Genomic DNA, 54914 nt, shown 5'->3' on the forward strand with positions numbered 1-54914 from the left:
TCCTTGCCGGCGTCGACGATCAACCCGCCGCTCGCGAAGCTGGCGATGCCGATGCCGGAGCGCTCGCCCCGGCCGAGCAATATGGCGTCGGCGGCGGTGTCCAGCGGCAGTTTGTGCAAGGTGCGCAGCGCCGCGGCCACCGCGATGGCGATCTGCGTGCCGGAGCCGAGCCCGGCATGGGGCGGAATAGCCTGCTCGACCACCAGCCGGTGCGGCGTGCCGATGCCGAGATGCTGCGAAAGCCGGTTCAGATGTTCAGCCGCGCGCGCGGCATCGGGGCCGTGGGCGCTGGCCTCGTGGGCGCGCGACAGCGTCACCACCGTTTCCGGTTCGCTCAGCGGCAGGCCGAGGCTGCCGAAACGGCGTCCAGCATCGCCGCTCAGGTCGAGGAACCCGAGATGCAGCCTTGCCGGCACTTTTATGGTTACGGAGTTAGACATCTGCCCCCATGTGGGTGCATCATACATGCATCACAGTAGTTTAGGTGCCCGGCTCCATGATAACTGCTTTCGTCATTGGAGCAAGCGGGAGGAAAGGAATCACATGCGCGCCTGCAAAACTCTGTGGGATAGGTGGAGGCGACCATGAGTGACCAAAAGCAAGCTGCCAAGGAACATGTCTATTCCGAGGCCGAAATTGTCGAGAGGCTCCAGAAGGAGCTGCCGAAGTGGTACTACGAGAATGGCTGGATCAGGCGCAAATACAAGACCCATAGCTGGAAATCCACGCTGATGGTGATCAATACTGTCGGCCACCTGGCCGAAGCCGCCTGGCACCATCCCGATCTCGCGGCTTCCTATGCCTGGGTCGAGGTCAAGCTGATGAATCACGCGGCCAAGGGCGTCACCGACAAGGATTTCGAACTCGCCAAGAAGATCGAGTCGGTCGTGCAGTGGCAACCGGCACAGGAAGGCGGTGCATTGGAAGGCACCCCGCCGACGGACCAGCGCTTTGCCTACATCAAATACGATTGACGCAATGCGCATTGTCCGCCTTAATCGGTTCCAGGCGAATATTTCGCCGGAAAATTTTTGTTTAAAGTCAGATCGGCACCAGAAAGTTGCATAGCATGACGGTTGCATGGATCGGCGACCGGGGCGTGCCTGTAGCTGAGGCGGCAAAGCATGCCGCCGGGCTTCTGGTAACCAGTCTCTGTCCCGTTTTCAGCCTCGATACGGATGTCCACGGCACGCGCGCGGCGATTGCGTTGGCCCAGCGCACGGGCGCGGCCTACGACCAGCTCGAGGGCGAGGCGGTGGCGCGGGAAACCGCGCAGTACACCGATAAGGGCGGCATGTTCATCGCGCCGGGCGAGGCGCGGCGGCGCGCCGATGTCGTCGTGATCGCAGGCGAATTGCCGGCAGCCCACTACGATCTGATCGCCGAGCTTGCGAACGCTGCGCCCGATCTCGACGGCGGGGCCGGGAAGCGGCAGTTCTTCCTGATCGGGGCGGACACGCCCGCGCCCGGCAACATCAAGGCCACGCGGCTTTCCTGCGACGGCGGGCTGGACGCCACGCTGGCGGCGCTACGCGCGCAATGCGCAGGACGCAAGACCGCGCGGGAAGTGGCCCACTTCGACAGCTTCGCCAAGGCGCTGGCGGAAGCAAAATTTCCGGTCTTCACCTTCTGCGGCCAGTCCCTCGGGGCGCTCGGGCTCGAGATGGTGCAGGGGCTGATCGCCGACATCAACCGCAAGCAGCGCGCCTCCGCGCTGCATCTGCCTGCGAGCGAGAACGGCTGGGGCAGCACGCAGGCCTCGACCTGGACGACCGGCTTTGCGCTGCGCACCGGGCTTGCGCGCGGCCCTGCCGAGTTCGATCCATGGCGCTTCGACGTGGCGCGAATGATCGCCGACGGTGAAGCCGATTTGCATCTGGTCGTCTCGGCCGATGCCGGGCAGGTGCCCACCCATAAGGGGCTCGCCCTGATCGCGATCGCCAGGACCGACAAGCCGGTCGCGGGAGCCGCTGTCACCATTGCCATCGGCGAACCGGGCATCGACCACGACGCGGTCGTCTATTCGAGCCGCGTCGGCACGCTGGCGGCCGTGGAAGCGAAAGCGCCAAGCGAACTGCCTTCCGCCGCGACCGTGCTGCGCCAGATCGCCGAACACCTGCCGCATGAAGAGGCGCTGCCATGCTGACCAGGATCACCGGCGGCGAAATCGTCGATCCCGTCAACGGCCGCATCGGCAGGGGCGACCTCTGGATCGAGGACGAGACCATCGTTGCGGAGCCTTCCGGCAGGCAGCCCGATGTGACGCTCGACGCCACTGGCTGCGTGGTGATGGCGGGCGCCATCGACATCCACTCGCATATCGGCGGCGGCAACGTGAATACGGCCCGGCTGCTCTTGCCCGAGCAGCACAAGGCGCATGCGCTGCGCCCGGCCGCGACCCCGCTCTCCAAGGTCGGCTGGACGACGTTCGAGACCGGCCGCCTCTACGCGCAAATGGGTTTTACCACGGTGGTCGAGCCGGCCATGTCGCCGGATGCCGCGCTGCACACCCATCTCGAACTCGCCGACATTCCGATCATCGACAAGGCGACGCTGGCGATCCTCGGCAACGACGACTTTTTGCTCTCGATGATCCGCGACAGGGCCTCGCCCCGGATGATCGAGGACTATGTCGCCTGGACGGTGGCTTCGAGCCGCGCGCTCGGGGTCAAGGTCATCAATGCTGGCGCGGCAGCGGCCTTCAAGGAGAATGTGCGCACCTTCTCCTTCGACGACGTCGTGCCTTTCTACGGCACCAGCTCGCGCAGCATCGTCAAGACGCTGCAGGCGGCGGTGACCTCGCTCGGCATTCCGCATCCGCTGCATGTCCACTGCAACAATCTCGGCGTGCCCGGCGCGCCAGAGACAGCCGCGGAGACCATGGCGGCAGCGGAAGGGCTGCCGCTGCATCTGGCGCATCTGCAGTTCTATGGCTACGGCACCGAGGGCAAGCGCGGGTTCTCCTCCGGGGCCGCGCGGCTCGCCGAGCTGGTCAATTCGACGCCCGAGATCACCATCGACGTCGGGCAGGTGATGTTCGGCCAGACGGTAACCATCTCCTCCGACGTGCTGCGCCAGTTTTCCGCGCGTGGCACCGCCAATCCGAGGAAGTCGGTTATCATCGACGGCGACGCCAATGGCGGCGGCATCGTGCCCCACCGCTATCGCGACGATTTCTACGGCTCGCTGCAATGGGCGATCGGGCTGGAACTGTTCCTGCTGATCCAGGACCCGTGGCGCGTGTTCTTCACAACCGACCATCCCAATGGCGCGCCCTTTACCGCCTATCCGGAGATTTTCGAGCTGCTGATGAGCCGCGAGGTGCGCGCGAAGGCGATGGAGGGGCTTTCGCAGAGGGCGTTGAATTTCTCGACGCTGCCCTCGCTGACGCGCGAATACACGTTTGAGGAAATTGCGATCATGACGCGGGCCGCCCCCGCCAAGCTGCTGGGCCTGAAGGATCGTGGCCATCTGGGGGCCGGGGCGCTGGCCGATGTGGCGGTCTATCGCAAGGGTAACGACATTGCGCGGATGTTCCGCTCGGCGGCCTTCGTGCTGAAGAACGGCGAGCTGGTGGTGGAGGACGGCATCGTCAAAAACTATCGCTGGGGCAAGACGCTGCGGCTGAAGCCGGAGCCGGACAAGGCCATGGTGAAGCGGCTGGAGGCCTACCACCAGGAACGCTGCGGCCTGTCGCTGAACTGGTTCGACTTCCCCGATTCCGCCATACAGCGCGAGCAGCCCTTCAGCGAGGTGTCATGCAACGCTTGACGGTCAACGGCGTCGCCATCGACGACACTTTTGCCGAAGCCTTCGGCATGCGCGCCACGGCCATCATCATCACCGGGCCCAACCGCAAATGGGCGCGGCAGGCGGCAATCACCATGACCGGCTTTGCCACCTCGGTGATCGGCTGCGGCTGCGAGGCGGCGATCGACGTGGAATTGCCTGCTTCGGAGACGCCGGATGGTCGGCCCGGCTGCCGGGTGATGATCTTTGCCGTCAGCACCGACGAATTGCAGAAGCAGCTGCAGAACCGGCTCGGCCAATGCGTGCTGACCTCGCCAGGCAGCGCCTGCTTTGCCGGGCTGAACGGCACGGCCGATCTCAAGCTCGGCGCGGCGCTGCGTTATTTCGGCGACGGCTGGCAGGTGTCCAAAAAATTCGGCGGCAAGCATTTCTGGCGGGTGCCGGTGATGGACGGCGAGTTCCTGTGCGAGGCCACCACGGGGCTGACCAAGGAAGCCGTCGGCGGCGGTAATCTGCTGCTGGTAGCCTCATCCAATGCCAAGGCGCTGGTCGCGGCGGAAGCGGCGGTTGAGGCGATCGAGAAGGTGCCGGGAGCGATCATGCCGTTTCCGGGCGGCATCGTTCGTTCGGGTTCCAAGGTCGGCGGCAAATACAAGGGCATGATGGCCTCGACCAACGATGCCTTCGCGCCCACGCTGCGCGGTGTGGTGAAGAGCGAACTCGGCCCGGAGGACAACGCCGTGCTGGAAATCGTCATCGACGGCGAGACCAGCGATGCGGTGGCGGCTGCCATGAAGGCCGGCATCGCGGGGGTCACGGCGCTAGGACCCGAGAAGGGCGCCTCGCGCATCAGTGCCGGCAACTATGGCGGCAAGCTCGGCAAGTTCCACTATCATCTGAAGGATTTGCTGCCGTGAAGCTGCTCACCTTCACCTTGCGAGAGACCCCGCCGGAACGGCTCGACCTTTCGCAACTCACACCCGAGGGGCTGGCGGGCTTGTCAGCGAAGGAAATCAGCGAGATCCGGCTTGGCATGTCGAAGCGCGGGCTGAAAGTGGGCGACATCTTCCGTGTGTCCGGCAGCGACGTGAAGAACATCGTATTCGAAGGCGGGAGTTCCCGTTTCGACGGCGTCGGCACCGAAATGGGCGAAGGCAGCATCCGCGTTGCCGGCGATGTGGGCGCGCAGGCGGGCCGAAAGATGCGCGGCGGCCAGCTTCTGGTCGAGGGAAGCGCCGGACCCCATGCCGGCTCCTGCATGCGCAAGGGCCGGCTGGAAGTTCTTGGCGATGCTGGCGACCACCTTGGCGGGCCGCTGGCGGGCGAGCTTGCAGGCATGAATGGCGGCGTGCTGATCGTGCGCGGCCGCGCCGGCGACTATGCGGGCGACCGCATGCGGCGCGGCGTGGCAGCCGTGCTGAAGGGCTGCGGCGATTATGCCGGCGCGCGCATGATTGCCGGCACGCTGGCCGTCACCGGCGGGGTAGGGCGCGTGCCGGGCTATCTGATGCGGCGCGGCTCGATCCTGCTCGATCGCATGCCGGAAAAACTGTCGCCCAGCTTCGTCGAATGCGGCGCCCCCGACAGTGTCTTTGCCGCCGTGTTCGATCGCTATCTGGTGGCTGAGGGCATTTTGAAACGCCCGCTGCTGGGTTCCGCGCCGGGCAAGTTCGGCGGCGACAATGCCGTGGCGGGGACCGGGGAGATCTTGTTTAGGCGGTGATTAGCGGCGTTCTGGCGCCGCTGTGGCCGTTGGACCGCCGAGGCATGGGTCCCCGGAACCTCCGCATTTCGCTCCGCTCATGCTCCGGCCCGAGGACGACGGATTGAGAGGTTCGCGTCCCACAGATCGATGCAAACCTCAGCCGTCATCCCCGACATCGTGAGCGAGTGAACGAGCCGAGCCCCTCAATCCGTCGTCCTCGGGCCCGAAGCCCCGCAGGGGCGTAGGGTTCCGGGGACCCATGCCTCGACCGATCTGAAGTCCAAGCAGTTGCAGAACTTCGCAACAGCGACGTCTCAATGCTCGCCGTCGCAAAGCTCGTGATGGGCGAGCGCGCGGATGACGTAGCAGTCCTTCACCTGGTCGCCGTGGCAATGGGTAGTGATGCGCTCGAGTTCGGATTCGAGACGCTTCAGCTTTTCGATTTTCTTGCGGACGGCCCGCAACTGCTCGGCCGCGATGCGGTCGGCGTCGGCGCAGGGGCGATCGGGATGGGCGCTGAGGTCGATCAGCTTGCGGATGGCTTCGAGCGTCAGGCCAAGGTCGCGGGCGTGGCGGATGAAGGACAGCCGGTCCTTCTCTTCGGTCGTATAGCGGCGCTGGTTGCCTTCCGACCGCTCGGCGGCCTCGATGAGCCCCATCTGCTCGTAATAGCGGATGGTGGGTACCTTGACGCCAGTCTGGCGCGACAGGTCGCCGATGGTCAGCATGGTCTTCTCCATAAAGCTCTAGTCGCTAGAGATGTGGGGCGAGGCGGCGCGCAGATCAAGCCGGAGGACGGCGGGACGCGACAATTGGACCCGGCAGAGCCAATTTCGGCCTAAAAGCCGCAAAAGACCCCTTGTAGCTCTAGTTGCTAGAGGTGTTACGCGGGTTCCATACCATCAGGAGCAAGCCATGTCCGCCCGGAGCCACGCGCATTCCAACATCGTCAAGCTTGATGCCGCATGCTGCGGCCATGACCATGCTGGAACGACGGCGGCGCGACATGAGCACCCTCACGACCATGCGCATGGCCATTGTCATTCTCATGGCCACGATCACGGGCATGACCATGCCCACGGTCATGCGCATGGCCACGGGCATGACCATTCGCACAAGCACGATCATGGCCACGCTTGCTGCCAACATGACCATGATCACGGTGCGCCTGCGGCTGACATCACCGCGGCGCCGGTGGTTTCTGGCCGCAGTTTTCGCGTGTTCGGCCTGGACTGCGCCGAGGAAGTGGCAACGCTGAAGTCCGCCATTGGCCCGGTGGTGGGCGGCGACAGCCATCTCGCCTTCGACGTGCTCAACGGCCGCATGACCGTCCTTCCCAGCGCGGGATCGATTCAGAGCGATACGGTCATGTCGGCAATCGCGGCCACCGGCATGCGGGCCGAGCCATGGCAGGAGGGCGCGCCGCCGGCCAAGGATTCGCGGTTGGCGGAGCAGAAGCTCTACGCCACACTCAGCGGCCTGTTCCTGCTCGCCGGCTTCGTCATCCATGTCATGACCTCGCCGGGGCAATCCTGGCTCGAGATCTTCGGCTTCCATCATCCGGCCGGAACGCCCCTGGCCGAGCAGGCGGCATTGCTGTTGTCCGTCATCACCGGCGCCCGCTTCGTTGTGATCAAGGCCTGGTATGCGCTGAAGCGCCTGTCTCCGGACATGAACCTTTTAATGATGGTCGCCGTCGTTGGCGCCTTGACCATAGGCGAGTGGTTCGAGGCGGCTACCGTCGCCTTCCTGTTTGCCCTTTCGCTCATGCTCGAAAGCTGGAGTGTCGGGCGCGCGCGCAATGCGGTTTCGGCTCTGCTGGATCTGGCGCCGCCGCTGGTGCGGGTGAAGGACGCAAACGGCGAGCGTGAGGTGAAGGCGGCGGACGTGCCCGTCGGCAGCCGCTTCATCGTGCGCGGCGGCGACCGCATCGCGCTCGACGGCCGCATCGTCTCGGGCGCCAGCGCCGTCAACCAGGCGCCGATCACCGGCGAGAGCCTTCCGGTCGCCAAGGAAGTGGGCGACGAGGTCTTTGCTGGCACGATCAACGGCGAAGGGCTGCTGGAGGTGGAATCGACCCGGGCCGCGACAGATACGACGTTGGCGCGCATCATCCGCATGGTTTCCGACGCACACAGCCGCCGGGCTGCAGTTGAGCAGTGGGTCGAGCGTTTTGCGCGCGTCTATACGCCTGCGGTGATGGTCCTGGCGCTGCTTGTCTTCACCTTGCCGCCACTGCTGTTCGGCGGGGCTTGGCATGCCTGGTTCTACAATGCGCTGGTGCTGCTGGTCATTGCTTGCCCCTGCGCACTGGTCATTTCCACGCCGGTTTCCATCGTCGCAGCGCTTGCCTCGGCCGCGCGCAACGGTGTGCTCATCAAGGGGGGCACCTTCATCGAACTGCCGTCCAAGCTGACTGCACTTGCCTTGGACAAGACCGGCACGCTGACCAAGGGCGAGCCGCAGGTGACGCATGTCATCCCGCTTTCCGGCCATGACGAGCGGGAACTGCTGGAGAGGGCCGGGGCGCTGGAGGCGAGAAGCTCGCATCCGCTGGCGGACGCCGTCATGCGCTATCTCGGCGATGGCGGTGTCGAGGCAGTGGCCGCCGAAGACGTCAAGCTTCTGCCGGGCAAGGGCGTGCAGGGCGTCTTCAACGGCAAGACCTACTGGCTGGGCTCCTGGCGCTACGCCGTGGAGCGGGGCCAGGCCGACGATGCGGTCGCGGCACAGGTTGCCGAACTGGAAAAGAACGGCGCCACCACCGTCGTCGTCGGCTCGGATGGGCATCTGTGCGGGGTCATAGCGTTCGCCGATACCGTCCGTCCCGAGGCGCAGGCCATACTCTCGGCGATGCGGGCGCAGGGCGTGAAGGAGGTCGTCATGCTGACCGGCGACAACCGCGCGGCGGCGACAAGCGTTGCGCGGCAGGTCGGCATCGACACGGTGAAGGCCGAGCTGCTGCCTGACCAGAAGGTCGAGGCCATCGACGAGCTGGCGAAGCGCCATTCGATGGTTGCGATGATCGGCGACGGCGTCAACGACGCCCCGGCCATGGCGCGCGCGCATTTCGGCATTGCCATGGGGGCGATCGGCTCCGACGCGGCGATCGAGACTGCCGACATCGCGCTGATGACCGACGACCTGTCCAAGGTGCCGTGGCTGATCCGCCATTCCAGGCGCGCCATGGGCGTCATCCGGCAGAACATCGTCTTCGCGCTGGGCGTCAAGGCGCTGTTCGTGGCGCTGACGGCGATCGGCATCGCCACCATGTGGGGCGCGATTGCTGCGGATGTCGGAGCTTCGCTGCTGGTCGTGGGCAATGCGCTGCGCCTGCTCGATGGCAAGACCGATGGCGCCTGACTGGCAAGGTTTCGTTAATCATGATTGCGAACAATAGGCGTCAAACATGATTTGACGCCCGCAGTTCCGCCACAGATCGTTGGCAAGCAGGAATCGGGTGACGGGCTTTCGGGGACGAACCGGATTTGAAACTGCTGCGCAGACTTGCTGTTCCTTTGACGGTGCTGGCGTTTTCGGCCGCACTTGCCGGTTGCGTGTCGAGCGTGCTCGACGCTGACCGGGGAATCAAGCCCATCCCGGCAAAGCTCGTCAGCCAGATGACCGCCAGGCAGATGAAGCCGTCAGACCCGATCGTGGTTCGCGTCTTCAAGGAAGAAAGCGAGCTGGAAATCTGGAAGCGCGACCGCAGTGGACGCTACGCGCTCCTGAAAACCTATCCGATGTGCCGCTGGTCGGGGCAGCTCGGCCCCAAGAAACGCAGCGGCGACCGCCAGGCGCCCGAGGGCTTTTACCAGGTTTCGGCGAATATGCTGAATCCGCTTTCGCAATACTACCTGTCGTTCAATCTGGGCTTCCCCAACCGGCTCGAGAGCGCGCTGGGCTACACTGGCGAGGCGCTGATGGTGCATGGCGCCTGCTCGTCGTCGGGGTGCTATGCGATGACCGACGACGGAGTGGCCGAGATCTATGCGATCGCGCGCGAAGCTCTGCGCGGCGGCCAGACTTCGTTCCAGGTGCAGGCGTTCCCGTTCAGGATGACGGCGCAGAACATGGTCCGGCATCGCAACGATCCGAACATGGCGTTCTGGAAGAACCTCAAGGAAGGCTACGACATCTTCGACGTCGCCCGCCGGCAGCCCAAGGTTTCGGCTTGCGCGCGGCGTTATGTGTTCGACGCCCAGTTCGAGGGTGGGGAGCCGAGCGACCCGCTCGCGGCCTGCCCGCCGATGACGATTGCCTCCGATCCGGCACTGATCGCCAAGCGCGAGGCCGATGAGCGTGCCATCGAAGCGGCCTCGACCGGCGGAACCGCCATGTCCATGCACGCCTATGCCGATGGCGGCATGCATCCGAGCTTCCGCGCTATGCTGCAACAGAGCGGCGCGAAGGAACTGGCGAAGAAGACTTCGCGCACGCGGGTGCCCGTCAGCCGTCCGGACGCGGTGTTGCCGGCCGATCAGGGCGCTCCCGGCAACTGAGGGCAGGCGCAAAGGTGTGCGGGTCGGCTTTCGGCCTCTGGACACACCGGCCAAGCCGCCTATCTTCGAAACAAATAGCTGTCGATTTTCAAGCATGTTCCATGTTCGAAGAGGCAGTTCATGTTCAGTCGCCGTTCGTTCATGCTCGGGCTGGCCTTTGCAGCGCTGGCGCCCCAGGCTGCTTTTGCCAGGTATAAGAAGCACTTCGCCCCCAATCCCAAATATGCGCCGCATCTGGTCGGGTATTCCCGACGTTACGCACCGGGAACCGTCGTGGTCGATCCGCATGAGAGGTTTCTCTATCTTGTAGAGCAACCGGGGATCGCCCGCCGTTACGGGGTGGGCGTGGGCAAGGCCGGGCTCGAATGGTCCGGCTATGCCGTGATCGGGCGCAAGGAGGAGTGGCCGCATTGGCGGCCGACCGACGATATGATCCGCCGCAATCCGCGCAAATACGCCAAATATTCAGAAGGCGTCGAGGGTGGGCCGCACAACCCGCTCGGTGCACGGGCGCTGTATCTCTACAGCGGCGGGCACGACACCTACTATCGCATCCATGGCACCAACGAGCCCTGGACGATTGGCCACGCCGTCTCGAACGGCTGCATCCGCATGGTCAACGAGCATGTCGAGGATTTCTACGACCGCGTGCGGATCGGCACTCCGGTGATCGTGCTCTGATGGGCCCGGCTTCTTAAAGCGAAGCCAAGCCCATCTATCACAGCAGATTTTGGAGAGACTGAGCGAAAATTGTGCCCCCGGCTGGTCCCTCGATAGCCCGAGGGACCTTTGCACCTGCCGGATTAACGGACGCAGAGGTGCGGCTGGCCATCAAAACCGATGAAAGTGCCGGTGCTGGGATTAAACGTACGGTAGCGGGTCGCGCAATATTCGAGCCAACCGGCCGACCGGACTACCGGAACCGCGGCTGCAACTGCAGGCGCGTAAAGCGGAGCCGTTCCGACGTAGTTGGGGTTGGGGCCGTACACGTTGGTAGTAGCGTACATCGGCGCTGCCGCCGCGTAGCCGGGACCATAGAGCGGGGCCGCACCTGAATAGACCGGCGATATCCCGTAGCTGCGCCCCCATCCCCAGTTGGGATAGGTGGCCGCACCCAACAGCAATGCGCCCGCAGCGACACCTCCAACAATCCACCACGCTGCTGCCGGGTTTGCATCGGCTGCCGGCATAGCGGCCAACGTGGTTGCGGCCACGGCCGTTGCGAGAACAGTAGTCCTGAGAAGCTGTTTCATAACTGTCTCCTTCTTCCTTCTTCTCGCGAGTCCGCCTGGGGAGACGGACAAAGCTTTACAAGAACATAGGGCGCAGAACTGGCCGAGGAGACACTCGCTCGAAATTGTGAACTGCCTGCGATGTCGGTTCTGACAGCCCGGGACACCGAATGGTATGGGGGATGCGGTGCAGTGCGCTCTGCGCTTCAGGGGCACGGTTCTGTCTGCCGTTGGAGCGGGTGCCTATCGCGGCGCTGTTCAGCCGGCGCACAAATGCTTGCGGCCGTCATAGCCGGTGAAGGTCCCGGAACCCGGATCGAAACTGCGATAGCGGTTCTGGCAATAGGTGTACCATTGTGGCGACCACGGCTGCAGCCCCACCGCCGCCGCGTTGGTATGGACGGGCACGGGGCTGATGAAGCTAACGGAAGAGTAGGTGGTCGCGAATGCAAGTGGCGGCACATAGGTGAAGCCAGGCTCTTCGACGTCGGGCCCGATATAGGAGTAATCGGGGGAGACCACGGGGGTTTGATAGTAGCGGGAGCCTCCCGATAGATCGAACGCCACCCCACCGGTCTGGATGCCAACGACGCCCGCAAAGGGGGGGCCGCCGTCGCTGGTGACGGGTTCCTGGGCATACGCCGCCGGCAAGCAGCCCAGCGAGGTTGCGGTCACGGCGGCGAGAACGGCGGCGGTCCTGAAAAAACAGTTCATGACAAACTCCTTCTCGCTACCCCGCTTCCAGGAGGCGCGGGGTCATCATCAAGAGGGCAGATATGGGCTAAAACGGGCCGAGCATTTCGGGCTCGATTTTTCGCCCTCAGTCGAATTCTGAAATTGCTCCGGGATATCGGATCCCGGTCGTTGCCGCTTCACGGCTGCAAGCAGGCGGCTTATTGTCCGCCTGCTGCAAACAGAACGGGCTTCAGCCGGCCACTGGACCGGCTGCCCCGACATCGCGGCTCAACCGCCGCAGAAATGCGCCACTCCATCATAGCCGATGAAGGTGCCGGTCGATGCATTGAAAGTGCGATAGCGGGTCTGGCAGTAGGCCAGCCACTGCGCCGACCACGGCTGCGGTGCCACCAACGCTACCCCAACGCGGCCGGCATAGAGCGGGCTGATGAAGCTCTGGGAGGAGTAGTTAGTCACTCCAAAGGTCCCGCTGGCATAGTCGGGTGCCGTGATCCCATAGGTGCCTGCAGCAGCAGCTGGTGCGGTGATCCCGTAGGTCGTGGTGCCGACAACAGCGGCCGGTGCCGTGATCCCATAGGCGGCGGGGGGAGCCGCAGGAGCCAGTGCCGCCAAGGCGGCCGGACTGACCGCCAGAGAGCCGTTGGGGAGCGGATAGAGACTGTAGTTTGGGTAGATAGTGAAGTCCTGGGCATTTGCGGCCGGCAGGCAAGCCAGCGAGGTTGCGGTCATGGCTGCGGCGAGAACAGTAGTTTTGAGAAAATAATTCATGACAAACTCCATCTCGCAAGCCCGGTTCCAGGGGAATGGGCCAAGCGTCGAGAGGAGAGATAGGGCGGCGGACCCGAAGGCAAGCCTCGGGAACGCCGAGGTGATTTGATTTGATTTTGATTGAGGCGGAGCGCCGGTGGGCTTCTGCCGCACCTTCATGCCGCGCGACCCTCGCGAGTGGGCGAGAAGCGGTCCAAGTGATTGGATTTACAGCTGATATCTTCCGAAAATCGACGCCGATTTTCGGGCAGGCGCCGCTCTTGCGCCACGGCGAAACGAAAAGGCACTACGACGGGCAGCTCTGTTGTCCGCCCGCCGTAAATATCCGGTGACGGTGGCTCAGCCTACCGTCAGATTGACTGCCTTGGGGCCCTTGCCGCGCTTGTCCGGCTCGGTCTCGAACGTGACTTTCTGTCCGTCCTCGAGGCCCGGAAGGCCGGAGGCCTGAACCGCCGAGATGTGGACGAAGACGTCCTTTGCACCATCGTCCGGCGTAATAAAACCGAAGCCTTTAGCATGGTTGAAGAATTTGACAGTGCCGGTCTGCGGCATGGGAAACTCCTTGTAATCCCCTCATAGTCCATATTTGGCGGGAACATCCGCGCCATTTCGGTCGCTTCTGGGGGAGAAGAAATAGTCATCGTGCCGGGACTTTGTGCGTCCTCTTTTTTCACGATTCCAGCCGGGAAAACCCAATAGCGCCTCCCGGGTCAGGCCATTCCAGTCTCCGGGCCCATAATGCCCGAAGAGCAAGTTTCTCCATATTTTAACGAGAGGGGCAAGTAAAAGTTTTCTGTGGTGCTTTGGTCTTATGAAGAAGTTACCCGGCAAAGACCCTGTAACCACAAAACACGGCCCTTCCGGACGGTCTGTGCGCCGGAAGAAAGCAAAGAGGCGCAACCGTTACAGTTGCGCCATCTTCAGGTTTTCCAAACTGCCCTACCGGGAAGCCGCGTGGATGCGGTCTCGGCTCAGGCGGCGCTGAGGTTGACCGCCTTGGGGCCCTTGCCCATCCGGTCGGGCTCGACGTCGAAGGTGACCTTCTGGCCATCGACGAGCGTGCGCATGCCCGAGGCCTCTACGGCCGAGATGTGCACGAACACGTCCTTGGCACCGCCGTCGGGCGTGATGAAGCCGAAGCCTTTGGTTGCATTGAAAAACTTTACGGTACCGCTCTGGGACACTGGGAGAACTCCTTCACCCGTTTCGTTGGTTGTCCTTGTCGTCCGTCTGGCGCCGGAGACAAGGTTCGGTAGCTGCTTGGCGCTCATGCATTGGCGCATGGTGAAACCCCCCACCATATGGCGGGGCTGTCAGAGATTCACGGTGTCGGGGAAAGGGCTCGTACAAAAACGTTCCAATCTCCGGGCCAGCAAATGCCCGAACGCTTATTCTATCGCATGAAAATGTGATAATTGCAAGATGATGACATCCATCGCGCAGAAGTTTACTTCCAAAGGATAATTGAATCACTCTTTTGCGAAGCAATTCGCACAATCTTCTCCAGAAGGCGGCTGGCCACTGCCGGTATAGCCTGAGACCACCTGCAGGAAGAGGGGCTCGTGGGCGGCCAGCGGGCGGCGGCAAGGGCTGCCCGCTGAGCACACCAATCAGTAGGAAAGAGAAGGCTCAGACCGGCGCGTTCATGGCCCAGTTGACGCCGAAAGGGTCGCGGAGAGAGCCCCAACGATCGCCCCAGAACATCACGTCGAGCGGCACGATCACCTCGCAGCCGGCATCTACCGCTCGCTTCCACCAGGCATCGATGTCGTCGCCCAGTATGAGCTGCATCGTGTAGCCCTGAGGGGGGATGCTCGGGTGACCATGTTCCGGAAACGGGTCGCCCAGCATCAAGGAGGTTCCGTTGATGTGGAGGTGGACATGCATGGTCCGGCCCTTGTCATCCGGCGGATAGGCGAACGCGGTCTCGGCGCCGAAGGCGCGTCCGTAGAATTCGGCCGCCTTGTGAGCGCCATCGACCTGCAGGTAAGCCACGAGGCCACTCAGAGCCTTCGGAGCCGGGTGGGGCTGGGCACTCGCGTCGGTCATGTTGAACTCTCCTGTTTTCGAGTGGATCGCTGCCGGTATGACGAATGGGAATGCTTCGGTCCGACAATGAGCTCAAATTTTTTGGCGTAAGCCGTGAGAGGGAGTCGCAAGCTTGCGTCTGGGGGCAGAAAGCTTGGTCAGCGCGAGAGAGACCAGGGCTTTGGCCGCTTGGCTTGTCGACTTGATAATCCCGCTTTTTTTTCAAAGGGCGCGCTTTTCCCGATGTCCTTATTGTGACAGTTTTGTGAACGGTTTATGTCAGGCCGGAGGCCCGGAGTAGTCTGGAAGCATGGTTCCCGGCCCGATTCACTTGGGGGACGCTGTGATCAGAAGCAAGCGTATTGTTCTATTTCTCTTCCTGATGTCGTTTTTCTATCCGTTAAGGATGATTTTCGATTTTCACGGGCGGCAGAGAATTATCTATATTATTTCTGCGCTGTTCGCCGCTTTTGTTTTCAAATTTTATGACAAGAACGATGGGCGGAAGAAATCATTGTTCCTCTGGAGTTTAATTCCGGTCATATTCATCTCTGTTTATGTTTTCGTCTACGCTATTTTTGGCGCTTTCGACTTCGGTGCGGTCGTCTACCATCTGCAGTCCGGCATGCACGGCGGGCACCCCGAAGTTCGCGGCGCCAAGATATTTTATGTCGCTCTCTCTCTCGTCGGATTCCTGCTGTCGCTGCTCTATCTCAAGCGTCAAGATCGACGCTTCCACTATGTGGATATCAGCCTTGCCTTGGCCCTCATTGCCGCAAATCCCATATTCTGGACCGCAGCCGATTTTTATCTGAGCCCGCCTGACCCGACACTGACCAATTTCTATGCCGCTCCTCCGAAGCATTTGCCGGAAGGTGTGAAAAAGAAAAACATCATCATCATCTATGCGGAGAGCGAGGAGCGGACGTTTGCAGAGATCAGTCACGGCTCCGAGACATTTGCAGAAATGTTGGAAGTCGCGGCAACCGGCATCGATGTTCAGGGGATACGCCAGGTTACGAATACCGGCTGGACCATGGCCGGTTTCATATCCTCGCAATGTGGTGTGCCGCTTCAGCCGCGCGGCTTGTTCAGCGAGAACAACTTCTCTCACCAGGTCAACTTCTTCGGCGGCATTGAATGCTTGAGTGATATTCTGGGTGCGAATGGGTATCACACCGAGTACATGAATGGCGGTGACGCCGCATTCGCTGGAATTGGGTCGTTCCTCGACGAGCATAAATACAGCTTCCGAAGCGGGCTTGCCGACTACCGTGAAATTGCGGGCGACTACCTCAACACATGGGGGCTTTACGACGACACATTGTTCGAGCTGGCGGAGAAGCGCATAGACGTCCTGCAAAAGCAGGACAAACCTTTCGCCTTTTCCATGGCCACCATTGGAGGGCATGCAGCCACGGGCCATGCAACGCGGACTTGCCGCGAAAACCTCTTGCAAGGCGAGTTGAGCGAGATGCAATTCGCCATCAAATGCACCGGTTATCATATCAAGGCCTTCCTGGCCCATCTGAAGCAGAGGGGGCTGCTGGAAAACACCTTGGTCGCCATACAAAGCGATCATCTCATCATGGAAAACGAACACTCTCGCGAGCTGAACAGCAAGCGGCGCATGAACTATTTCAGCATTTCCGGCGATGGTATCGCACCTGCCGTCCTCAAGCGCGAGGCGGCCATGTTCGACGTATTCCCGACACTGCTGCAGGAACTGGGAATGGAACTGCCTGGTGGGCGCGCCGGGCTTGGCGTTTCCTTGTTCGCCAAGGAGCCAAATCTCGTGGAGACCTATGGAGTGGACAAGCTGGACGGAATGCTCCGGCGCGACTGGATGCTGAGCCGCAAATTGTGGGGCGACCCGGAAACATAGGGCAAGCTCGCGCATCGGAGCCGGGATACAATCGCTCGGGGTATTTTTCCGGAGCTTTGCAGTCCGGGCTGAACGAGGGAGAAAATCCGGCCGGCTGTCGGATAGGCCCCGGCCGGCACGTCCTTGTCGGGTAATCGATGAGAGGAGAACCGGAATGAGCTATGTCGACGGCTTTGTAGTTGCGGTCCCCGGGAAGAATATCGAAGCCTACAAATCCCTGGCGCGGATGGCCGGCGAGATCTGGAAGGAATACGGCGCGCTCGCCTATGTGGAGTGCATAGGCGATGACGTGCCTTATGGGGAACTGACGTCGTTCCCGCGTGCTGTCCAAGCCAAGGAGGACGAGGTCGTCGTTTTCTCCTGGATCGTCTACGCCTCGCGGGCGGAGCGCGACGCTATCAACGCAAAGGTCATGGCCGACCCTCGGCTGAAGCATCAGATGAGCGACATGCCCTTCGACGGCAAGCGCATGATCTATGGCGGGTTCGAGAGCTTTTTGGAACTCTGATCCGGCGCCACACCTTCGCTCCGCCATCAGCTTCTAGGTGGAGCTGGTGCGGTTGCGGTCATTGGCCGGCACTGCGTCAATCTTCGAGGACGAAGGTGATCTTCAGGTTGACCCTGTATTGGGTGATCTTGCCGCCGCTGACCGACACCTGCTGCTCCTTCACCCAGGCACCGGCTATGTTCTTCAGCGTCTTGCTGGCGCGCTCAATTCCTACCTGGACGGCATGTTCGAAACTCTTGTCGGACGAGGCGCTGATTTCCGTGATCTTGGCGACAGACATGGTTTCCTCCCTGTTGTCTGACTGGCGGCTGATGACGCCGATGTGTCTGCAAGGAAGTCTGAAAGTGCCGGCGACAGGCCGCGCAGGAGGAAGCTAGGGCATCCGTGCCCGTTGTCATGGGGGCACGGCGGCTTTGTCTTGGGGTATTGTTGAGCTACTGGCGAGCAGGCTTGCCGAGGAGCCGGCCTGCCCGCGAAATCAGTGGCCGGGCCTGCCGGTCTTGCCCGGACGCCGTTTGCGCGCGCTCTCGTCGGCCGGGTCCTCATAGGAACCGGCGCCGATCTTGGCGCGCTTGATCGGCTTTGTGCCTTCGATCGGCTGTTCGGTGCGGCGCACGGTCATTTCATCGAGACTGTTCTTACGGAACAGGGACGGCCCATCACCATCCGGCAGACCGTAGTCGGCGCCATGTGCTTCCTGCGCAGACTGCTTCTTGAACAGCGAGCGTGAAACCGCGCCGGCAGGTTTTGCCATGTCGGTGCCGGGGCCCATGTCGTCGATGTGCGGCTTCTGGAACAGAGACTTGCCACCGGCGTCGTCGACCGTGCGATGCTTGGCAACGCCCTTGTTGTGCTTGCCCTTCTCGCGGCCGGAGACGGGGCTTTCCATGTCGGCATATTTGGCCAGCGGATCGTCGGAGATGGAGAGTTCCAGCTCGCGCAGGCGCTTGATCTCGTCGCGGATGCGGGCGGCGCGCTCGAAGTCGAGATCGGCGGCGGCGTCGCGCATCTGCTTGTCGAGCGCTTCCAGATGCGCCTTGAGATTGTTGCCGACCATGGCGCCAGCATCGTCGGTGAATTGCGAAATGTCGGCGCGGACGTGGTCCTTCTCGTAGACGGACTCGAGGATGTCCGAGATGCGCGACTTGACGCTTTCGGGCGTGATGCCGTTGGCCTCGTTCCACGCCACCTGCTTTTCGCGGCGGCGCGTGGTCTCCGCCATGGCGCGTTCCATCGAGCCGGTGATGTTATCGGCATAGAGGATGACCTTGCCGTCGACGTTTCGCGCGGCGCGCCCGATGGTCTGGATGAGCGAAGTCTCCGAGCGCAGGAAACCTTCCTTGTCGGCGTCGAGGATAGCGACGAAGCCGCACTCGGGAATGTCGAGGCCTTCGCGGAGCAGGTTGATGCCGACCAGCACGTCGAATGCGCCTAGGCGCAGATCGCGCAGGATCTCGATGCGCTCAAGCGTGTCGATGTCGGAGTGCATGTAGCGCACGCGAATGCCGTTCTCGTGCAGGTACTCGGTCAAGTCCTCGGCCATGCGCTTGGTCAGCACGGTGACCAGCGTGCGGTAGCCAGCCTTGGTCGTCTCGCGGATCTCGCCCAAAACGTCGTCGACCTGGCTCTTGGCTGGGCGCACCTCGACTGGCGGGTCGATCAGGCCGGTCGGGCGGATGACCTGTTCGGCAAAGACGCCGCCGGATTCCTCCAGCTCCCAGCCGCCGGGCGTGGCCGACACGGCGACGGTGAGCGGGCGCATGGCGTCCCATTCCTCGAAGCGCAGCGGGCGGTTGTCCATGCAGGAGGGGAGACGAAAACCGTATTCGGCCAGCGTCGCCTTGCGGCGGAAGTCGCCACGATACATGCCGCCGATCTGTGGCACGGTTACGTGGCTTTCGTCGATGAAGACCAGCGCATTGTCGGGAATATATTCGAACAGCGTGGGCGGCGGCTCGCCCGGCGCGCGGCCGGTGAGATAGCGCGAATAGTTCTCGATGCCGGCGCAGGAGCCGGTGGCCTCAAGCATCTCGAGATCGAAGCGGGTGCGCTGCTCCAGTCGCTGCGCTTCCAGCAGGCGGCCTGCCTTTTCAAGTTCGGCGAGGCGATGCTGCAGCTCTTCCTTGATCGACTTGATCGCCTGGTTCAGCGTCGGGCGCGGCGTGACGTAGTGCGAATTCGCATAGATCTTCACGCTCTTCAGGTCGCCGGTCTTCTGGCCGGTGAGCGGATCGAACTCGGTGATCTGTTCGATCTCGTCGCCGAACATGGAGATGCGCCAGGCCGAGTCTTCCAAGTGGGCCGGGAAGATTTCGATCGTGTCGCCACGCACTCGGAACGAGCCGCGCACGAAGTTGATGTCCTGGCGCTTGTATTGCTGGGCCACGAGGTCGGCCAGAAGCTGGCGCTGGTCGAGCCGGTCGCCGACCTGCATCTGGAAGGTCATGGCGGTATAGGTCTCCACCGAGCCGATACCGTAGATGCAGGACACCGAGGCGACGATGATGACGTCGTCGCGCTCCAGCAGCGAGCGGGTGGCCGAGTGGCGCATGCGGTCGATCTGCTCGTTGATCGACGACTCCTTCTCGATGAAGGTGTCGGTGCGCGGCACATAGGCTTCCGGCTGGTAGTAATCGTAGTAGGAGACGAAATACTCGACCGCGTTGTCCGGGAAGAATTTCTTGAACTCCGCGTAGAGCTGCGCGGCCAGCGTCTTGTTGGGCGCCAGGATCAGGGCGGGGCGCTGCGTCTCCTCGATCACCTTTGCCATGGTGAAGGTCTTGCCCGAACCGGTGACGCCGAGCAGTACCTGCGTGCGCTCGATCTGGTCGACGCCCTCGACCAGGTCCTTGATCGCGGTCGGCTGGTCGCCGGCTGGCTCGAAGTCGGAGACCATCTTGATGGCGACGCCGCCTTCGGATTTTTCCGGGCGTTCCGGCCTGTGCGGCACCCAGGCCTTGCCGTTCTTGTGCAGCGGGTTACCGCTCTCGATCAGCGCGGACAGGGCTGCGACCGTGGCGGTAACGCCGGCCGGCGCGAGGGTTTCTGCCTCTTCAAGGCTGATGTCCATGCCCGCGACCGGATTGAGACCGGCTGCGGCGCGCTCCTTGGCGGTGGCTGCGCCGCCCATCGAAGTGCCGCGCGCCGACCTGGTCGGGGCGGCCGAGCGCTCGGGAACCTTCTTGACGGCCTTCGGCTTGGCCTTCTCGGCCTCCCTCGAAATCTCCTGTGCCCAATCCGAGATGGAGCCGCTCAGGGGCTTGCCCGACAGCTCGGACTGCGGGGCTTCGCCAAAACCCTTGCGCTCGAGTGGTTCGGCGGCATCCAGAAAATCAGTGAGCGCGCTGCGCCGCGTGCCCTTCTTGGGCTGGTCGTCGCGAGTGCCCGCCGGGCGCGGTGATTTGTCTTCGGGGGATTTGGCCATGCCCGGGAATATGGTAGGAGTCCAGGAAAATGAAAAGGGCGAGAGGCAGGCAAAAGACAGCTGCTGATCGTGGCTGCTGACATGGCGGTGTCAGGGGCGCCTATGCTCCTGTTGGGCTTGGTTCGGTGGGCTTCGACATGTCTCCGGGGAATTGGGGGAAGCGGGTGGTACTTCTTGCTGGAGGCCTCCCCGCGCGTGCAACGAGCGCGGCCCCTGCGCCGCACGGATGATCGACGCCAATGAAGATCGCCCATCTGATGAGCCATCCGGCGCTGAATGGCGTCGCAACCAGCACCAAGACACTGATCGACCAGCAGATTCTTGCCGGGCACGAGGTGATGCTGGTGCACGCGCACAATTCCTGGATCGAGAAGCAGAGCTTCGCCGGGCCGGTCAAAATGCTGGAAAGCAGCTTCAAGACCCTGCCGGCAGATCTGCGAAGCACAGGCTATCCGATCCGCGATTGGGGGCGGACGCTGGTGCATGCGCATGGCAGCCGGGCCAACAAGTTCCTGATGATCTTTACCCTGGCCGACGGCGCCCCGGCGGTGATGACGGCGCATGCGCGCCAGTTCCAGATTCCCTGGCGGTTTGCCCATGCGGTTGTCGGGCTCTCCAAGCAGACGGCGGACTTCTATACCAGGCGGTTTCTGGTCTCGCCGCGGCGGATGCATGTGGTGCCGAACATGTTCGACGCCGAGGCGCTTCAGCCGGTCTCGACGCAGTTGCGGCACGAGGCGCGCGAGAGGCTCGGTATTAGCCAGTCGACGCTGTTGCTCGGCGCGGTGGGACTGATCGGCCCGCGCAAGCGCCAAGTGGACATGCTGCGTATCCTCAAGAAACTGGTTTCGGCAGGACTGGATGCCGAACTGCTGCTGGTCGGCGGGGTGGAGAAAGAGGGGCTGAGCGTGCCGGGCTGGCAGGAACTGCTGGCCGATCCGGTTCTGCGCGGCAAGGTGCACCTGGCAGGGCACAGGACCGACGCGGTCGCGCTGGTCCCGGCCATGGACGTGTTTCTATGCACGTCGGTTCGCGAGGAGGCGCCGATCGCGCCGCTGGAAGCGATGGCACAGTCCATCCCCGTGATTTCCACGGATGTCGGCAACATGGTGGACCTGCTGCCGCCCGAGCGCATCTTTGCGATCGGCGACGTCGACGGCATGGCACAGGCCGCCGCAAGCCGAGGCCGCGACGCGGAGGCGCGGGCCAGCGATGGACGCCGCGACCGGCGAACGGTGATAGACAAGCTGGCCCCGGGGGCGATCCTGCCGCAAATCGAGGAGATTTACCGTGCCGCACTCGGCCGTGCTCACGATCGCGGCTGGAAGCACTTCAAGAATCCGGCCGATCGCTGGATACCCGACCGTGGGCGATAGGTTGAGGCCAGGCTGGGTAGAGCGTCCAGCGGCCTGGATCGCTCAGCCGTAGCGCAGCTTCAACCCGAGGATGGTGGCTATGAAGAGGAACGTCACCACATTGGCGAGCACGAGCGGCCACGAGCCGATGAACAGGCCGTAGATGATCCAAAGCAGCACGCCGGCGGCGAGCGTGCCTGTGGTGCCCCATGAAATGTCACTGGTCTGCTTGTCGCGAAGGATTTTAATGATCTGCGGCAGCCAGGCGAATGTGGTGATGGTCGCGGCGACCGAACCGATGAGTTCGATGGAGGCGGGCAAGGAAGCGGCTTTCGAAACTGGAGAGGATTTTAGGGTGATTCATGCCAGAAAGCCCGATTCGTGTGAAGCTATCATGTCGGTGAGGGGCGGCGGTGGCTCTTGCCCCTTGCTGTGGAAATGGGCTTTCCGCGGCTCTGCGTGATCGACGACTGCTCCAAATCGGGCGCTGGGATGGCTGTAACACGGCTGCTGCCTTTTTCACCTTTTTCCATGGTTTCGAAGGCAGCGGCTTGAAATATTTCGCGTCATGAAGCTTCGCGAAGCAGTCGATCCGGCTTTTGTGTCGCCAAATGTGGCGCAAATAAGTATATGTTTTTGTTGAGTAATTTCATTCTTTGTGATTTGCCGGAAGCGGCCTGCGCCTCCTATCTCAATCACGTCCGGTGTGGCTTTCGCCTTCCCTGAAGCGAGCGCAAGCGCCGGACGAAAAACAGAACGGAGTACTTGTCATGAAGAAGATTCTTGTCGCCGCTGCCGCTTCGCTGGCTTTCATGGGCGCCGCCTATGCGGGAACCCTCGAGGGTGTCGTGAAGTCGGTCGACACGACGACGAAGACGATCACGCTGGAGGACGGCAAGCAGGTCGTCGCCGGCGCGGACGTGACTGCCGACACTCTCGACGCGTTGAAGGACGGTACCAAGGTCAAGGTGACGCTTGACGAAGGCGCGACCAGCGCGACGGCCGTCGAAATCGTGGAGTAACCTCCGGTCCGTTACTGGTGACATGGGGCCGGTCCTGCCAGGACCGGCCCTTCCTGCGTGCAGGACGGGTAAAATCTTGGGTAGTCCCTTCCGAATGCCGGCAACCCATTCGGCGCTGACGCGTTACCGCGTGGTCGCGCGCCGAAAGATGCGCCGATGAGCGGTCGCATCTTCGGCCCATAAACGGGAGATATCTCATGAAGACCATCCTCGGAACCATGCTCATGTCGATGCTGATCGTGGCGCCTGCATTCGCCGGCGAAATGGAAGGCACGATCAAGTCGATCGATATGAAGAAGCACATGCTCATGATGGACGACGGCATGTCGATCCAGGCGAAGCCCGAAGTGAAGCTCAACAACCTGAAGGCCGGCGAGCATGTCAAGATCATGACCGATAGTGACCAGATGGCAACTTCGGTTGAGAAGATGCAATAATTCTTGCTGCGATTTCAGAAGGTCGGCCTGTTTGCAGGCCGGCCTTTTCGATCGGATTTCGTGAACCGAGTCTGATCTTTCCGCCAACCCGCTGGTGCGGAACACTTTTCCAAGTCAGGGAAACAATGGCTCCTGCGTCATTTGCAGGTGCAGCTCCGTGCCGGTCCAGGGGTATGCCTCGCACACCGCCTCATCCAGCTCGACGCCGAGGCCCGGTTCCTTGGATGGGATGACGTTTCCGTCCTGCCATTCGATCTTCTTCTTCAGCAGCTTCTCGTGGAAGCCGTCCCACTGCTTCAGGGACTCGAGGATGAGGAAGTTGGGCAGCGTCGTCGCAAGCTGGATGTTGGCAGCGCCTACGATCGGCCCACAATAGCAATGCGGCGCGATCTGGATGTGGTAGGCCTCGGCCATGGCCGCGATCTTCTTGGTTTCGAGTATGCCGCCCGAGCGGCCGAGATCGGGCTGCAGGATGGTGGCAGCGCGGTTCTCTATGACACGGGCGAACTCGAATTTGGTCGTCAGTCGCTCGCCGGTGGCGATGGGGATCGACGTTCCACGCGCAACCTGCGCCATCACCTCCGGCATGTCCGGCGGCACCGGCTCTTCGAACCACAGCGGATCATAGGGCTCGATGGCTTTGGCCATACGCAGCGCGCCGGAGGCCGTGAACTGGCCGTGGGTGCCGAACAGAATGTCCGCGCGGTCGCCGACCGCCTCGCGGATCACCTTCAGCATGCGCGCTGACAGGTCGATGTCGATAAGGCGCGGCTGATGGCCGTCAAAGGCGGTGTAGGGGCCGGCGGGATCGAGCTTCACCGCGCTAAAGCCTTGCTCGACATAGGCGAGCGCGCATTCGGCGGCGAGGACCGGATCGTTGTAGACGTTCTTGTGCGGGTTGTCGGCCTCGGCCGGAACGGCGCTGCCGGTGGTTGGATAGAGATAGGTGTAGGAGCGCAGCGCCTCATGCACCTGGCCGCCCAGCAGTTTGTAGACCGGTTTGCCCGCCTCCTTGCCGATGATGTCCCAGCAGGCGATTTCCAGCGCCGAGAAGCAGCCCATGACGGAAATGTCGGGGCGCTGCGAGAAACCCGACGAATAGGCGCGGCGGAAGAAGGTTTCGATGTCGTGCGGGTCGCGGCCGACCAGATAGCGCTCGGCGAGATCCTCGATCATGTGGGCGGTGACATGCGGGCCGAAGGTGGCGTTATAGGCCTCGCCATAGCCGACCACGTTGCTGTCAGTCGTTAGCTTGACGAAGATGAAATAGCGCCCGCCGATACCCGGCGGCGGATTGCCGACGACGAAGGTCTTTACGTCGGTGATTTTCATGGGTGGTCCTCCAAAATCATCTCCGCGCCCTTCCAGCCGGTCATGATGGAAGCTGCGTTGGTGTTGCCGCTGATGTTGTCGGGGAAGATCGAGGCGTCGACAATGCGCAAGCCCGCAAGGCCGTGCACCTTCAGGCGCGGATCGACCACGGACTGCGAGGCATCCGGCCCCATGCGGCAGGTGGAAACGGGGTGATAGACCGTGCCGCTGCGCTTGCGGAAATCGGCGATCAGCTCGTCGTCGCTCACGCATTTCGGACCGGGCAGCACCTCTTCCGTAATGACCTCGCTCATTGCGGGCATCGACGCGATCTTGCGCACGAATTTTACGGCCGCTAGCATTTCTTCAACGTCGGTCTCGGTGGAATAGGCGTTGGGCACGATCTTCGGATAGTCGAGCGGGTTCTTGGAGCAGATCATGATCGAGCCACGGCTCGAAGGCCGGCAGTTCGACAGGCCGATGGAAAAGCCCGGCCAGGGATCGGGCGTCAGGATCGGGCGTTCGCCAGGCTTTGGCAGAACGGTCGAAAAGGCCTGGAAATAGAGCTGCATGTTGGGACGGAGCTGGCCTTCATCCGTGCGGAAGAAGCCGCCGCCCTGGTTCATGCTCATCGACAGTGGCCCGGTGCGCAGCAGCAGATACTGCATGCCGACCAGCATCTTGCCCCACCAGGGACGCAAGGTCTGGTTCAGCGTCGGCAGCCGGCCTTTGTAGGTGTAGTTGATGCCGAGATGGTCCTGCAGATTGGCGCCGACTTGGGCGTTGGCATGTACCACCGGGATGTCGAGGTTTTTCAAGAGATCGGCCGGGCCGACGCCGGAAAGCTGCAGGAGTTGCGGCGTGTTGACCGAGCCGCCGCACAGCACCACCTCACGACCGGCGCGCGCATTGATCGTGCGGCCATGCTTCAGATATTCGATGCCGACGGCGCGCGTGCCCTCGAACAGGATTCTTGTTGCCAGCGCGTTGGTGACGACGCGGATGTTGGCGCGCTTCATCGCCGGGCGCAGGAAGGCGCGGGCGGCGGACCAGCGGCGGCCGTTCTTGGTGTTGATCTGGTAGACGCCGACGCCTTCCTGGGCGGCGCCATTGAAATCCTGATTCAGGGCGAGGCCTGCCTGCTGACCGGCCTTCAGGAAGCGGTGGGTGAGGGGATGCACACGGCTGCGGTTGTCGGTCACGTGTATCGGGCCGCCGCGCCCGCGCCATTCGTCGGCGCCGGCCTCGTTGTCTTCGATCGCCTTGAAGATGGGCAGGAGGTCGTCAAAACCCCAGCCGGTATTGCCGGCCGCAGCCCAGCCATCAAAGTCCTCGCGCTGGCCGCGGATCCACACCATGGCGTTGATCGAGCTGGAGCCGCCGAGCAGTTTTCCGCGCGGCCAGTGGTCGGCATTGCCGGCAAGGCCCGGGTCGGGTTCGGTCTTGTAGTTCCAGTTTACCGCCGGGTCGAAGAAGGTCTTGCCGTAGCCCAGCGGCATCTGCACGAAGAAGCTGCGGTCGGTCCCGCCGGCCTCCAGCACCAGCACCGAGAAGCGCCCGCTGGCCGACAGTTTTTCGGCCACCACCGAGCCTGCGGAGCCGGAACCGACGACAATGAAATCATAGTCTTGCATGGGAAACGAAAGACCGTCCGCGAACTGGCTGAAGTATCGATTCAAGCCTAGACCCCGTTTCACCGCCTCGGCCTATGGGCGACCGGCATGGCCTGTGAAAAAAGCGACGGACGAAAATGTCGCCAGTGCCCAAAACTTGCCCTAAGCGGCTGCAACTGCCATCCATGCAGGAGATGTTTTCGGAGATTCCAGATGCCCCATTTCGCAGACGGCCAGCCGACCGGCGAGCTTACCTTGCGCACGCTGGCGATGCCGGCCGATGCCAACGCCGCCGGTGACATCTTTGGCGGCTGGGTGATGGCGCAGATGGACCTTGCCTGCGGCATCCGGGCCGCGGAGCGCGCGAAGGGCCGCGTGGTGACGGCGGCGGTGAAGGAAATGTCCTTCGCCAAGCCGATGAAGATCGGCGACACGCTGTGCATCTACACCCATGTCACGCGCGTGGGCCGCACCTCGATCACGCTGAAGGTCGAGGCCTGGGCGCAGCGCTATCTCAGCGACCTGATGGAGCGGGTGACCGACGCAGATTTCGTCATGGTGGCACTGGATGGCGAGGGCACACCCAAGCCAGTGCCGACGGAATAGAGAATTACTTCGTTCCGACCGCCACTCGCCCAGGCGCACGTTCAGCACAGGCGGCGTCGAATTTCATCCGCGCCTCGGTCACGCGCGCGGTGTTCTTGCGCGCCCATTCGCCCAGCGCGTTGACCGGTATCAGCAGTTCGTGGCCGAGCTCGGTGAGTTCGTAATCGACCCGTGGCGGGATGGTGGGGAACACGGTGCGCGTGACGAAGCCGTCGCGTTCCAGTCCGCGCAGCGTGGTCGTCAGCATCTTCTGTGAGATGCCGCCGATGATGTGGCGCAATTCGTTGAAGCGCATGGGACCGTCCCCCAGTCGGCTGACGACGAGCACGGTCCATTTGTCGCCCACGCGCTGCAGGATGTCGCTGACGGCCCGGCAGTCCTCGGTTTGGTGCAGGTGCCTCGGTTTCAAAAAAGTGCCTCCTTGTAAGGCGTTCAGTCGGTCACTTATATAGTGTCGGTATCTTTTGGATACTAGATTTCGAATGGAGACAAATAAGATGTCCAAGCCCAAGATCGGCGTAGTCGTCGGCTCCACGCGCCCGACGCGTTTCGCTGACAAGCCCGTCGAATGGTTCGTCAGTCTGGCTAAGGCGCGCGGCGATGTCGAGGTCGAAGTGATCGACCTGCGCGACTATCCGCTGCCCTTCTTCGATGAGGCCGTTTCTCCGGCGTGGGGCCCTTCGCAGAGCGAGGTCGCACGCAAGTTCCAGGAGAAGGTCGCTTCGCTCGACGGTTTCGTCTTCACCGCCGCCGAATACAATCACGGCCCGACCGCCGTGCTGAAGAACGCGCTCGACTACGCCTACAACGAGTGGAACAAGAAGCCGGCCGGCTTCATCGGCTATGGCGGCGTCGGTGGTGCGCGCGCCGTGGAGCAGCTGCGCATGCATGCCGTCGAGTTGCAGATGGCGCCGACCAAGACCGCGGTTCACATCGTATGGGGCGATTTCCTTGCCATCAGGGAAGGCAAGAAGATCGAGGAATTCGAGCACATCAACCAGGCCGGCAAGGCGTTGCTGGACGAGACAATCTGGTGGGCCAGGGCGCTCAAGGCCGCGCGCGAGGCCGATGCGGCCGCTGCCGCCACCAAGGCCGCCTGAGCGGCAAAGACATTTCCTCCCAGGGACGGGCAGGGCGGCAGCGATGCCGCCCTTTTTTGTCGGTTCGCTCTCCGCTGTCGTGAGTGGTGTCCTGAATCCGCCTGGTTCTGTCGGAGTGCGTTTTGCGGTGCCTGCACCGTTGTCGATGTCACCTGTGGCGAGGCATGGATTCCCGACACTCTCCGCTCGTTTCACTCGCTCACGAGGTCGGGAATGACGACTGCACCGGGCCTGTCGCCAGTCCTTCGACGTCGGTGATTTTTTGACGTTGGGGATTTGCGGAGCCGATCAACATCCTCCGTCATTCCCGACCTTGTGAGCGAACGCAGTGAGCGGAGAGTGTCGAGAATCCATGCCTCGACCCGGCGGCAGCCAGATGCGGTTCAGGACGAAGCCGCCCGGGGTTCGGTCATGATCCGGGAGTACCTTCAGGTGCGACTTCTCGCAATGTCAGCCCGATTCAAGCCGATCCCGCAACCTGCTGTTCTCTCGCGCGAAATGCGCCCTCGAGCCCGGCTTACGCGCCGGACAGACGCGCTGCCAGAACCTTGTCGATGCGGCGGCCGTCGAGGTCGACCACCTCGAAGCGCCAGCCCTGCGCGTCGACGCTCTCGCCGGTTGCGGGCAGGTGGTGCATATGGGCCAGCACAAAGCCGGCGACGGTCTCGTAGTCACGGTGTTCCGGCAGGTCGACGCCGAGCAGGTCGGCCATCTCGTCGGCCGGCATGTAACCGGCCAGCAGCCAGGAGCCGTCGTCGCGCTGCACTGGTGCGAACTCGTCCTCGTCAGCGTCGGCGCGGAAGACGCCGGTGATAGCCTCCAGAATGTCGGCGGGCGTGACCAGGCCTTCGAAATGGCCGTATTCGTCGTGCACCAGCGCCATCGGCACATCGGATTCCTTGAGGATCGCCAGCACGTCCAGCGCGTCGGACAGGTCATGCACGATGGGCGCGGGGCGCACATATTTGGCGGGGTCGAAGGCGCGGCCGGCAAGAATGGCGGCCAGGATCTCGCGTGTCTGCACAACGCCTACCATGGCATCGACGCTGCCTTCACCGGCCGGCAGGCGCGAATGGTGCGTCTCGATCAGGAGCCTGCGGATAGCTGCCTCGTCGCCATGGAGGTTCAGCCAGTCGACCTCCGGGCGCGGCGTCATCACGGCGCGCACGGCGCGGTCGCCCAGTCGCATCACACCGGCGATCATGCGGCGCTCGTCGGATTCGATGGTGCCGTGATGCTCGGCCTCGGCGACCAGCATCTTGATCTCCTCGTCGGTGACCTTCTCCTCGTTCTCGCCGCGCTGGCCAAGAAGCCACAGCACCGCGCGTCCGGAGAGGTCGAGTGCCCAGACCAGCGGCGCGCCGATCATTGCGAGAACGCTCATCACGGGTGCCACGCGGGCGGCGACGGTTTCAGGGTTCCGCAAGGCAATCTGCTTGGGCACCAGCTCGCCGATGATCAGCGACGCATAGGTGATAACGGCTACGACCAGGCCCACGCCAAGCGCGTTGGCAAGGCCATTCGACATGCCGTTTTCCAAGAGGAGCTGGGTGAGGCGCAGGCCGAGCGTGGCGCCGGAGAAGGCGCCGGACAGGACACCGACCAGCGTGATGCCGAACTGCACCGTGGACAGGAAACGGCCGGGATTGGAGCCGAGCTCAAGCGCACGTCCGGCTCCTTTCACGTCACGGTCGATCATCGCCTTGAGGCGTGCTGGCCGCGACGAGACGATGGCCAGCTCGGACATGGCCAAAAGGCCGTTCACACAGATGAGAACGAGAACTATCGCGATTTCGACGTATAGCATCGCCGGTCCATATCATCCCGGCGATTGACGGCAAATAGGGCACTGCGTTTTTCCGTCCGACGACAGCAGTCAGGGCCCGGATAATCTATTTCTGCTCTCGAAGGTCCGCTCCCGATCCTATCGGCACGCGACGTAACCGTTGCGGCGCGGCTTGATGTCGAAGTGGAAATGGTTGCGGTGATCGTAATTGTAGCCGGGGCCAAGCACGGTGGTGAAATAGTCGCAGCCATCGGAGCGCACGGTGTTGAGAAAGCCCTTTTCGCGGAAGGCGAACCAGCCCGGCTTGCGCACGTCGATGTCCTTGCCGCTGGTGAGTTCGATGCGCATGACGTCCAGTGCGTTGCCCTTCGAGTGCTCGGACGGGACGGTGGTGCGGGCGATGCGACGGCACGAATAGCTCGAGCCCTGGTGGATGGTCTTCACGCCGGACCAGTAGCGCCAGCGCGCCGCGGGCACCAGTTCGTTGCGGGTCCAGCGCGCGAAGGTGGCCGCCATGCGACAGCTCAGCGTCGCGGCAGGCTTCATCTCCACGCTGCCGATGGCCGACACCAGCACCGGGTAGTCCACCCGGCAGGCTCCGCCATCGTTGATGGGCGCGAGATTGCGGAAAGTCACGCCGAGGCGCTTCAGGTCGTTGCGGCAGGCGACCTCGTCTGACGGCATCGCCGCGCTGGGCGCCATCGGCGTGTTCATGCGCGGATAGCTGACCATCATCGGGTTGGAGGGGACCAGCGTCTGCAAGCCGCTCGGCTTGACGGAGGCGGGCGGGATGACCGCGGCAACCACCATCGGAGGCTCCAAGGGAGCCGGCGCGGGCATGCCCGACGACTGAATGGATGTCTCGTCCGGCTCGTCGGTTTCAGCGTCCGTCGGGGCGAGGGCGGGCTCGAACGGCGCTTGGACGGGCTCCAGCGAAGCGAAGGTGGGGGCGGGCTGCACCGGCCTTGGAGGTACGGCGGCGGTCTGCATGCCGACATCCACCTCCGGCCTCAGCGCCATCACCCCGTCGGTGCTGCAGGAGGCAACTACGATGACGAGCAATGCCGCACCGACGCCGGCGAGGGCCCGCGATGTGCCGATTCGCCGTGCCGGCCCTGGCGAGGCTTGAAATTTCTGGGCCATGAGCGGCTTCCTGTGCTTGCAGCAGGCAGGATAGGTCGCCATGGTAAATGAATGGTCAGCACCGGCGTTACGTCGGCGGTCCGAACGCGCCGCTGCGCCCTGCATCCTTCGGCCGGACTATTGGCAGAACGTGGCGCCATGCTTGCGCGGGGCCAGATCCAGGTGAAGGTGGCGGGTATGGTCGGCATCGCTGCCGGGCCCAAGCACGGTCTTGAAGGGTCCGCAGGCGGCCTTGCGAATATCGGCCAGGAACTTGGCGGCTTTCTCCTCCGGCGCAGGCACCACGTCGACCTCGGTACCCTTGGAAAGCGTGAAGCGGCCAATGTCGAGCGCATTGCCAAAGGCGTGCTCGGAAAGCGTGGTCGTACCGTTGCGCGGTCGGCAGGCATAGCCTGAAGCATCCGAGACGGATTTCAGCTCCTCGCCGTAGGCCGCCTGGGCCGCAGGCGAGATGCTGTCGGTGGCAAAACGGGCGACAGCTTCGGCCATGGCGCAGTTCATCACCACATCGGGCGCAATGTCGATCGCCTTGCCGAGCGTCTTGACGGCGAGCGGATAGGGAACGGCACAGCCTTCCGGGTCGCTTTCAGAGGGGCGTTCCTCGAAGCTCACGCCGAGGCTTACAAGCCGCTTCCGGCAAGCGATTTCTTCGGCCGGCATTGTTGCCGATGGTCGGGCGCTGGAGCGGGGGGCCGGCAGCGGCGCAGGTGCTCTCTTTTCTTGGCTGTTGTCTTCGGAACCCGGGGATTCCTTGCCATTTTCACTCGGAGGGGATTGTGCGGGGCGTTGCTCTGGAAGTGGGGCCTTCTCGGGCGTCACAGGGGCGCCTGCATCGGGTTTTGAAGCTTCGCCTGCGACGGTCGAGTTGTCAGGATCGCCGGATAGCTTCGGGCGAGGCTCCGGCAATGGCGTATCTCCAAGCTTCTCGGGCAGGATGTTGCCAGCCGGTGGCGAGAAGACCTCAGGCACCGGAACGTTGTTAGGCAGCCTGGGCGGCTTTGCGTCGGTCGCAGTCACGCACAGCAGCGCCGCTGCCGTCAGAGGCAGGAATTTTGCCCGCATGCCCAACGGTGAAAGCTTCATCGGCACTGCAACGGCCAGCTGGGCTGTCCGGTTGCCGAGCGCCGATCACGAAGGGTGACAGGCTTTCATGCGCCGATCGCCTCCAGACCTTCCTCGAGCCAATCGCCCAGCATCGGCATGCCGAGCAGATATTTGGCGGTGCGGCTGTTGCCGCGCCGGCGTGCCTCCGCCACAGCTTCGGACCATTCTGCGGCGTCGTAGTCGCCGCGCCCGATCCAGGCCAGCGCGACGAGTTCGGCCGCTTCGTCGACATTCAGGTCGTCGATGAGCTCGCGCAGCTCCTCCTCGGTCAGGTCTTCGGACTCCTCTTCGACGAGCCCGGCATGCGCGTGGGTGTCGCCCTTGTCGCTGCCATCGAGTTCGATCTCGTGCTCGCCGCCGTCGACATAGTCGTCGTTCATGGCCGCGCTGATCACCTTCGCCTTCTCGATGAAGAGGCGAACGGTGTCGGGACCTATGGTCAAGTCCCATTCCCTGTCGGCCTTCTGGCGCACGGAGCTTCTCCTGAGCTGCCTTTTCGGATGATAGACCTTTTGCAGCCGACGTCACGCGCGATGTTACGGCAAGGCCGCGACTCGATTGAGTGAGGATTGACAGCGCAGGGCGAAGCCTTGAAATGGCGCTTCCTCCCACCAAACGGGTTCCCGCATGGCCCTCCTGTCGCCCAAAGTCATACCGATTCTGATGCTCGTGGCCTCGAACGTCTTCATGACGTTCGCCTGGTACGGACACCTGAAATTCAAGACCTCGCCGATCTACGTCGCGGTACTGGTGAGCTGGCTAATCGCCTTCGTGGAGTACTGGCTCGCCGTTCCGGCAAACCGCATCGGCAGCCAGACCTATTCGGTGGCCGAGCTGAAGACCATGCAGGAGGTGATCACGCTCACGGTCTTCGCGGTGTTCTCGGTGCTGTACCTGAAGGAGTCGTTCACCTTGAACCACCTGCTCGGCTTCACGCTGATTGCCGGTGGAGCGACGCTGATCTTCAGAGGGTGACGGCAGACTTCTTCGCAAACACCATCGGCAGGACCTCGACGGCGACGATCGCCAGGAAGATCAGGCCGCAGCCCAGGAAGCCGCTCGCCGGCAGGCGTTCGCCGAGGATGAGCGCGCCGAACAGCGCTGCGAACAGCGCTTCCGACGACAGGAAGATCGCCGCCTGCGGGGCGGTCGTGTAGCGCTGGCCGATCACCTGGAGCGTGAATGCCATCGCACCGGAAAACACGCCGGCATAGACGATCTCGGGCGCGGCGATGCGGATCGCGCCCCAGTCGATCGGTTCATGGATCAGCGCGACCGCCAGTCCGGCAACGGCGCAGACGGCGAACTGCGTGACCGCGAGCGTGATGGGTCGGCCGGTGCCGGAGGCGGCGCGGGCGATGAAGATGACCTGAAGCGCGCAGAAGCCGCCGGCAAGGACCGTGAGCCAATCGCCCGGGTTCAGAGCCTCGACGGCCCCGCCCGAGAGGAACCAGATGCCGGCAAGCGCAGTCAGCGCAGCCGGCCAGACGATCGGATGCGGCCAGTTGCGGAAAAGGACGACGGTGAAAAGCGGCGTCATCACCACGTAAAGGCCGGTCAGGAAGCCGGAGTTGGTGACGGTGGTGGTGAGAAGGCCGATCTGCTGGAAGGCGATCGCGCCCAGCATCATCAGCCCCACCCAGACGAAGGCCAGCCAGTTGCGCGCCGTCAGTGCGCGCTCGGCACGCCGTCCCTCGCGGATCGCGAAAGGCAGCACGGCCAGCGTTGCCAGCACGAAGCGCAAACCGATGAACACAAACGGCCCGACCGAGTCCATGGCGGACGACTGGGCGACGAAGCCCATGCCCCACATGGCACCGGCGAGCAAAAGGAGCAGATTGGCCTGGATACGTGTCATTTGGAGGGGATGGACCGCTGGAGATGAAAGGCCGCTTGTCATAGCATCGCCGCGCGTGGCGGCAAGGGCCACGGGCGACAATCGCCGAGGGCAATGGAGAGGGTTTTTTTCGCATGCGTTTGTTTCTTGTCACGGCATTGTTCGGCCTTTGCGGCCTATCGGCCGCTTCGGCCGATGCCTACAAGCAGATCAAGGATTTCGAGGTGTCCTGCTCCTTGGCGCAGACCTGCCGCATCCAGACGCTCGCGAAGTCGCCGGAGCACCCAGCGGTCACCGCCTTTTCGCTGATGCGCAAGGCGGGACCGGATGCGCCGCTGGACGTGGTGGTATCGGCGGACGAGTTGTCTTCGGGGACCGATCTCGGCTTCGTCGTCGACGGCAAGACGGTCCTGTCCCTGCCGCTCGCCAAGGCAAGCCACAGCGAGGACAGCGGCGAATACAGCTTTGCGGGCGATGCAGACACGCAGAAGCTGCTCGACGCGCTGCGCAACGCCGGCAAGCTCGAGCTAACCTACGCCTCCAAGGCGGGCGAGGGGCGCAGTTCCTTTTCGCTTTCGGGGCTGGTCGGGGCGCTGATCTTTACCGATGAGACGCAGGGCCGTCTGAAGGCGAAGGATGCGCTGCAGGTGAAGGGCGAGGGCACGAGCCCGGCGGCGCAGGTTCGGGAGATCTCGGCCATCGACGACATTCCCGAGGCGATCCGTGGCCGTTTCAAGGGCGATGGCAGCTGCAGCTTCGATGACGAGAGTCGCTTCGGCTATGGCGGCTTCGATGCCGATGTCGGCGAGGGCGTTCACCTGCTGGCTCTGCCCTGCGGCGAAGGCGGCGCCTACAACCAGCCCTTCGCCTTGTTCATCGACCGCGACGGCGAGATCGATCCGCTGGCGCTACCGGCCATGTCGGACGAAGGTCCCACCACGGTTTCGCAGGCCTGGAACATCGACTGGAACCAGCCGGCACGTGTGTTGACCGGCTTCTTCAAGGGGCGCGGGATCGGCGACTGCGGCGGCTTGGACAAATGGCGGCTGCGCACGGAAGGGGAAGGCCCTGCCTTCGTGCTTCTGGAGGCGCGCTCCAAGGGCGATTGCGACGGCGACTATGCCGGCGGCCCGGAAAACTGGCCGGCGCAGTGGCCTGTGGGAAAGAAATAGGCGAGCCTGTCGCAGGGGTGGCGGCGGCTAGGACGCCGCCCGCGCCTTCAGCGCAACAGCGAGTTTCATTTCGCCCGCGACAGACGAATGATCTCACCATTTTCCTCGTCGGTCAGCAGCCAGACGGAGCTGTCGGGCGCCAGCCGCACGTCGCGGATGCGTCCGAAGGCGCCTTTGAACATGCGTTCCTCGCCAGTGATCTTGCCATGGGCGTCGCGTGTCAGCCGCGCGACGAGCTCGAATTTCAGCGCACCGACCAGAAGGTCGTCCTTCCACTCGGGGAACATGGTTCCCTCATACACGGCAAGGCCGGACGGCGCGATCGACGGGGTCCAGTGGTACAGCGGCTGCTCGTAGCCGGGCGCTGCGGTGCCGATGCCGATCTTGGCGCCTGAATAGTCGCGGCCATAGGTGATGATCGGCCAGCCGTAGTTCTTGCCGGCCTCGGGCTGGTTGACCTCGTCGCCGCCCATCGGGCCGTGCTCGGTGGTGACCAGGGCATGGGTGAGGGGATCGAACACCGCGCCCTGGATGTTGCGATGCCCCTTGGACCAGAGCGCGGGCAGCCCCTTTTTGCCATCGGCAAAGGGATTGTCGGGCGGGATGGAACCGTCCGGCTCTATGCGCAGCACGGCGCCGGCGCTGTCATGCATGTCCTGCGCACGCATGGCGTCGCCGCGGTCGCCGGTGCCGACGAACAATGTGCCGTCGGGTGCAAATACCAGGCGCGACCCGAATTGCAGCGGCGAGGCGGTCTTGCGGGCCATCGAGAAGATGACCTTTACATCCTCCAGGCGGGCACTCTCGCCTTCGCGCACCAGCTTCGCCCGCGCCACTGCCGTCCCGGCGCCACCTTCGCCAGGTTGGGCGAAGGTGAAGAAGATCAGCCCGTCGGTGTCGAAATGCGGCGACAGCACCACGTCGAGCAGGCCGCCCTGACCGATTGCCGCTACCTCCGGGACACCAGGAACCGGCTTGGACAGCTTTCCATGCGAAAGGATGCGCATGCGCCCCGACCGTTCGGTGACCAGCGCATCGCCATCCGGCAGGAAGGCGATGGCCCAAGGGTGCTCCAGCCCCTTCGCCACGACTTCCGCAGTGACCTTGACCTTCTGGGTGTCGAAGACTTTCGACGCCGCGATGGCGAAGCCGGTGGTGAGCAGGCTTGCGCACAAGCAAAGGAACAGCACTCTTCCGACATGCGCTTTGGTCGTGTTCATGGTTTCGACATAGGCGGCGCGGCCCATCCGGCAAGCGCCTCCGTGATGGCGTTGAGATTCCGGAATACCGGGGAAAGTCACCGCTTGCGCCCATCGAACGGTGCACGAATTTCCGGGGATTGCTTTTTAAGGTGAAAAATCCTCCAAGATTGCTATATTGGGCAGAAATGCATCAGACGGTTCGTGCGGCTTTTGTCGCTGGACCGTTTTCTTTTTGTGCCTACCCGCGTTTTTTACGCATGAGTTGCAACGGGGGGAAGGTGTTTTGAGGAAAGGCAGACTATCATGAACAAGGTCCCCATGACCGCCGCCGGATTCGAAACGCTGAAGGAAGAACTGCGGTGGCGCCAACAGGACGAGCGTCCGCGCATCATCGAGGCGATCTCCGAAGCGCGCGCGCATGGCGACCTTTCCGAAAATGCCGAGTACCATGCCGCCAAGGAGGCGCAGAGCCTCAATGAAGGCCGCGTGCACGAGCTCGAGGACCTGATCGCCCGCGCCGAGGTGATCGACATCTCGAAGCTCTCCGGCGACAAGATCAAGTTCGGCGCCACCGTCAAGCTGGTGGACGAAGAGACCGAAGAGGAAAAGACCTATCAGATCGTCGGCGACCAGGAAGCCGACGTGAAGTCCGGGCGCATTTCCATTTCCTCGCCGATCGCGCGTGCGCTGATCGGCAAGGAGGTCGGCGAGACGATCGAGGTCAATGCGCCCGGTGGCCCGCGCGGCTATGAAGTGGTCGAGGTCAATTTCATTTGAGACCTTCTGCAGTGGCCGACCGAGATGTGGCCGTGACGCCTGGCGCCGCGACCACGCATGCAGCTGTGCCCGACATGGCCCAGGTCGAGGTGATTGCGCCGCACATCAAGCGGCGCCTTTCGGGCGTCACTAGCACCGTCATCCAGCTCGTGCCCATCCAGGCGCGGAGCCTTGGCATCACGACGATCGGGCCGGGCCTGCCCGACAGCCTGCCCAAGATGCGTTGGTGGCAGGTGTTTTCCCTGCTCAAGCGGCCGCGCTCCGGGCGCAAGCGCATCTGGCATGCAAGGCGCAACATCGAGATGCTGGCCGGCCTGGTCCTGAAGGCGATCTTCCGGGCGCCGATGTCGCTTGTCTTCACCTCTGCCGGACAGCGCGATCACACGCGCTGGACGAAATTCCTGATCCGCCGGATGGATGCCGTCATCGCCACCAGCAGCAAGGCGGCCGCCTATCTCAAGGTGCCCAGCACCGTGGTGATGCACGGCGTCGACACCGATAGGTTCACGCCGCCGAAGGACAAGGCCGCGGCGCTGACGGCGCTCGGCCTCGATCCGACGCGGAACTATGTCGGCTGCTTCGGCCGCGTGCGTCATCAGAAAGGGGTCGATCTCTTCGTCGACGCCATGATCGAGCTTCTGCCGAGCCGGCCCAACTGGTCGGCGGTGATAACCGGGCGCACGACCGTCCAGCATGTCGAGTTCGAGCAGGAACTGAAGCAGAAGGCCGCGGCAGCGGGACTTGCCGATCGCATCCTGTTCGTCGGCGAGGTTCCGGACGTCACGCCCTGGTTCGGTGCGATGTCGCTCTACATCGCGCCGCAGCGCTGGGAAGGGTTCGGGCTGACCCCGCTCGAGGCCATGTCGAGCGGCGTGCCTGTGGTGGCGACCGATGTCGGCGCCTTTTCCGAACTGGTCATCGAAGGCGTGACGGGCAATGTCGTTGCCCGCGAAGACCTTCCTGCAATAATCGCGGCTTCTGGACGCTTCATGGACGATGAAGCCGCCCGCGGGGCCGCGGCTGAGTCGGCCCTTGCGCATGCGCGCGCGGACTTCCCGCTGCGGCGCGAGGCCGAGGGTATTCGCAAGGTCTACGACCGGGTCTGGGCGAAAGGGTAGAGCAGGCCCCGAAAAGCTCCAGACTTTTCGGGCCATCCCGCTCCAGGTCGGCTATTCGGACGGCATGCCGTTTCTTGACAGGCGGTAGAGCTTTGCCTCGGTCATGAAGACATAGCTCGAAAGCATGATCGAATAGATGAAGCCCGGCGTGCCGCACAGGAAATAGCGCTGGCCGAGATAGAATTTGAGGAACTGCGCCAGCGGCTTCAGCATGATCTTGGAGAGGCCGGAGGTCTTGCCCCGCCGGTGGCCTTCGAAAGCCTTCAGCCTCGAATAGCCGTTCATCTTGCTGCAGTCCTCCTGGATGGAGAGGTTGCGGAAATGCAGGATGCGCCCGCGCGGCAGCTTGCGGACCTCTCCGTCGACGATCAGCGATTCATGCACCACGAGGTCCGTGTCGTAGCGTGCGCTGTCCTTACGCACGACGCGCACATGATAGCGGGCGTGCACGGCGGCCGGCGGATAGCCGTAGCCCGGCAGGTATTCCGGTCGCCGGATGGCGTAGCCGGCCACGCCGGGCTGGTCGAGGTCCAGGTCGAGTAGTTGAGCTTTCAACCGGTCGTCGAGCCGCTCGTCGCTATCGAGGTTGAGGCACCAGGCGGACGTGCACTGCTCCAGCGCGAACTGTTTCTGCCGGGCGAAACCCAGCCATTCCTGGTGGACAAGCCGGATGGGGAGGCCGCGCGCCCGATAATCCTCGATCAGTTCCAGCGTGCCGTCGGTGGAACCGGAATCCACGACGACGATCTCATCGCAGATGTCGAGGCTCTCAAGGCAGGCGCCGAGCACCGCAACCTCGTTCTTGCAGATGATGAAGGCCGAGATCGGCACGGTTTTGCGCGGCATGCTTTCATCCCCCAGCTGCGGCACGACTGTGTGGATGAGACTATTAAAGAAGGCTGCGATGGTGGTCCAGATCGCGCCTCGGACAGAATGTCGGGACAAACGGTTTCGCGACCGCAACCTGCCAGCCAGCTTCTGGAAAGTAGTCGTCAGTGCTGGCGATCAGGATGTCAGGAATCGAGAAACTCTACCCAATCGCCACCAGGCCTTCATCCTTGACCTGGCGGATGGTCAGGGCGGTTCGCACGGTGTCGACGTTGGGGGCCGAGGCGAGGTCCTCGATGACGAAGTTCTGGAAGGTGGTGAGGTCGCTCGCCACGCAATGCAGCATGAAGTCGGAATCGCCCGAGACCATCCATGCCTGCCGCACGATCGGCCAAAGCCTTGTGCGGTCGGCGAAGGCCTTCAGTTCCGTCTCGGCATGGTGGTGCAGCCCCACTATGCAGAAGGCCACCACATCCATGCCCAGCGCCGGCGCGTTCAGCAACGCGCGATAGCCGCGGATGATGCCGGAATCCTCAAGTCGCTTGACCCGCCTCAGGCAGGGCGGGGCCGAGATGCCGACGCGGCGCGACAATTCGACATTGGTGACGCGTCCCTCGTTCTGGAGCTCGTGCAGGATTTTCCAGTCGATCGCGTCGAGGTCGGCCTTGAGCGGCATTGTTGTCTTTCCGATGTGGTGGGCGCAAGAATCTGTCGCGATCTTGTAATTAAACTATAAGCGGCGTGGCGTCAGGCCCCGGAAATGCCAAATTTTGCGCTACGTGTCGAACCGCTTCGCGGCGGCATGATCCGTGCGATGCAAAGCTTTCCGGGGATGGTCGATTCGCCGCCTTGCTGGTCCTGACCCCAACACCTAGATTAGCGCGAAATATCAAATCCGCATCGGCACATGCCGCTTCCAGTTCATGAAGGCCTTTCCATGACGATCAAACATGCGCCCGTCCTCATCATCGGCTCCGGCCCGGCCGGCTATACGGCCGCCATCTACGCCGCGCGCGCCATGCTGAAGCCGGTGCTGGTCGCCGGGCTGGAGCAGGGCGGCCAACTGATGATCACCACCGATGTCGAGAACTATCCCGGCTTCGCCGACCCGATCCAGGGCCCTTGGCTCATGGGCGAGATGCTCAAGCAGTCCGAGCATGTCGGTGCCGAGATCGTCAACGACGTCATCACCGAGGTCGAGCTCAATGTGCGGCCGTTCCGTCTGAAGGGCGACTCTGGCACCCAATATACGTGTGATGCGCTCATCATCGCCACGGGCGCCAAGGCCAAGTGGCTGGGCATTCCCGGCGAGCAGGCTTACATGGGCTTCGGTGTTTCGGCCTGCGCCACCTGCGATGGCTTCTTCTATCGCGGCAAGGATGTCGCGGTCGTCGGCGGCGGCAACACCGCCGTCGAAGAGGCGCTCTATTTGTCGAACCTGGCCAAGAGCGTCACGGTCATCCATCGGCGCGACGATTTCCGCGCCGAGCGCATCCTGCGCGAGCGGCTGGCGCAGAAGGAAAACATCAAGGTCATCTGGAACACGGTGGTGGACGAGATTGTCGGTATTCCTGGCAAGCCGCCGTTGCCGTCCTCGGCAAACGCCCTGAAGCTGCGCAATGTGGTGACCGGCGCGCAGAGCGAACTGCCCATCGACGGTTTGTTCGTGGCGATCGGCCATGCGCCGGCGGTTGAGCTTTTCGCCGGCAAGCTGAAGCAGAAGCCCAATGGCTATCTGTGGACCGCGCCGGACTCGACCCGCACCGACGTGCCGGGCGTGTTCGCCGCCGGCGACGTCACCGACGACATCTATCGCCAGGCCGTGACTGCGGCCGGCCTTGGCTGCATGGCGGCGCTGGAAGCGGAGAAATATCTCGCTGGCGTCGAAGCGCTCCGTGAAGCCGCGGAATAGGGCAGAACAGACCGGTACCCGAACAGGCCGGCGCAACGAGGGGAACATGGCACTCGACTGGGACAAGCTACGCGTGTTTCACGCCGCGGCGGAAGCGGGTTCGTTCACGCATGCGGCCGAGACACTGCGCCTGTCGCAATCGGCGATCTCGCGTCAGGTGAGCGCGCTGGAGCACGATGTCGGCGTGCCGCTGTTCCACCGCCATGCGCGCGGGCTGGTGCTGACCGAGCAGGGCGAGATGCTGTTCCGCACGGCGCACGACGTGCTGATGAAGCTGGAATCGATCAAGACGCGGCTGACCGAGGCGAAGGACCGGCCGTCCGGCGTGCTTCGCGTGACGACAACGGTCGGCCTGGGCGCCGGCTGGCTGACCGAACGCGTGCAGGAATTCCTCGAACTCTATCCGGAGATCAACCTCCAGCTCATCCTCGCCAACGAGGAGTTGGACCTGACCATGCGCCAGGCCGACTGCGCGCTGCGCCTGCGCCAGCCCCAGCAGCCCGACCTTATCCAGCGCCGGCTGTTCACGGTGCATTTCCACCTCTATGCCTCGCCGTCCTATGTGAACAAATACGGCAAGCCGGAAAGCATCGCCGAACTGCGCAATCACCGCATCGTCACCTTCGGCGTGCCGGTGCCCTCGCATCTGAGCGAGCTGAACTGGCTGGAGACCGTCGGCGATTTCGAGGGCGGCCAGCGCGTGGCCAATCTCCAGATCAACGATATTTTGTCGATCAAGCGCGCGGTCCAGACCGGCGCGGGCATCGCCATGCTGCCCGACTATGTGGTGAGCAAGGATTCCGGGCTGGTCCAGGTGCTACCCGAAACCGAGGTGCCGTCCTTCGACACTTATTTCTGCTATCCGGATGCGATGAAGAACCAGGCGAAGCTGCATGTGTTCCGCGACTTCGTCATCGCCAAGGCGCGCAACTGGCCTTACTGAGCCGGTTGCGCCTTTTCTCCAAATCTTTCACGCGCCGCGCCACGGCGTGAGTCTAGGCACCCAACCCGGAACCGCGCGGCGATAGGCCTCGTATTGGTCGCCGTAGCGCCGCGCCAGCGTCGGCTCCTCGTAGAGGCGCACGAAGGCGAAAGTCGCCGCCCAGGCAAAAGCGGCATAGACCACGAGCGTCCAGGAGGCGAACAGCAGCGCCTGTCCAAGGATGATCGACAGCACTGCCAGATACATGGGGTTGCGCACATAGCGATAGGCTCCGCCGACGACCAGCCTTTCGGTCGGCGCAACCGGGGCGGGCGTGCCGGAGCCCTCCAGCGCGAAGCGGGCGAAGGCATGGAGGAGCACCCCGACGCCCACGGCGATGAGGAGAACGCCGAGCGGCAGCACTCCGGCCGCGGATGAGAACGGCCGACCATAACGCTGGGTCAAGAGCCAGGGTGCAACCCCGGCCACGATGCCGGGGGCGATTATCAGGAAGACGGCAGTGCCGGCAATCGCGAGGGGTCTGCGCATGCATCTTCCCCTTTTCGGCTCGCGTTAAGGATTCGCGGTTAACCTGCCTAATTATGCGCCAGACATTCAACGGGCTTCGATATGGAAGTCCATCCGCCGTGGCGGAAAAGTGGCGGATTTCCCTGGCCCCATTGAATGGTCCACGGTTGGACCACAGCCTGCGTCATTTTGCATGGGTGCCTTGCAATGAAGGTGCTTGTTTCCTGAGCAGGGGTAGCCCATATAACAGCCATCTCCTGGGCGCGTTCCTCCTCCCATTAGCGCCCTAGAGTGTTCCCCTCTGGAGGTTTAGCCTTAATCGGCACTTCCAATCAAACTTAGCCGGGTCAATTTGATCCGGCTTTTTTTGTGCCCGGAATTTGGGCTGCCTACCAGCAACCCAACGATCGATCGGAACAGGCGCTCGCCATATGCGGTGAAATACAACGCCTGCCTCAGCGGCTCGGTTTTTGCCGACGTAACCGTGACATGTAACCTCTCGTAACCTGCCCGGAATGAGCCGCCTCTGCTAGGCAGTCTGAGGACGCGGCGCTGGATCGTCGGGGGATGGGGGCATCACCCGCTCGGACCAGGCCCAGGCAGCTGCCGCGTCCAACCTCTGGCGCATGCGCGGCGCATTTTGGGGAAGCGAGTTTGCGGCGGGCCTGACGTGCTGCTTTCCTCCCACATCCATCCGGGGCGGCACGGTCCGCAAATCGGCGTCCGGACCCAATCCGGACGCCGATTTTCATTCGCGGCCTGCCAGCGGGGAGGTTACGCCGCCTTTCCGCCAGCGTTCATCGCTTCGTCGGCCAGACGGCCGGTCAATTCGGCCATGTGATCGAAGGCGGCGCGATAGCTGGCGACCCCGGCGGTGGCCGAACGCAGCTCAATGATGAGATTGCCGATCTCGGCCTGGGGCATGGTCGCTTCGATCACGTCCCAGCCGGGCCAGCCCGGCCGCGCATCGTAGCCGAGGATCTGGCCGCGCCGCTGCGGCACTATACCGGTGATGCGGGCGGTGGCGTCCGACGGGGTGAAGATCTCCACCTTCATGATCGGCTCCAGCAACACCGGCGAGCAGGCGGCCAGGCCTTCCTTCATGGCGAGCTTGGCTGCCATCTGGAAAGCCATGTCCGATGAATCGACGGTGTGGTAGGAGCCGTCCGCGAGATTGACCGCGATGTCGACGATGGGAAAGCCGAGCGGACCGGAGCGGAGGAAGTCGCGCACCCCGGCCTCGACCGAGGGGATGTAAGTCTTCGGCACCACGCCGCCGGTGATCGTGTCGGTGAACTCGAAGCCTGTGCCGCGGGGCAGCGGTTTTATGTCCAGCACCACGTCGCCGAACTGGCCATGCCCGCCCGACTGCTTCTTGTGGCGACCGCGCTGCTGCGTCGCCTTGCGGATCGTCTCGCGGTAGGGCACTGCCGGCGGCCTTGCCTCGACCGGGATCTGGTATTTGCCTTCCAGGCGCTCGACGGTGACGCGCAGATGCATCTCGCCGTGGCCCGACAACACGGTCTCGCTCGAATCCTGCTGGTGGCGCAGGGACAGCGAGGGGTCTTCCTCGGCCAGCCGCTGGAGGGCGGTCGACATTCGCACATCGTCCTTGCGCTCCTTCGGGTGCACGGAGAAGGCGAATACGGGCTCGGGCAGCTCGAAGGTGACGAGCGGCTGCATGCCGCCCTTCGTGGCCGTCAGCGTCTGTCCTGTCCTGACATTGTCGAGCTTGCCGAGCGCAACCGTCTCGCCGACGTCCGCCGACGCCTGCTTGATCTGATCCTTGCCGAACATCCGGTAGATGCCGGACACTTTGGCGCTGGCTCCGCCGGGCATGAACAGTTCGGCGCCATCGGCGACCGAGCCGGACAGGATGCGGGAGACCGAAAGCTTGCCGCCGTGGGCGGTGTGGATGGTCTTCATCACCTGGACCACGGTCTGGCCGCCGTTCGGCGCGTTGAGCCGCTTCCGGGTCGTCTCCACGTCCGGCGCATCGTGGCGGATCGCCTTGAGCAGACGTAGCACGCCGTTGCCCTTTTCGGCCGAGCCGATCAGCACCGGCGTCACCGCCCCGCTGCGCAGGTCTGCGGAAAGATCGTCGAAGATCGCGTCCTTGGGCGGTTCGATCTCTTCCAGCAACTGCTCCATCAGCGCGTCGTCGTGATCGGCCAGCGTCTCGAGCATGGAGAAGCGCGCTTCCATCTCGCGCGCCTTTTCGTCGTTCGGGATTTCGGCGATCTGGCTTTCGGCATATTCGCGATAGACGTAGGCGCGCTCCAGCGCCAGGTCGATCGAGCCGACCACGACGCCATCCTTGCGCAGCGGTATCTGGCGCAGCAGCAGAGGCGTCCGGCTGGTCGACTGCAGCATCTTCAGCGTCTCGCGCACGCCGGCCTCGGTCTTGTCGACCTTGTTGAGGAACAGGATGCGCGGCACGCCGAGTTCGTCCAGCCTGCGCATGATGAGCTGCAGGGCCGGGATCTTCTTCTCGTCGGCTTCGGCCACGACCACGGCAAGGTCGCAGGCCGCCAGCACCGGCTCGGCCTCGAAGGCGAATTCGATCGAGCCGGGGCAATCTGCGAGGGTGAGGCTTTCGCCCATGAAGTCGGTCGTGGCGAAGGTCGCTTCCACGCTCATGGCGTGCGCCCGGGCCTCGGGCGAGTAATCGGATACGGTGTTTCCGGAAGAGATCGGATTCTGGCGAGGTATGGCGCCCGTGCGGGCGAGAATGGCTTCAAGAAGAGTGGTTTTACCGCTTGAAAAGGGACCGACGATGGCGATGCATTTCGGTCCCGTACGTCTTCCTCCAGCGCGATTGCCCATGATGATGCGACCTCCTCCTGATGCGAGAACACTCAGGCGGCGGCCGGCCTTCCGGCCGTCGCGTGGCGGAACCGTCCGATCCGCCAAAATCATCGTCACACGGGCAGGGGCCGAGGGCAAGGGAATTGCGCTCTGGCGCCTCCCTTGAACGCCAGAATAGCGACAGGAAATCAGATGCCGTTTGCGCCATCCGATGTCGCAGCCGGCCTATTGAGCCATCCACCCCCGCGGTCAATATCCATGCCGATAGGGGAACAACGACGGCAACAGTCGACCCGATCGAGGAGGAGAGATCGAAACATGTCGAATGAACTGGAATTCCTGAGCCGCGAAGTCGTGCGCGGACGCCTGTCGCGGCGCGACTTTCTCGGCCGCGCCGCAGCGCTTGGCGTGACCGCGGCGTTCGCCAACACGCTGATCGGCGGCGCCGCGCGCGCTGCAGGCCCGGTCAAGGGCGGCGTGCTCAAGGCCGGCATGGTGGGCGGCGAGTCCACCAACAGCCTCGATCCAGGCAGTTGGGCGAGCCAGGTGCCTTACACGCTGGGCCGCTGCTGGGGCGAGCAGCTTCTGGAGGTCTCGCCGACCGGCCAGATCGAGCCGCGCATTGCCGAAGAGTACGACGCTTCAGCCGACGCCAAGACCTGGACCTTCAAGATCCGCAAGGGCGTGACCTTCCACAACGGCAAGGAGCTGACGCCGGCCGACGTGGTGGCCACACTGGAGCGGCACGCAGACGAGAACTCCAAATCCGCCGCGCTGCCCTTCGTCAGCGGCTTCGAGAGCGTCAAGGTCGACGGCGGCAATGTCGTCATCGTGCTCAAGGAGCCCAATGCCGACCTGCCTTACGTCGTCGGCGACTACCACCTGATGATCCAGCCGAACGGCGGCAAGGACGATCCGACCGCCGGTATCGGCACCGGCCCCTACAAGGTCGTCTCCAACGAGCCTGGCGTGCGCCATGTCGGCGAGCGCTTCAAGGACTATTGGGCACCCGAAGCGCGCGGTCATGCCGACCAGATCGAGATCGTGGTGATCAACGATTCCACCGCGCGTATGTCGGCGCTGCAGGGCGGGCAGGTGCACATGATCAATCGCATCGAGCCCAAGATCATCGAGATGCTCAAGCGCGTGCCGGGCGTGCAGATCCGCAACGTGCCGGGCAAGGGGCACTATGTCTTCATCGCCCACTGCAACACCGCGCCCTTCGACAACAACGACCTGCGGCTGGCACTGAAATATGCCGTCGATCGCGAGGAAATGGTGCAGAAAGTCCTCGGCGGCTACGGCTCGGTCGGCAACGACATGCCGGTGACCGCCGCCTATGCGCTGTTCTCGGACGATATCGAGCAGCGCAAGTACGATCCCGACAAGGCGAAGTTCCACTTCAAGAAGTCGGGCCATGACGGACCGGTGCTGCTGCGCACTTCGGACGTGGCGTTCCCCGGTGCGGTCGATGCCGCCCAGCTCTATCAGCAGCAGGCGGCCAAGGCCGGTATCAACATCGAGGTGAAGCGCGAGCCCGGCGACGGCTACTGGTCGGAGGTGTGGAACAAGCAGCCCTTCTCCATGTCTTACTGGACGGGGCGGCCGACGCAGGACCAGGTCTATTCGATAGCCTATCTGTCCAACGCCGAGTGGAACGACACCCGCTTCTTCCGTCCGGACTTCGACAAGCTGATCTTCGCCGCCCGCGCCGAGCTCGACCAGGCCAAGCGCAAGGAGATCTATCGCCAGGCGGGCGTGATGCTGCGCGACGAGGGCGGCGTGATCATCCCGATGTTCAACAACTACGTCGACGCCACCAGCGAAAAGGTCGGCGGCTGGGTCGACGATCCGAACGGCGAGCTGATGGGCAGCCACGCACTGACCAAGTGCTGGTTGGAAGCTTGATCATCTGGCGGCTGGCGGCACCGCTCGCCGGCCTCCTTTGACGGCATCAAGCTCTCATGGCATTGAAATAAAAAACCCGGCGTCTCCGCCGGGCTTTTTTCGTTTCAGGGCTACTGACCGGATCAGGTCAGGGAAGCCGTGAAGCGCTGGATGCGCGTGCAGGCTTCCTCCAGCAGCGCCTCCGAGGTGGCGTAGGAAATGCGGAAGTTCGGGCCAAGGCCGAAGGCCGAGCCGAACACCACCGCAACGCCCTCAGCTTCGAGCAGCTCCGAGCAGAAGCTCTCGTCGCCGTCGATCACCTTGCCGGACGGGGCCTTCTTGCCGATCAGATCCGCGCAGGACGGGTAGACGTAGAACGCGCCTTCCGGCGAGGGGCAGGAGATGCCGCGTGCCTGGTTGAGCATCGACACCACGAGGTCGCGGCGCGCCTGGAAGATCGCCTTGTTCTTGGCGATGAAGTCCTGCGGACCATTGAGCGCCTCGACCGAGGCCCACTGCGCGATGGTGCAGGCGCCCGAGGTCTGCTGACCCTGGATCATGTCCATGGCCTTGATGAGCTCGATGGGGCCTGCGGCGTAGCCGATGCGCCAGCCGGTCATGGCGTAGGCTTTCGACACGCCGTTCATGGTCAGCGTGCGGCTGTAAAGCTGTGGCTCGACCTCGGCGATGGTCTTGAAGACGAAATCGCCATAGGTCAGATGCTCATACATGTCGTCGGTCAGCACCCAGACCTGCGGATGCCGCAGCAGAACCTCGGCGAGTTCCTTGAGTTCGGCCTCGGTATAGGCCGCGCCCGACGGGTTGGAGGGCGAGTTGAGCACCAGCCACTTGGTGCGCGGGGTGATCGCCTTTTCCAGCGCCGCGCCGGTCAGCTTGAAGCCGTTGGCGTCGGTGGTCTGGGCAAAGGTCGGCGTGCCGCCGCACAGCAGCACCATCTCGGGATAGCTCACCCAGTAGGGGGTGGGGATCACGACCTCGTCGCCGGGGTTCAGCGTCGCCATGAAGGCGTTGAACAGGATCTGCTTGCCGCCGGTGCCAACGATGGTCTGCTCGGGCTTGTAGTCGAGATTGTTCTCACGCTTGAACTTCTTGGCGATGGCCTCGCGCAGCGGGGCAATGCCCGAAACAGGCGGATACTTGGTCTCGCCGCGGCGGATCGCTTCGATCGCCGCATTCTTGATATTGTCCGGAGTGTCGAAGTCAGGCTCTCCCGCGCCAAGGCCGATAACGTCCCGGCCTTTCGCTTTCAGCTCGCGCGCTTTCTGGGTGACGGCGATCGTCGCAGAAGGCTTTACGCGGGAAAGTGCGTCAGCAAGGAAGGCCATGAGTTCATCTCCATTTCATGGGCAGCCTGGGATTGGCGGCGCTTTTCATGTCGGATTGTGCGGCAAATCGCAAGCGTCGCATAGCAGGACACGAGATAATTCGCGGGCCGGGCGGTTCATTAACGTGCGATAAAAACTTATGTGCGAATGTTTCGCATCAATATCGGAGCCAACAAGAATCGTGTCTCGCACTGTCGGGCCCGCCCAGATAATCCGACAGAGCGCCGGAACCTCCAGGGCCTCCTGGGGAGCGTTTGTTCTGGAGACGGCATTTCAGCCGATTTTTGCCTTCCAACCTGGGGGCAAGCCCAAGATCGTTGCCTATGAAGGGTTGGTGCGCCCCTCGCTGGGTGGCGAGCGCATATCGCCCGGTATCTTCTTCAGCGCGATCGCGGTGTCCGAACGACTGGATGTCGAGACACTCACCCGCACCCTGCACTTGCACAATGCCGCAGCCTGCCTGGCGCCAGACGCTACCATCTTCGTGAACTTCGATCCGTCGCTTTTCACCGAACGGTCGGTGGCCGCCGGTGCGCTGGACGACATGCGCAAGGTGATGCGCGAGGTGGGGATCGATCCGTGCCGGGTTGTCTGCGAAGTGACGGAGCAGAAGGCCGCGTCGCCCGAGGCGCTGCAAGCCTTCGTCAAGGCACTGCGGGCGGGTGGGTTGCGGATCGCCATCGACGACTACGGTGCGGAGGATTCCGACATCAAGCGGGTGAAGGCCCTGCGCCCCGACATCGTGAAGTTTGACGCCCAGTGGATCGGCCGACTGATGGCCACGGGTGCGGGCTTTGCGCTTCTGACCGCCATGGTCGAAAAATTCGCGGAGCAGGGCATCACCACTGTGTTCGAGGGCATCGAGGAAGGCTGGCAACTGGAGCTTGCCGAAAAATCCGGCGCTTCCATGGTGCAGGGTTTTGTTCTCGCGCGGCCGGAAATCGTCCAAAGCAGCTTCCAGCCGAAGCCGGCGGAGGAGACGACGAAAGAGCTGGCGGCGCCAGAGCCCGACGCCAAGGCAGCGAAGAAGCCCCAAAAACGGTTCGGCCGCAGGGAAACGAACTGAGCATCGGCTTGGCGCAGGTTTGCCTCGCGGCTGCGCCGGATCCATCAGCCGAAATGATCTACCGACCAAAACAAATCACTGGATGCGCACCGGCACCAGGGCGATAGTCGCCTCTTTCGGAAAGGGGTGCACATGATCAAGCTTTATGGAATGGTCGACAGCGGCAATTGCTACAAGCCGCGATTGCTGATGGCCAAGCTCGGCCTGTCGTTCGAGCATGTCGAGGTCAGCTCTCACAGCGGCGCCACGCGGACGCCCGACTATCTGGCAAAGAATCCCAACGGCATGGTGCCGCTCTTGGAACTGGAGGACGGCCGGTTGCTGGCCGAGTCCAATGCGATCCTGCTCTACTTCGCCGAAGGAACGCCGCTGCTGCCGGCCGACCGCTATGCGCGTGGGCTAGCCTATCAATGGCTGTTCTTCGAGCAGTACAGCCACGAGCCTTACATTGCGGTGCGCAAGGCGCTGCTGACCGTTCCGGGACGCGCTAAGGATGCGACGCCCGAGCGCCTAGCTCTGACCCTGGAGCGTGGCAACAAGGCACTTGGCGTCATGGAAAAGCATCTCGCGCAGAACGACTTTTTCGCTGGCAGCGCCATGAGCGTGGCCGACATTGCGCTCTATGCCTACACCCACGAGGCCGGGAAGGGGGGCTTTGATCTTGCTGCCTATCCGGCGGTGACGGACTGGCTGGCGCGTGTGCGGGCCGAGCCCGGCCACGTGCCGATCGAGTGGCTGCCCTGAGCCTGTGTTCCCGGCAGCCAATCGCTGTCGGTGCCGGCTTTCAACTTTCGATGAAAAAAAGGCGGGGTGTTGCCCCGCCTTCCATGCCCGATCGGGCTGATCTGGAGTTCACCGACCAGGTCCGGCGGCAATCTGCCGCGTCGGCCCCTAGCCTTGACCTTCGGCGCGCTTGTCGCGCAGCCGCCAGTACATCCGTGACTTGCTGAGCGCTCCGAACCGCCGGTCCGGCGCGCGCCTCAAATCAGCCGGCCTTGGAGAGAGAGCCGGCAGCGGACTTGCCGGTGCGGCGGTCCTGCTCGATCTCGAAATTGATCTTCTGGCCGTCGGTCAGGGTGGACATGCCAGCGCGCTCAACGGCGGAGATGTGAACGAAAACGTCCGCGCCGCCAGCGTCGGGCTGGATGAAGCCGAAGCCCTTGGTTGCGTTGAACCACTTTACGGTGCCGGTTGCCATGTGCTTGTATTCCTTGCGTTTGCAACGTTGTTTGACTGGCATCATCCAGTCGTGGGTATCGAGATTTTGGGGATAGACGTAAGCAAACGCGACAAAAGTCGCGAGACTACAAGATCAATCGGCCGAAATATCAACGCGCTCGATATAGAGCTTCTCGGTTGCAAGCACAAGAGGGGGGCGTGCCGATCAATTCACCGCTTTCAAACGCTCCGTACCGATCCTGCCATTCTTCCGGCCATTTCCGCCCATAGCGCGAGAAGGCCGGGCGGGGATGTGCCGGCTTTCATGGAGGTGTTGGTGAAATCTGTGGTGCTTGCTCTCTGCCTGCTGACGCTCGCGTCCGAAGCGCAGGCAATTTCCCGTTACGATTCAACGAGCATGGGCTGCGCGCAGGTTCAGTCCAGCATCGATCTCGAGGGCGCGGTGATCTTGCGCTATCGCTCGCCGCGTGATCCTTCCATCGAGCGCTACGACCGCTATGTGTGCGACCGGCGCTTCTGCAAGCACAATGAGCGCGCCGAAACCACCATGGTGCCGACGGCCGACAGCAAGGCCTGCCCGGTGCGCGAATGCCGCCTGGTCGAGCCGGAGCGCCGGCCGAAGCTGCTGCGCCGCCACTACTAGAATCCGAACGACGCCTGCGCCGGCGGCGGCGGGCCGACCCGCACGCCTTCCAACTCGAGCAGCCGCTCCTTGGTGGACGAGCCGCCCGGCGCCGAAAAGCCGCCGATCTTGCCGCCGGCCGCAAGAATACGGTGGCAGGGCACGACGATGGGCACCGGATTTTTGCCGAGCGCCTGGCCGGTCTCGCGCGCCAGCCCGGCATGGCCGGCGCGGCTTGCCAGTTCGCCATAGGTCGTGACCTCGCCGAACCCCAGCCGGCGCGCGGCGTCGTAGATCGCCAGCCGGAAGGCGTCGGCGGTGCCGAGATCGACCGCGACGCCAGAAAAATCTACCGTCTCGCCGGCCGCATAGCGCCGGATCGGCGCCACTGCCTCGGTTACCTGCGGAGGTAACTCCTCGGCCGCGCACTCCACCGGCCGGCCGCCATCGGCGCCGGGCAGGGTGGCCAGCAGCCGCCTTTGCGTGGTGGCGCGGTCGTGCTCGGGCAGTTGCAGCCGCGTCAGGCCGCGCCCGCTCCAGGCAATGCCGATCCAGCCCAGCTCGGTTTCGAAGAGATGATAGGGAAGGGGAGAAGACATGAGGCGCTTTCCGGACTTCTGCCGCTTATAGCACGGTTAACGAATTGGTACAAATGCAGAACAGGTGCATTTCTTACCTTCTGAAACACCAGTTGATCGGCCTCGTTATTGCGATCTTGACCCGGCAGGTTGCCGGCACGGCGTGGGTCATGTAGAGATTTTCGGGCGGGACGGGTATTTTTAAACGATTTCAGTGAGAGTGGGCTTGCCCAATTTGCGGATTTTCCTGGCTGTCGGCGTTGCGCTTTCTGCGGCGAGCCTGTCGGCCTGTACTTCCACCGGCAATGGTGTTTCGCCCGATCTGGCGCTGAATACCGCCGTGCCCGTCGAGGAAGAAGAGAGCGCCGACTTTCCGCTGCCCGAAACGGTTGCCGTGCTGCCGACCGCCTATGCGCCGGTCGATGGCGCGCCGGTGCCGCTGGTGGCCGAGGCGACCGAGGCTCCGGCCGACGCCACCGCGCTGGTGGCCGAGGCGGCACTGCCCGAAGGCACGCTTCCGCCGCCGTCCCGGCCGGGCGACCCGATCGCGGCCGCTCAGCCGCAGCAGCAGCCGGCCACCGTGCAGGTGGCCTCGCTGGAGCCGGTGGCGCCGCCCAGCGCCTATGCCACGCCCGAGGCCGGCGCATCCTCCGGCAAGGTCGACCAGCTCATCGCCAAATACGCCGCCGTCTACGAGGTGCCGGTCGATCTGGTGCGCCACGTGGTCAAGCGCGAGAGCAATTTTTATCCCGGCGCCTACAACAAGGGCCATTGGGGCCTGATGCAGATCAAGCACTCCACCGCGCGCGGCCTCGGCTATGACGGCCCGCCGAACGGCCTGCTCGACGCCGAGACCAACCTGAAATACGCGGTGAAGTATCTGCGCGGCGCGCTGCTCGTTGCCGACGGCGACTATGCGCGCGCCGACAACCTCTACCGGCGCGGCTATTACTACGATGCCAAGCGCAAGGGCCTGCTGACCGAGACCGGCATGGGCGCCGACCGTCACCGCATGCGCAGCAGGGAAGAGGTTGCCGAGGCAGCTCAGCCGCAGATCGAATTCCCGCCGGTGGCGGAGGTCATTCCGGCCTCGGTGCAGGGCGAATTTCCGCCGGCGCCCGCCGCGCCTGATGCGACGCCGGCGCCCGCCGCGCTGGGCGCGACGCCGGTTGCTGCCCCCTCGGCCGACATGCCGGTGATCACGCCTGCCACCGCGCCCGTGCCCACCGCCGCGCCCGCCGGTGCGGCGACTGTGGGCGCCTGACCCGGCTTTTGGCCCGCGCTCCGGAACCCCAAGGGAGCGGCATGACCATGCCTGAGGCCGGCGCGACAGCTGGGCAACAGGTGGTGCGGCTGCGCTACGACCTCGACTGCACATTGCAGGCGCCGGTCTGGCCGGCCGGTTTTGCCCTGCGCACGCTTTTGTCTCCCGCCGACGCGGCCGCCCTGCACGCGCTGCTGACAGAGGTGTTCCCTGAGCGCCGGGACGAACCCTTCGATGCCTGGTGGCAAAAGCTCTCGACCGACGACGAATTCGACCCCGCGCTGTGCTTTCTGGTGTTTGACGCCGCGGGAGGGCTCGTGGCCGCCGCGCAATGCTGGACCAGCGCCTATCTGAAGGACCTTGCCGTGCGGCCCGACGCGCGCCGGCTGGGGCTGGGCGAGGCGCTGCTCCGGCAGGTTTTTTACGCCTTCCATGCGCGCGGCGCGGCCCATGTCGACCTCAAGACCGACCTCATCGAAAACCGCGACGCCGTGCGGCTCTATGAACGGCTCGGGATGCGCCGCGTGGCGTTGGCGGGCTAACGGCGGCGCCAACCTCCCTCATTCTGAGGAGGCGCGAAGCGTCGTCTCGAAGAACGCGCCTATTCATCGCCACGCCCGGTTTTCACCGTCTGGCCATTTCAAAGAACCTGGGAAGACGGGCGGTCGTCGGACGCGCTCATCTAAGTTTTATCTGCGGCCCTTCGACCGCCCGTTCGATGCTCTTGCCCCCGCTCAGTCGCCTCCACATTCGCGTGGCCAGCCGCCGCCAAGGCCCGGGCTTGGGGGCTCATCACCCAGCAGCGCCACCGTAGCGCCACCAGCCCGGACAATCGCCTGCCTCCACGTGCATCCGGTTCATGACCCGTGTTCCCGTGAGGCCGATGGGGGAGGATTATGAGGGAGGCGTGAACGTGGGGGATGAAAAAGCATTATTGGCGGTGCTGATGACCGGAAAATCAACGGCTTGCGCCAAAGGCGTGGTGGATTCTATTCGCGTTGGAGGCTTCCGTGCCGGCGCCCAGGTGTGGCCCTCATCGCGACATCCGGGCAACGTGATCGGCCCAAGGGATGTCGCCATTGCCGAAAAACTCGGCGCCTTCGCCGTCCTCGGGCTTAACCCGAGGATCATTCCAATTGGCGGTCAAAAAATATGGTGGACAGCGATAGAAGTACGCTATGCCATTAGCGTTGTTGCATACTGCGCCAGCATCTCTGTTCGCTTATTGATAAAAATATCATAATCAAGGTCCGCAGTATCCTTGGGGCAAAGTGCCCGGTCAAGATATTCAGGGCGCTGTTCATTGGGTATTTCGTTTATATACAAATTTGGCGCTTTATCTTTTATATTGTTATTGTCAGATCTCGTTAAAAAACAAATATTTGAAAGCACATTTATTTCACGTTTATCCAATCCTTTGCGCTCTAGGTGCGCCTGAGGGAAGATGTGATGATATTCGTGCTTACTTCCTTTCTTCAGGACCAAATCGGTATCAACCCGCGCCCCGCTGATGAAGGAACGAGGGTCATTCCTATTTAACATAATTATCAGCGTCTTAGAGTTCGCTGTTCCCGATGAAAAATTCCCGCTCCGGAAATCCACTCGAATTTCAGCCTTTGGCTGTTTAAATTCGTAGTTCGGATCGTTCTTAAGGGCAATCATCTCGGATATGTCTGTCGCTTGTCTTTCATTCACATCTGACGAGAAGCGACGACCGAGGACTGAGCGCCAGAACCACCTCTCTAGAATGCTTCTTTGCCTGTCATTGTAGCTTACGCCATCTGCCGAAGTTGTCGCAAAATAGCAGCTTAGAGGTACCAATATGCCAGGGAATGGGAGAAGCTTGAAGTGTGTAATATGTAGCTGCTTTTTTAGGAAATCGATTGCACCCAG

Annotated in this window: 57 protein-coding genes (2 of these 57 cut by a window edge); 29 read left to right on the forward strand and 28 right to left on the reverse strand. The window is 63.2% G+C overall.

Annotated features, from left to right (window positions below):
• Positions 1 to 440, reverse strand: partial view of a beta-ribofuranosylaminobenzene 5'-phosphate synthase family protein gene (locus ABLE85_RS18210; RefSeq protein ID WP_348794120.1) — the 5' portion only. Its footprint begins 523 nt before the window's first position; the window shows 440 of its 963 coding nt (coding positions 1-440); the start codon lies at positions 438 to 440; the stop codon falls past the left edge of the window.
• A gap of 144 nt (positions 441 to 584) precedes the next feature.
• Here ABLE85_RS18210 and ABLE85_RS18215 point away from each other — a divergent pair, with 144 nt between their 5' ends.
• The 5 genes from ABLE85_RS18215 (at position 585) to ABLE85_RS18235 (ending at position 5473) form a co-directional block, all read left to right on the forward strand.
• Positions 585 to 974, forward strand: coding sequence for a 4a-hydroxytetrahydrobiopterin dehydratase (locus ABLE85_RS18215; RefSeq protein WP_348794121.1), 390 nt, complete (start codon positions 585 to 587; stop codon positions 972 to 974).
• Positions 975 to 1069: 95 nt separating this feature from the next.
• Positions 1070 to 2146 carry a tungsten formylmethanofuran dehydrogenase gene (locus tag ABLE85_RS18220; protein ID WP_348794122.1) on the forward strand — a complete coding sequence of 359 codons (1077 nt, stop codon included), beginning with the start codon at positions 1070 to 1072 and terminating at the stop codon, positions 2144 to 2146.
• The gene (locus ABLE85_RS18225) at positions 2140 to 3771 is read left to right on the forward strand and encodes a formylmethanofuran dehydrogenase subunit A (RefSeq protein WP_348794123.1); all 1632 of its coding nucleotides are present in this window, start codon (positions 2140 to 2142) and stop codon (positions 3769 to 3771) included. Before ABLE85_RS18220 ends, ABLE85_RS18225 begins: the two co-directional genes overlap by 7 nt.
• Positions 3759 to 4667, forward strand: a complete 909-nt coding sequence (gene fhcD / locus ABLE85_RS18230; protein WP_348794124.1) for a formylmethanofuran--tetrahydromethanopterin N-formyltransferase — start codon at positions 3759 to 3761, stop codon at positions 4665 to 4667. Before ABLE85_RS18225 ends, fhcD begins: the two co-directional genes overlap by 13 nt.
• A complete protein-coding gene (locus ABLE85_RS18235) occupies positions 4664 to 5473 on the forward strand; it encodes a formylmethanofuran dehydrogenase subunit C (RefSeq protein WP_348794125.1) in 810 nt (269 codons plus the stop codon). The genes fhcD and ABLE85_RS18235 overlap by 4 nt, the downstream gene beginning before the upstream one ends.
• A 296-nt stretch (positions 5474 to 5769) precedes the next feature.
• On the opposite strand, the gene ABLE85_RS18240 is transcribed toward ABLE85_RS18235, so the two are convergent.
• Positions 5770 to 6183 carry a helix-turn-helix domain-containing protein gene (locus tag ABLE85_RS18240; RefSeq protein ID WP_348794126.1) on the reverse strand — a complete coding sequence of 138 codons (414 nt, stop codon included), beginning with the start codon at positions 6181 to 6183 and terminating at the stop codon, positions 5770 to 5772.
• A gap of 248 nt (positions 6184 to 6431) precedes the next feature.
• On the opposite strand from ABLE85_RS18240, the gene ABLE85_RS18245 reads away from it, so the two are divergent.
• From ABLE85_RS18245 to ABLE85_RS18260, 4 genes are all read left to right on the forward strand, one after another.
• Positions 6432 to 6713, forward strand: coding sequence for a hypothetical protein (locus tag ABLE85_RS18245; protein ID WP_348794127.1), 282 nt, complete (start codon positions 6432 to 6434; stop codon positions 6711 to 6713).
• On the forward strand, positions 6674 to 8818 hold the full coding sequence (locus ABLE85_RS18250; RefSeq protein ID WP_348794128.1) for a heavy metal translocating P-type ATPase: 2145 nt from the start codon (positions 6674 to 6676) through the stop codon (positions 8816 to 8818). The genes ABLE85_RS18245 and ABLE85_RS18250 overlap by 40 nt, the downstream gene beginning before the upstream one ends.
• A 125-nt stretch (positions 8819 to 8943) precedes the next feature.
• A complete protein-coding gene (locus tag ABLE85_RS18255) occupies positions 8944 to 9957 on the forward strand; it encodes a murein L,D-transpeptidase family protein (protein ID WP_348794129.1) in 1014 nt (337 codons plus the stop codon).
• Positions 9958 to 10077: 120 nt separating this feature from the next.
• Positions 10078 to 10638, forward strand: coding sequence for a L,D-transpeptidase (locus ABLE85_RS18260; RefSeq protein ID WP_348794130.1), 561 nt, complete (start codon positions 10078 to 10080; stop codon positions 10636 to 10638).
• Positions 10639 to 10760: 122 nt separating this feature from the next.
• Here the strand turns inward: ABLE85_RS18260 and ABLE85_RS18265 are convergent, their stop codons facing one another.
• The 6 genes from ABLE85_RS18265 to ABLE85_RS18290 all read right to left on the reverse strand — a co-directional run bounded on the left by ABLE85_RS18265 (position 10761) and on the right by ABLE85_RS18290 (position 14702).
• Positions 10761 to 11210, reverse strand: a complete 450-nt coding sequence (locus ABLE85_RS18265; protein WP_348794131.1) for a BA14K family protein — start codon at positions 11208 to 11210, stop codon at positions 10761 to 10763.
• Positions 11211 to 11447: 237 nt separating this feature from the next.
• Positions 11448 to 11903: a BA14K family protein gene (locus ABLE85_RS18270; RefSeq protein WP_348794132.1), complete on the reverse strand. Its 456-nt coding sequence runs from the start codon at positions 11901 to 11903 to the stop codon at positions 11448 to 11450.
• A 249-nt stretch (positions 11904 to 12152) separates the two neighbouring features.
• On the reverse strand, positions 12153 to 12653 hold the full coding sequence (locus ABLE85_RS18275) for a BA14K family protein (RefSeq protein ID WP_348794133.1): 501 nt from the start codon (positions 12651 to 12653) through the stop codon (positions 12153 to 12155).
• A 339-nt stretch (positions 12654 to 12992) separates the two neighbouring features.
• Positions 12993 to 13205, reverse strand: coding sequence for a cold-shock protein (locus ABLE85_RS18280; RefSeq protein WP_056105658.1), 213 nt, complete (start codon positions 13203 to 13205; stop codon positions 12993 to 12995).
• Between the two features lie 419 nt (positions 13206 to 13624).
• Positions 13625 to 13837: a cold-shock protein gene (locus ABLE85_RS18285; protein ID WP_348794134.1), complete on the reverse strand. Its 213-nt coding sequence runs from the start codon at positions 13835 to 13837 to the stop codon at positions 13625 to 13627.
• A 445-nt stretch (positions 13838 to 14282) separates the two neighbouring features.
• The gene (locus ABLE85_RS18290) at positions 14283 to 14702 is read right to left on the reverse strand and encodes a glyoxalase/bleomycin resistance/extradiol dioxygenase family protein (RefSeq protein ID WP_348794135.1); all 420 of its coding nucleotides are present in this window, start codon (positions 14700 to 14702) and stop codon (positions 14283 to 14285) included.
• A gap of 322 nt (positions 14703 to 15024) precedes the next feature.
• Between ABLE85_RS18290 and ABLE85_RS18295 the strand changes: the two genes are divergently transcribed.
• Positions 15025 to 16566, forward strand: a complete 1542-nt coding sequence (locus ABLE85_RS18295) for a sulfatase-like hydrolase/transferase (protein WP_348794136.1) — start codon at positions 15025 to 15027, stop codon at positions 16564 to 16566.
• A gap of 154 nt (positions 16567 to 16720) precedes the next feature.
• Positions 16721 to 17074, forward strand: coding sequence for a DUF1428 family protein (locus tag ABLE85_RS18300; protein WP_348794137.1), 354 nt, complete (start codon positions 16721 to 16723; stop codon positions 17072 to 17074).
• 76 nt (positions 17075 to 17150) lie between these two features.
• Here ABLE85_RS18300 and ABLE85_RS18305 read toward each other — a convergent pair whose 3' ends face one another.
• Positions 17151 to 17354, reverse strand: coding sequence for a dodecin family protein (locus ABLE85_RS18305; RefSeq protein ID WP_348794138.1), 204 nt, complete (start codon positions 17352 to 17354; stop codon positions 17151 to 17153).
• Between the two features lie 198 nt (positions 17355 to 17552).
• Positions 17553 to 20498: an excinuclease ABC subunit UvrB gene (gene uvrB / locus ABLE85_RS18310; RefSeq protein ID WP_348794139.1), complete on the reverse strand. Its 2946-nt coding sequence runs from the start codon at positions 20496 to 20498 to the stop codon at positions 17553 to 17555.
• 239 nt (positions 20499 to 20737) lie between these two features.
• Between uvrB and ABLE85_RS18315 the strand changes: the two genes are divergently transcribed.
• Positions 20738 to 21874 carry a glycosyltransferase family 4 protein gene (locus tag ABLE85_RS18315; protein WP_348794140.1) on the forward strand — a complete coding sequence of 379 codons (1137 nt, stop codon included), beginning with the start codon at positions 20738 to 20740 and terminating at the stop codon, positions 21872 to 21874.
• Positions 21875 to 21916: 42 nt separating this feature from the next.
• Here ABLE85_RS18315 and ABLE85_RS18320 read toward each other — a convergent pair whose 3' ends face one another.
• On the reverse strand, positions 21917 to 22174 hold the full coding sequence (locus ABLE85_RS18320) for a SemiSWEET transporter (RefSeq protein WP_348794141.1): 258 nt from the start codon (positions 22172 to 22174) through the stop codon (positions 21917 to 21919).
• Positions 22175 to 22623: 449 nt separating this feature from the next.
• On the opposite strand from ABLE85_RS18320, the gene ABLE85_RS18325 reads away from it, so the two are divergent.
• On the forward strand, positions 22624 to 22875 hold the full coding sequence (locus ABLE85_RS18325; RefSeq protein ID WP_348794142.1) for a DUF1344 domain-containing protein: 252 nt from the start codon (positions 22624 to 22626) through the stop codon (positions 22873 to 22875).
• A 197-nt stretch (positions 22876 to 23072) separates the two neighbouring features.
• Positions 23073 to 23312, forward strand: a complete 240-nt coding sequence (locus ABLE85_RS18330) for a DUF1344 domain-containing protein (protein WP_348794143.1) — start codon at positions 23073 to 23075, stop codon at positions 23310 to 23312.
• A 114-nt stretch (positions 23313 to 23426) separates the two neighbouring features.
• On the opposite strand, the gene ABLE85_RS18335 is transcribed toward ABLE85_RS18330, so the two are convergent.
• Both ABLE85_RS18335 and ABLE85_RS18340 read right to left on the reverse strand, forming a co-directional pair.
• Positions 23427 to 24644, reverse strand: a complete 1218-nt coding sequence (locus ABLE85_RS18335) for a mandelate racemase/muconate lactonizing enzyme family protein (RefSeq protein WP_348794144.1) — start codon at positions 24642 to 24644, stop codon at positions 23427 to 23429.
• Entirely contained in the window at positions 24641 to 26257 is a 1617-nt protein-coding gene (locus tag ABLE85_RS18340; protein ID WP_348794216.1) for a GMC family oxidoreductase N-terminal domain-containing protein, read from the reverse strand. Before ABLE85_RS18340 ends, ABLE85_RS18335 begins: the two co-directional genes overlap by 4 nt.
• Before the next feature lie 192 nt (positions 26258 to 26449).
• Between ABLE85_RS18340 and ABLE85_RS18345 the strand changes: the two genes are divergently transcribed.
• The gene (locus tag ABLE85_RS18345) at positions 26450 to 26842 is read left to right on the forward strand and encodes an acyl-CoA thioesterase (protein WP_348794145.1); all 393 of its coding nucleotides are present in this window, start codon (positions 26450 to 26452) and stop codon (positions 26840 to 26842) included.
• A 4-nt stretch (positions 26843 to 26846) separates the two neighbouring features.
• Here the strand turns inward: ABLE85_RS18345 and ABLE85_RS18350 are convergent, their stop codons facing one another.
• Positions 26847 to 27251, reverse strand: coding sequence for a helix-turn-helix domain-containing protein (locus ABLE85_RS18350; RefSeq protein WP_348794146.1), 405 nt, complete (start codon positions 27249 to 27251; stop codon positions 26847 to 26849).
• Between the two features lie 88 nt (positions 27252 to 27339).
• Here ABLE85_RS18350 and ABLE85_RS18355 point away from each other — a divergent pair, with 88 nt between their 5' ends.
• Entirely contained in the window at positions 27340 to 27942 is a 603-nt protein-coding gene (locus tag ABLE85_RS18355; protein WP_348794147.1) for an NAD(P)H-dependent oxidoreductase, read from the forward strand.
• Between the two features lie 517 nt (positions 27943 to 28459).
• Here the strand turns inward: ABLE85_RS18355 and ABLE85_RS18360 are convergent.
• From ABLE85_RS18360 to ABLE85_RS18375, 4 genes are all read right to left on the reverse strand, one after another.
• A complete protein-coding gene (locus ABLE85_RS18360) occupies positions 28460 to 29749 on the reverse strand; it encodes a hemolysin family protein (protein ID WP_348794148.1) in 1290 nt (429 codons plus the stop codon).
• 117 nt (positions 29750 to 29866) lie between these two features.
• A complete protein-coding gene (locus tag ABLE85_RS18365) occupies positions 29867 to 30871 on the reverse strand; it encodes an extensin family protein (protein ID WP_348794149.1) in 1005 nt (334 codons plus the stop codon).
• A gap of 117 nt (positions 30872 to 30988) precedes the next feature.
• Positions 30989 to 31954 (reverse strand): extensin family protein, encoded by a 966-nt coding sequence (locus ABLE85_RS18370; RefSeq protein ID WP_348794150.1) that lies wholly within the window; start codon positions 31952 to 31954, stop codon positions 30989 to 30991.
• Positions 31955 to 32019: 65 nt separating this feature from the next.
• Positions 32020 to 32448: a DUF3775 domain-containing protein gene (locus ABLE85_RS18375; RefSeq protein WP_348794151.1), complete on the reverse strand. Its 429-nt coding sequence runs from the start codon at positions 32446 to 32448 to the stop codon at positions 32020 to 32022.
• A 154-nt stretch (positions 32449 to 32602) separates the two neighbouring features.
• Between ABLE85_RS18375 and ABLE85_RS18380 the strand changes: the two genes are divergently transcribed.
• Positions 32603 to 32950 carry a DMT family protein gene (locus tag ABLE85_RS18380; RefSeq protein WP_348794152.1) on the forward strand — a complete coding sequence of 116 codons (348 nt, stop codon included), beginning with the start codon at positions 32603 to 32605 and terminating at the stop codon, positions 32948 to 32950.
• Here the strand turns inward: ABLE85_RS18380 and ABLE85_RS18385 are convergent.
• Positions 32940 to 33833, reverse strand: a complete 894-nt coding sequence (locus tag ABLE85_RS18385; protein WP_348794153.1) for a DMT family transporter — start codon at positions 33831 to 33833, stop codon at positions 32940 to 32942. The two genes, ABLE85_RS18380 and ABLE85_RS18385, sit on opposite strands and share 11 nt — an antisense overlap.
• A 113-nt stretch (positions 33834 to 33946) precedes the next feature.
• Here ABLE85_RS18385 and ABLE85_RS18390 point away from each other — a divergent pair, with 113 nt between their 5' ends.
• Entirely contained in the window at positions 33947 to 34984 is a 1038-nt protein-coding gene (locus tag ABLE85_RS18390) for a DUF1176 domain-containing protein (protein WP_348794154.1), read from the forward strand.
• 65 nt (positions 34985 to 35049) lie between these two features.
• Here the strand turns inward: ABLE85_RS18390 and ABLE85_RS18395 are convergent, their stop codons facing one another.
• A complete protein-coding gene (locus tag ABLE85_RS18395; protein ID WP_348794155.1) occupies positions 35050 to 36231 on the reverse strand; it encodes a PQQ-dependent sugar dehydrogenase in 1182 nt (393 codons plus the stop codon).
• 258 nt (positions 36232 to 36489) lie between these two features.
• Between ABLE85_RS18395 and greA the strand changes: the two genes are divergently transcribed.
• Both greA and ABLE85_RS18405 read left to right on the forward strand, forming a co-directional pair.
• Positions 36490 to 36963: a transcription elongation factor GreA gene (greA, locus tag ABLE85_RS18400; RefSeq protein WP_348794156.1), complete on the forward strand. Its 474-nt coding sequence runs from the start codon at positions 36490 to 36492 to the stop codon at positions 36961 to 36963.
• A gap of 65 nt (positions 36964 to 37028) precedes the next feature.
• A complete protein-coding gene (locus ABLE85_RS18405; RefSeq protein ID WP_348794217.1) occupies positions 37029 to 38081 on the forward strand; it encodes a glycosyltransferase family 4 protein in 1053 nt (350 codons plus the stop codon).
• A gap of 51 nt (positions 38082 to 38132) precedes the next feature.
• On the opposite strand, the gene ABLE85_RS18410 is transcribed toward ABLE85_RS18405, so the two are convergent.
• Positions 38133 to 38927, reverse strand: coding sequence for a glycosyltransferase family 2 protein (locus tag ABLE85_RS18410; protein WP_348794157.1), 795 nt, complete (start codon positions 38925 to 38927; stop codon positions 38133 to 38135).
• A gap of 184 nt (positions 38928 to 39111) precedes the next feature.
• Complete coding sequence (locus ABLE85_RS18415; protein ID WP_348794158.1) at positions 39112 to 39585, reverse strand: Lrp/AsnC family transcriptional regulator; 474 nt, start codon at positions 39583 to 39585, stop codon at positions 39112 to 39114.
• 261 nt (positions 39586 to 39846) lie between these two features.
• Between ABLE85_RS18415 and trxB the strand changes: the two genes are divergently transcribed.
• Complete coding sequence (gene trxB / locus ABLE85_RS18420; protein ID WP_348794159.1) at positions 39847 to 40821, forward strand: thioredoxin-disulfide reductase; 975 nt, start codon at positions 39847 to 39849, stop codon at positions 40819 to 40821.
• A 46-nt stretch (positions 40822 to 40867) separates the two neighbouring features.
• Positions 40868 to 41764: a LysR family transcriptional regulator gene (locus ABLE85_RS18425; protein WP_348794160.1), complete on the forward strand. Its 897-nt coding sequence runs from the start codon at positions 40868 to 40870 to the stop codon at positions 41762 to 41764.
• A gap of 27 nt (positions 41765 to 41791) precedes the next feature.
• Here ABLE85_RS18425 and ABLE85_RS18430 read toward each other — a convergent pair whose 3' ends face one another.
• Positions 41792 to 42292 carry an isoprenylcysteine carboxylmethyltransferase family protein gene (locus ABLE85_RS18430; protein WP_348794161.1) on the reverse strand — a complete coding sequence of 167 codons (501 nt, stop codon included), beginning with the start codon at positions 42290 to 42292 and terminating at the stop codon, positions 41792 to 41794.
• A 753-nt stretch (positions 42293 to 43045) separates the two neighbouring features.
• Positions 43046 to 45097, reverse strand: a complete 2052-nt coding sequence (locus tag ABLE85_RS18435; RefSeq protein ID WP_348794162.1) for an elongation factor G — start codon at positions 45095 to 45097, stop codon at positions 43046 to 43048.
• A gap of 300 nt (positions 45098 to 45397) precedes the next feature.
• On the opposite strand from ABLE85_RS18435, the gene ABLE85_RS18440 reads away from it, so the two are divergent.
• Positions 45398 to 46987 (forward strand): ABC transporter substrate-binding protein, encoded by a 1590-nt coding sequence (locus ABLE85_RS18440; RefSeq protein ID WP_348794163.1) that lies wholly within the window; start codon positions 45398 to 45400, stop codon positions 46985 to 46987.
• Positions 46988 to 47109: 122 nt separating this feature from the next.
• Here ABLE85_RS18440 and ABLE85_RS18445 read toward each other — a convergent pair whose 3' ends face one another.
• Positions 47110 to 48312 (reverse strand): pyridoxal phosphate-dependent aminotransferase, encoded by a 1203-nt coding sequence (locus ABLE85_RS18445; RefSeq protein WP_348794164.1) that lies wholly within the window; start codon positions 48310 to 48312, stop codon positions 47110 to 47112.
• A 181-nt stretch (positions 48313 to 48493) separates the two neighbouring features.
• Between ABLE85_RS18445 and ABLE85_RS18450 the strand changes: the two genes are divergently transcribed.
• Both ABLE85_RS18450 and ABLE85_RS18455 read left to right on the forward strand, forming a co-directional pair.
• On the forward strand, positions 48494 to 49378 hold the full coding sequence (locus ABLE85_RS18450; RefSeq protein ID WP_348794165.1) for an EAL domain-containing protein: 885 nt from the start codon (positions 48494 to 48496) through the stop codon (positions 49376 to 49378).
• 132 nt (positions 49379 to 49510) lie between these two features.
• Positions 49511 to 50122, forward strand: coding sequence for a glutathione S-transferase family protein (locus ABLE85_RS18455; protein WP_348794166.1), 612 nt, complete (start codon positions 49511 to 49513; stop codon positions 50120 to 50122).
• Positions 50123 to 50363: 241 nt separating this feature from the next.
• Here ABLE85_RS18455 and ABLE85_RS18460 read toward each other — a convergent pair whose 3' ends face one another.
• Complete coding sequence (locus tag ABLE85_RS18460) at positions 50364 to 50576, reverse strand: cold-shock protein (protein ID WP_348794167.1); 213 nt, start codon at positions 50574 to 50576, stop codon at positions 50364 to 50366.
• A 297-nt stretch (positions 50577 to 50873) separates the two neighbouring features.
• On the opposite strand from ABLE85_RS18460, the gene ABLE85_RS18465 reads away from it, so the two are divergent.
• Positions 50874 to 51200, forward strand: coding sequence for a hypothetical protein (locus ABLE85_RS18465; RefSeq protein ID WP_348794168.1), 327 nt, complete (start codon positions 50874 to 50876; stop codon positions 51198 to 51200).
• Here ABLE85_RS18465 and ABLE85_RS18470 read toward each other — a convergent pair.
• Entirely contained in the window at positions 51197 to 51778 is a 582-nt protein-coding gene (locus tag ABLE85_RS18470; protein ID WP_348794169.1) for a methylated-DNA--[protein]-cysteine S-methyltransferase, read from the reverse strand. The two genes, ABLE85_RS18465 and ABLE85_RS18470, sit on opposite strands and share 4 nt — an antisense overlap.
• 205 nt (positions 51779 to 51983) lie before the next feature.
• On the opposite strand from ABLE85_RS18470, the gene ABLE85_RS18475 reads away from it, so the two are divergent.
• The 3 genes from ABLE85_RS18475 (at position 51984) to ABLE85_RS18485 (ending at position 54264) form a co-directional block, all read left to right on the forward strand.
• A complete protein-coding gene (locus tag ABLE85_RS18475; protein WP_348794170.1) occupies positions 51984 to 53021 on the forward strand; it encodes a lytic transglycosylase domain-containing protein in 1038 nt (345 codons plus the stop codon).
• 41 nt (positions 53022 to 53062) lie between these two features.
• The gene (locus ABLE85_RS18480) at positions 53063 to 53563 is read left to right on the forward strand and encodes a GNAT family N-acetyltransferase (protein WP_348794171.1); all 501 of its coding nucleotides are present in this window, start codon (positions 53063 to 53065) and stop codon (positions 53561 to 53563) included.
• A 365-nt stretch (positions 53564 to 53928) separates the two neighbouring features.
• On the forward strand, positions 53929 to 54264 hold the full coding sequence (locus ABLE85_RS18485; RefSeq protein WP_348794172.1) for a hypothetical protein: 336 nt from the start codon (positions 53929 to 53931) through the stop codon (positions 54262 to 54264).
• Here the strand turns inward: ABLE85_RS18485 and ABLE85_RS18490 are convergent.
• Positions 54198 to 54914: the 3' end of a DUF262 domain-containing protein gene (locus tag ABLE85_RS18490; RefSeq protein ID WP_348794173.1), read on the reverse strand. The gene runs 852 nt beyond the window's last position; only the last 717 of its 1569 coding nucleotides appear in the window; the start codon falls outside the window, past its right edge; its stop codon occupies positions 54198 to 54200. The two genes, ABLE85_RS18485 and ABLE85_RS18490, sit on opposite strands and share 67 nt — an antisense overlap.

The organism is Mesorhizobium sp. KR1-2 (genome assembly GCF_040045035.1).
In the GTDB taxonomy this organism is placed as follows: Bacteria; Pseudomonadota; Alphaproteobacteria; order Rhizobiales; family Rhizobiaceae; genus Pseudaminobacter.

What these genes read in the sequence shown, in the direction of transcription:
- ABLE85_RS18215 (WP_348794121.1), top strand. Translation starts at nt 585, where the DNA reads ATGAGTGACCAAAAGCAAGCTGCCAAGGAACATGTCTATTCCGAGGCC.
- ABLE85_RS18360 (WP_348794148.1), bottom strand. Translation starts at nt 29,749, where the DNA reads ATGCTATACGTCGAAATCGCGATAGTTCTCGTTCTCATCTGTGTGAAC.
- ABLE85_RS18390 (WP_348794154.1), top strand. Translation starts at nt 33,947, where the DNA reads ATGCGTTTGTTTCTTGTCACGGCATTGTTCGGCCTTTGCGGCCTATCG.
- ABLE85_RS18480 (WP_348794171.1), top strand. Translation starts at nt 53,063, where the DNA reads ATGACCATGCCTGAGGCCGGCGCGACAGCTGGGCAACAGGTGGTGCGG.
- ABLE85_RS18425 (WP_348794160.1), top strand. Translation starts at nt 40,868, where the DNA reads ATGGCACTCGACTGGGACAAGCTACGCGTGTTTCACGCCGCGGCGGAA.
- greA (WP_348794156.1), top strand. Translation starts at nt 36,490, where the DNA reads ATGAACAAGGTCCCCATGACCGCCGCCGGATTCGAAACGCTGAAGGAA.
- ABLE85_RS18335 (WP_348794144.1), bottom strand. Translation starts at nt 24,644, where the DNA reads ATGAAAATCACCGACGTAAAGACCTTCGTCGTCGGCAATCCGCCGCCG.
- ABLE85_RS18265 (WP_348794131.1), bottom strand. Translation starts at nt 11,210, where the DNA reads ATGAAACAGCTTCTCAGGACTACTGTTCTCGCAACGGCCGTGGCCGCA.
- ABLE85_RS18270 (WP_348794132.1), bottom strand. Translation starts at nt 11,903, where the DNA reads ATGAACTGTTTTTTCAGGACCGCCGCCGTTCTCGCCGCCGTGACCGCA.
- ABLE85_RS18455 (WP_348794166.1), top strand. Translation starts at nt 49,511, where the DNA reads ATGATCAAGCTTTATGGAATGGTCGACAGCGGCAATTGCTACAAGCCG.
- ABLE85_RS18435 (WP_348794162.1), bottom strand. Translation starts at nt 45,097, where the DNA reads ATGGGCAATCGCGCTGGAGGAAGACGTACGGGACCGAAATGCATCGCC.
- ABLE85_RS18305 (WP_348794138.1), bottom strand. Translation starts at nt 17,354, where the DNA reads ATGTCTGTCGCCAAGATCACGGAAATCAGCGCCTCGTCCGACAAGAGT.
- ABLE85_RS18410 (WP_348794157.1), bottom strand. Translation starts at nt 38,927, where the DNA reads ATGCCGCGCAAAACCGTGCCGATCTCGGCCTTCATCATCTGCAAGAAC.
- ABLE85_RS18345 (WP_348794145.1), top strand. Translation starts at nt 26,450, where the DNA reads ATGCCCCATTTCGCAGACGGCCAGCCGACCGGCGAGCTTACCTTGCGC.
- ABLE85_RS18280 (WP_056105658.1), bottom strand. Translation starts at nt 13,205, where the DNA reads ATGCCGCAGACCGGCACTGTCAAATTCTTCAACCATGCTAAAGGCTTC.
- ABLE85_RS18340 (WP_348794216.1), bottom strand. Translation starts at nt 26,257, where the DNA reads ATGCAAGACTATGATTTCATTGTCGTCGGTTCCGGCTCCGCAGGCTCG.
- ABLE85_RS18385 (WP_348794153.1), bottom strand. Translation starts at nt 33,833, where the DNA reads ATGACACGTATCCAGGCCAATCTGCTCCTTTTGCTCGCCGGTGCCATG.
- fhcD (WP_348794124.1), top strand. Translation starts at nt 3,759, where the DNA reads ATGCAACGCTTGACGGTCAACGGCGTCGCCATCGACGACACTTTTGCC.
- ABLE85_RS18415 (WP_348794158.1), bottom strand. Translation starts at nt 39,585, where the DNA reads ATGCCGCTCAAGGCCGACCTCGACGCGATCGACTGGAAAATCCTGCAC.
- ABLE85_RS18325 (WP_348794142.1), top strand. Translation starts at nt 22,624, where the DNA reads ATGAAGAAGATTCTTGTCGCCGCTGCCGCTTCGCTGGCTTTCATGGGC.
- ABLE85_RS18445 (WP_348794164.1), bottom strand. Translation starts at nt 48,312, where the DNA reads ATGGCCTTCCTTGCTGACGCACTTTCCCGCGTAAAGCCTTCTGCGACG.
- ABLE85_RS18240 (WP_348794126.1), bottom strand. Translation starts at nt 6,183, where the DNA reads ATGCTGACCATCGGCGACCTGTCGCGCCAGACTGGCGTCAAGGTACCC.
- ABLE85_RS18440 (WP_348794163.1), top strand. Translation starts at nt 45,398, where the DNA reads ATGTCGAATGAACTGGAATTCCTGAGCCGCGAAGTCGTGCGCGGACGC.
- ABLE85_RS18290 (WP_348794135.1), bottom strand. Translation starts at nt 14,702, where the DNA reads ATGACCGACGCGAGTGCCCAGCCCCACCCGGCTCCGAAGGCTCTGAGT.
- ABLE85_RS18275 (WP_348794133.1), bottom strand. Translation starts at nt 12,653, where the DNA reads ATGAATTATTTTCTCAAAACTACTGTTCTCGCCGCAGCCATGACCGCA.
- trxB (WP_348794159.1), top strand. Translation starts at nt 39,847, where the DNA reads ATGACGATCAAACATGCGCCCGTCCTCATCATCGGCTCCGGCCCGGCC.
- ABLE85_RS18355 (WP_348794147.1), top strand. Translation starts at nt 27,340, where the DNA reads ATGTCCAAGCCCAAGATCGGCGTAGTCGTCGGCTCCACGCGCCCGACG.
- ABLE85_RS18365 (WP_348794149.1), bottom strand. Translation starts at nt 30,871, where the DNA reads ATGGCCCAGAAATTTCAAGCCTCGCCAGGGCCGGCACGGCGAATCGGC.
- ABLE85_RS18330 (WP_348794143.1), top strand. Translation starts at nt 23,073, where the DNA reads ATGAAGACCATCCTCGGAACCATGCTCATGTCGATGCTGATCGTGGCG.
- ABLE85_RS18370 (WP_348794150.1), bottom strand. Translation starts at nt 31,954, where the DNA reads ATGAAGCTTTCACCGTTGGGCATGCGGGCAAAATTCCTGCCTCTGACG.
- ABLE85_RS18460 (WP_348794167.1), bottom strand. Translation starts at nt 50,576, where the DNA reads ATGGCAACCGGCACCGTAAAGTGGTTCAACGCAACCAAGGGCTTCGGC.
- ABLE85_RS18300 (WP_348794137.1), top strand. Translation starts at nt 16,721, where the DNA reads ATGAGCTATGTCGACGGCTTTGTAGTTGCGGTCCCCGGGAAGAATATC.
- ABLE85_RS18430 (WP_348794161.1), bottom strand. Translation starts at nt 42,292, where the DNA reads ATGCGCAGACCCCTCGCGATTGCCGGCACTGCCGTCTTCCTGATAATC.
- ABLE85_RS18260 (WP_348794130.1), top strand. Translation starts at nt 10,078, where the DNA reads ATGTTCAGTCGCCGTTCGTTCATGCTCGGGCTGGCCTTTGCAGCGCTG.
- ABLE85_RS18380 (WP_348794152.1), top strand. Translation starts at nt 32,603, where the DNA reads ATGGCCCTCCTGTCGCCCAAAGTCATACCGATTCTGATGCTCGTGGCC.
- ABLE85_RS18315 (WP_348794140.1), top strand. Translation starts at nt 20,738, where the DNA reads ATGAAGATCGCCCATCTGATGAGCCATCCGGCGCTGAATGGCGTCGCA.
- ABLE85_RS18220 (WP_348794122.1), top strand. Translation starts at nt 1,070, where the DNA reads ATGACGGTTGCATGGATCGGCGACCGGGGCGTGCCTGTAGCTGAGGCG.
- uvrB (WP_348794139.1), bottom strand. Translation starts at nt 20,498, where the DNA reads ATGGCCAAATCCCCCGAAGACAAATCACCGCGCCCGGCGGGCACTCGC.
- ABLE85_RS18470 (WP_348794169.1), bottom strand. Translation starts at nt 51,778, where the DNA reads ATGTCTTCTCCCCTTCCCTATCATCTCTTCGAAACCGAGCTGGGCTGG.
- ABLE85_RS18245 (WP_348794127.1), top strand. Translation starts at nt 6,432, where the DNA reads ATGACCATGCTGGAACGACGGCGGCGCGACATGAGCACCCTCACGACC.
- ABLE85_RS18395 (WP_348794155.1), bottom strand. Translation starts at nt 36,231, where the DNA reads ATGGGCCGCGCCGCCTATGTCGAAACCATGAACACGACCAAAGCGCAT.
- ABLE85_RS18225 (WP_348794123.1), top strand. Translation starts at nt 2,140, where the DNA reads ATGCTGACCAGGATCACCGGCGGCGAAATCGTCGATCCCGTCAACGGC.